At 43.5% G+C, this 44,729-nt stretch carries 44 protein-coding genes; 20 read left to right on the top strand and 24 right to left on the bottom strand.

The window, feature by feature from the left end; translation table 11 throughout:
- The first annotated feature begins 80 nt into the window (after positions 1 to 80).
- Both scpB and rluB read left to right on the top strand, forming a co-directional pair.
- On the top strand, positions 81 to 608 hold the full coding sequence (gene scpB / locus CEW93_RS09990) for an SMC-Scp complex subunit ScpB (RefSeq protein WP_089540868.1): 528 nt from the start codon (positions 81 to 83) through the stop codon (positions 606 to 608).
- Between the two features lie 85 nt (positions 609 to 693).
- Positions 694 to 1,629, top strand: coding sequence for a 23S rRNA pseudouridine(2605) synthase RluB (rluB, locus tag CEW93_RS09985; protein ID WP_255504092.1), 936 nt, complete (start codon positions 694 to 696; stop codon positions 1,627 to 1,629).
- A 25-nt stretch (positions 1,630 to 1,654) separates the two neighbouring features.
- On the opposite strand, the gene CEW93_RS09980 is transcribed toward rluB, so the two are convergent.
- Both CEW93_RS09980 and CEW93_RS09975 read right to left on the bottom strand, forming a co-directional pair.
- On the bottom strand, positions 1,655 to 2,482 hold the full coding sequence (locus tag CEW93_RS09980) for an ion transporter (protein ID WP_089540872.1): 828 nt from the start codon (positions 2,480 to 2,482) through the stop codon (positions 1,655 to 1,657).
- A gap of 130 nt (positions 2,483 to 2,612) precedes the next feature.
- A complete protein-coding gene (locus tag CEW93_RS09975) occupies positions 2,613 to 3,218 on the bottom strand; it encodes a cation diffusion facilitator family transporter (RefSeq protein WP_089540864.1) in 606 nt (201 codons plus the stop codon).
- A gap of 67 nt (positions 3,219 to 3,285) precedes the next feature.
- Here CEW93_RS09975 and CEW93_RS09970 point away from each other — a divergent pair, with 67 nt between their 5' ends.
- The 5 genes from CEW93_RS09970 to ilvA all read left to right on the top strand — a co-directional run bounded on the left by CEW93_RS09970 (position 3,286) and on the right by ilvA (position 7,009).
- Positions 3,286 to 3,684 carry a MerR family transcriptional regulator gene (locus CEW93_RS09970; protein ID WP_089540862.1) on the top strand — a complete coding sequence of 133 codons (399 nt, stop codon included), beginning with the start codon at positions 3,286 to 3,288 and terminating at the stop codon, positions 3,682 to 3,684.
- Between the two features lie 60 nt (positions 3,685 to 3,744).
- The gene (locus CEW93_RS09965; protein ID WP_143822797.1) at positions 3,745 to 3,957 is read left to right on the top strand and encodes a hypothetical protein; all 213 of its coding nucleotides are present in this window, start codon (positions 3,745 to 3,747) and stop codon (positions 3,955 to 3,957) included.
- Positions 3,958 to 4,092: 135 nt separating this feature from the next.
- Entirely contained in the window at positions 4,093 to 4,842 is a 750-nt protein-coding gene (locus CEW93_RS09960; RefSeq protein ID WP_089540858.1) for a YebC/PmpR family DNA-binding transcriptional regulator, read from the top strand.
- 59 nt (positions 4,843 to 4,901) lie between these two features.
- Positions 4,902 to 5,453: a hypothetical protein gene (locus tag CEW93_RS09955; protein ID WP_089540857.1), complete on the top strand. Its 552-nt coding sequence runs from the start codon at positions 4,902 to 4,904 to the stop codon at positions 5,451 to 5,453.
- A gap of 8 nt (positions 5,454 to 5,461) precedes the next feature.
- Positions 5,462 to 7,009: a threonine ammonia-lyase, biosynthetic gene (gene ilvA, locus CEW93_RS09950; RefSeq protein WP_089540855.1), complete on the top strand. Its 1,548-nt coding sequence runs from the start codon at positions 5,462 to 5,464 to the stop codon at positions 7,007 to 7,009.
- 95 nt (positions 7,010 to 7,104) lie between these two features.
- Here ilvA and CEW93_RS09945 read toward each other — a convergent pair whose 3' ends face one another.
- Both CEW93_RS09945 and phoB read right to left on the bottom strand, forming a co-directional pair.
- Complete coding sequence (locus CEW93_RS09945) at positions 7,105 to 8,169, bottom strand: ATP-binding protein (protein WP_089540853.1); 1,065 nt, start codon at positions 8,167 to 8,169, stop codon at positions 7,105 to 7,107.
- Between the two features lie 185 nt (positions 8,170 to 8,354).
- Positions 8,355 to 9,044, bottom strand: coding sequence for a phosphate regulon transcriptional regulator PhoB (gene phoB / locus CEW93_RS09940; RefSeq protein ID WP_146416662.1), 690 nt, complete (start codon positions 9,042 to 9,044; stop codon positions 8,355 to 8,357).
- Positions 9,045 to 9,316: 272 nt separating this feature from the next.
- Here phoB and argS point away from each other — a divergent pair, with 272 nt between their 5' ends.
- The 3 genes from argS to CEW93_RS09925 all read left to right on the top strand — a co-directional run bounded on the left by argS (position 9,317) and on the right by CEW93_RS09925 (position 12,560).
- Positions 9,317 to 11,056, top strand: a complete 1,740-nt coding sequence (argS, locus tag CEW93_RS09935; RefSeq protein ID WP_089539651.1) for an arginine--tRNA ligase — start codon at positions 9,317 to 9,319, stop codon at positions 11,054 to 11,056.
- A 261-nt stretch (positions 11,057 to 11,317) separates the two neighbouring features.
- Positions 11,318 to 11,626: a hypothetical protein gene (locus CEW93_RS09930; RefSeq protein WP_143822769.1), complete on the top strand. Its 309-nt coding sequence runs from the start codon at positions 11,318 to 11,320 to the stop codon at positions 11,624 to 11,626.
- A 70-nt stretch (positions 11,627 to 11,696) separates the two neighbouring features.
- Positions 11,697 to 12,560 (top strand): metal ABC transporter permease, encoded by an 864-nt coding sequence (locus CEW93_RS09925; protein WP_186727964.1) that lies wholly within the window; start codon positions 11,697 to 11,699, stop codon positions 12,558 to 12,560.
- Here CEW93_RS09925 and CEW93_RS09920 read toward each other — a convergent pair.
- The 14 genes from CEW93_RS09920 to CEW93_RS09855 form a co-directional block, all read right to left on the bottom strand.
- On the bottom strand, positions 12,547 to 14,985 hold the full coding sequence (locus tag CEW93_RS09920) for a fimbria/pilus outer membrane usher protein (RefSeq protein WP_089539648.1): 2,439 nt from the start codon (positions 14,983 to 14,985) through the stop codon (positions 12,547 to 12,549). The genes CEW93_RS09925 and CEW93_RS09920 overlap by 14 nt on opposite strands.
- Positions 14,982 to 15,668 (bottom strand): molecular chaperone, encoded by a 687-nt coding sequence (locus CEW93_RS09915; protein WP_089539647.1) that lies wholly within the window; start codon positions 15,666 to 15,668, stop codon positions 14,982 to 14,984. The genes CEW93_RS09920 and CEW93_RS09915 overlap by 4 nt, the downstream gene beginning before the upstream one ends.
- Positions 15,669 to 15,737: 69 nt before the next feature.
- Complete coding sequence (locus CEW93_RS09910; protein ID WP_089539646.1) at positions 15,738 to 16,340, bottom strand: fimbrial protein; 603 nt, start codon at positions 16,338 to 16,340, stop codon at positions 15,738 to 15,740.
- Between the two features lie 457 nt (positions 16,341 to 16,797).
- The gene (gene hemE / locus CEW93_RS09905; protein WP_089539645.1) at positions 16,798 to 17,865 is read right to left on the bottom strand and encodes a uroporphyrinogen decarboxylase; all 1,068 of its coding nucleotides are present in this window, start codon (positions 17,863 to 17,865) and stop codon (positions 16,798 to 16,800) included.
- Positions 17,866 to 17,889: 24 nt separating this feature from the next.
- A complete protein-coding gene (gene proB / locus CEW93_RS09900) occupies positions 17,890 to 19,008 on the bottom strand; it encodes a glutamate 5-kinase (protein WP_255504089.1) in 1,119 nt (372 codons plus the stop codon).
- A 10-nt stretch (positions 19,009 to 19,018) separates the two neighbouring features.
- Complete coding sequence (locus tag CEW93_RS09895; protein WP_089539643.1) at positions 19,019 to 19,426, bottom strand: hypothetical protein; 408 nt, start codon at positions 19,424 to 19,426, stop codon at positions 19,019 to 19,021.
- A gap of 11 nt (positions 19,427 to 19,437) precedes the next feature.
- Positions 19,438 to 20,646, bottom strand: coding sequence for a GTPase ObgE (gene obgE / locus CEW93_RS09890; protein ID WP_089539642.1), 1,209 nt, complete (start codon positions 20,644 to 20,646; stop codon positions 19,438 to 19,440).
- 153 nt (positions 20,647 to 20,799) lie between these two features.
- The gene (rpmA, locus tag CEW93_RS09885) at positions 20,800 to 21,057 is read right to left on the bottom strand and encodes a 50S ribosomal protein L27 (protein ID WP_089539641.1); all 258 of its coding nucleotides are present in this window, start codon (positions 21,055 to 21,057) and stop codon (positions 20,800 to 20,802) included.
- A gap of 48 nt (positions 21,058 to 21,105) precedes the next feature.
- Complete coding sequence (gene rplU / locus CEW93_RS09880) at positions 21,106 to 21,417, bottom strand: 50S ribosomal protein L21 (RefSeq protein WP_089539640.1); 312 nt, start codon at positions 21,415 to 21,417, stop codon at positions 21,106 to 21,108.
- Positions 21,418 to 21,924: 507 nt separating this feature from the next.
- Entirely contained in the window at positions 21,925 to 22,362 is a 438-nt protein-coding gene (locus CEW93_RS09875) for an HIT domain-containing protein (protein WP_089539639.1), read from the bottom strand.
- 86 nt (positions 22,363 to 22,448) lie between these two features.
- The gene (locus CEW93_RS09870; RefSeq protein WP_089539638.1) at positions 22,449 to 23,021 is read right to left on the bottom strand and encodes a manganese efflux pump MntP family protein; all 573 of its coding nucleotides are present in this window, start codon (positions 23,019 to 23,021) and stop codon (positions 22,449 to 22,451) included.
- On the bottom strand, positions 23,018 to 26,527 hold the full coding sequence (gene mfd, locus CEW93_RS09865) for a transcription-repair coupling factor (protein ID WP_089539637.1): 3,510 nt from the start codon (positions 26,525 to 26,527) through the stop codon (positions 23,018 to 23,020). Before mfd ends, CEW93_RS09870 begins: the two co-directional genes overlap by 4 nt.
- A gap of 71 nt (positions 26,528 to 26,598) precedes the next feature.
- A complete protein-coding gene (locus CEW93_RS09860; protein ID WP_089539636.1) occupies positions 26,599 to 28,440 on the bottom strand; it encodes a SurA N-terminal domain-containing protein in 1,842 nt (613 codons plus the stop codon).
- 126 nt (positions 28,441 to 28,566) lie between these two features.
- A complete protein-coding gene (locus tag CEW93_RS09855; protein ID WP_089539635.1) occupies positions 28,567 to 28,884 on the bottom strand; it encodes an HU family DNA-binding protein in 318 nt (105 codons plus the stop codon).
- A gap of 322 nt (positions 28,885 to 29,206) precedes the next feature.
- Here CEW93_RS09855 and CEW93_RS09850 point away from each other — a divergent pair, with 322 nt between their 5' ends.
- From CEW93_RS09850 to CEW93_RS09805, 10 genes are all read left to right on the top strand, one after another.
- Positions 29,207 to 29,875: a hypothetical protein gene (locus tag CEW93_RS09850; protein ID WP_143822768.1), complete on the top strand. Its 669-nt coding sequence runs from the start codon at positions 29,207 to 29,209 to the stop codon at positions 29,873 to 29,875.
- 175 nt (positions 29,876 to 30,050) lie between these two features.
- Positions 30,051 to 31,172 carry a prephenate dehydratase gene (pheA, locus tag CEW93_RS09845; protein WP_089539633.1) on the top strand — a complete coding sequence of 374 codons (1,122 nt, stop codon included), beginning with the start codon at positions 30,051 to 30,053 and terminating at the stop codon, positions 31,170 to 31,172.
- 120 nt (positions 31,173 to 31,292) lie between these two features.
- Positions 31,293 to 32,168, top strand: coding sequence for a YwqG family protein (locus tag CEW93_RS09840; protein WP_089539632.1), 876 nt, complete (start codon positions 31,293 to 31,295; stop codon positions 32,166 to 32,168).
- Positions 32,168 to 34,486: a bifunctional prephenate dehydrogenase/3-phosphoshikimate 1-carboxyvinyltransferase gene (locus tag CEW93_RS09835; RefSeq protein WP_089539631.1), complete on the top strand. Its 2,319-nt coding sequence runs from the start codon at positions 32,168 to 32,170 to the stop codon at positions 34,484 to 34,486. Before CEW93_RS09840 ends, CEW93_RS09835 begins: the two co-directional genes overlap by 1 nt.
- Positions 34,483 to 35,379, top strand: coding sequence for an EamA family transporter RarD (gene rarD / locus CEW93_RS09830; protein ID WP_089539630.1), 897 nt, complete (start codon positions 34,483 to 34,485; stop codon positions 35,377 to 35,379). Before CEW93_RS09835 ends, rarD begins: the two co-directional genes overlap by 4 nt.
- Before the next feature lie 21 nt (positions 35,380 to 35,400).
- Complete coding sequence (gene folB, locus CEW93_RS09825; protein ID WP_089539629.1) at positions 35,401 to 35,760, top strand: dihydroneopterin aldolase; 360 nt, start codon at positions 35,401 to 35,403, stop codon at positions 35,758 to 35,760.
- Complete coding sequence (locus tag CEW93_RS09820; protein WP_089539628.1) at positions 35,757 to 36,182, top strand: 2-amino-4-hydroxy-6-hydroxymethyldihydropteridine diphosphokinase; 426 nt, start codon at positions 35,757 to 35,759, stop codon at positions 36,180 to 36,182. The genes folB and CEW93_RS09820 overlap by 4 nt, the downstream gene beginning before the upstream one ends.
- Positions 36,183 to 36,231: 49 nt before the next feature.
- Positions 36,232 to 37,098 (top strand): DMT family transporter, encoded by an 867-nt coding sequence (locus tag CEW93_RS09815; protein WP_089539627.1) that lies wholly within the window; start codon positions 36,232 to 36,234, stop codon positions 37,096 to 37,098.
- Between the two features lie 60 nt (positions 37,099 to 37,158).
- Positions 37,159 to 37,869, top strand: coding sequence for a Smr/MutS family protein (locus CEW93_RS09810; protein WP_089539626.1), 711 nt, complete (start codon positions 37,159 to 37,161; stop codon positions 37,867 to 37,869).
- Between the two features lie 40 nt (positions 37,870 to 37,909).
- Positions 37,910 to 38,509, top strand: coding sequence for a FixH family protein (locus CEW93_RS09805; RefSeq protein ID WP_089539625.1), 600 nt, complete (start codon positions 37,910 to 37,912; stop codon positions 38,507 to 38,509).
- 45 nt (positions 38,510 to 38,554) lie between these two features.
- Here CEW93_RS09805 and CEW93_RS09800 read toward each other — a convergent pair whose 3' ends face one another.
- The 6 genes from CEW93_RS09800 to glmM form a co-directional block, all read right to left on the bottom strand.
- Positions 38,555 to 38,890, bottom strand: coding sequence for a hypothetical protein (locus tag CEW93_RS09800; protein ID WP_186727962.1), 336 nt, complete (start codon positions 38,888 to 38,890; stop codon positions 38,555 to 38,557).
- Positions 38,891 to 39,076: 186 nt separating this feature from the next.
- Positions 39,077 to 40,729 (bottom strand): VWA domain-containing protein, encoded by a 1,653-nt coding sequence (locus CEW93_RS09795; RefSeq protein WP_146416661.1) that lies wholly within the window; start codon positions 40,727 to 40,729, stop codon positions 39,077 to 39,079.
- A 111-nt stretch (positions 40,730 to 40,840) separates the two neighbouring features.
- A complete protein-coding gene (locus tag CEW93_RS09790) occupies positions 40,841 to 41,659 on the bottom strand; it encodes a metallophosphoesterase (protein ID WP_186727961.1) in 819 nt (272 codons plus the stop codon).
- Between the two features lie 30 nt (positions 41,660 to 41,689).
- Positions 41,690 to 42,343, bottom strand: a complete 654-nt coding sequence (gene pdxH / locus CEW93_RS09785) for a pyridoxamine 5'-phosphate oxidase (RefSeq protein WP_089540806.1) — start codon at positions 42,341 to 42,343, stop codon at positions 41,690 to 41,692.
- Positions 42,344 to 42,367: 24 nt separating this feature from the next.
- Positions 42,368 to 42,910: a hypothetical protein gene (locus tag CEW93_RS09780; RefSeq protein ID WP_089540804.1), complete on the bottom strand. Its 543-nt coding sequence runs from the start codon at positions 42,908 to 42,910 to the stop codon at positions 42,368 to 42,370.
- A gap of 31 nt (positions 42,911 to 42,941) precedes the next feature.
- Positions 42,942 to 44,309 (bottom strand): phosphoglucosamine mutase, encoded by a 1,368-nt coding sequence (gene glmM / locus CEW93_RS09775; protein WP_089540803.1) that lies wholly within the window; start codon positions 44,307 to 44,309, stop codon positions 42,942 to 42,944.
- Positions 44,310 to 44,729: the final 420 nt, after the last annotated feature.

The raw sequence follows: 44,729 nt of genomic DNA, 5'->3' as shown, positions 1-44,729 counted from the left end.
TAGCGTCTTTTGTGATATTTTGTCTTTCTTATGTGGGCATCTTAACAAAACCAAGAACCGATGGACTATTTGGATAATTTATGAACGATTTATCAAGCCATGAGCAACTGAGCCGTCATATAGAAGTATTGCTACACGCCAGTGTTACCCCCTTGGACGAACGCACCCTAAAAAACTCACTTAACATCAGCGATGATGAGCTGATGATTGCGTTATCTTGCTTGCATGAGCGACTTAGTCAGGGGGTGCTTGGTCTTGTAAAAACCGCCACAGGCTATCGTTTACAAATTCGTGAAGAGTATAGCCATTTGGTCGCACAAATATTTCCTGAACGCACAGAAACGCTATCACAAGCGGTGCTTGAAACACTTGCCATCATTGCTTACAAACAGCCTGTTACCCGCTCTGACATTGAGCAGATTCGTGGTGTGGCGGTATCTAGCAATATTCTAAGGCAACTGTTTGATAAGGGCTGGATTACTGAAAAAGGTCATAAAGACACCATCGGTCGCCCCGCTTTATTGCACACCACGCCTGCATTTTTGGATGCTTTTGGTCTGATGAGTTTGACTGAGTTGCCCGAACTACCAGAGCTGCCCAATTTGTGAGAAGAATTTTATCAAACATCATAAAATATGTGCTATAATTAGCAATTTACATTGTGAAATGTTACACTCCACCACAGGACACATCATGAATAGCACAAACACCCCCCAAGGCGACAAACTTCAAAAACTGCTGGCTAATGCAGGACTAGGTTCACGCCGTCAGTTAGAAGAGATTATCAAAGCAGGTCGCATCTCCATTAACGGCACACTTGCCAAGCTCGGCGACAGAGCCACCGCCCAAGATGAGATTCGTGTGGACGGTCGCCTTGTTCGCCTAAAAGCCGAGCGAGAAAAACGTCGTCGTGTCATTGCTTACTATAAGCCAGAAGGTGAAATCTGCTCCACATCAGACCCAGAAGGTCGCCCCACTGTTTTTGACCGCTTACCCAAACTGACAGGCGACAGATGGATTATGGTTGGTCGTCTTGACATCAACTCATCTGGGCTATTGCTATTTACCAATGATGGCAAACTGGCTCACCGTCTGATGCACCCATCAAGCGAAGTGGTGCGAGAGTATGCCGTGCGAGTGCTTGGTGAAGTCAGCCCCGAAATCACTCGTAATTTAACCACAGGTGTGCAGCTTGATGATGGCATGGCAAAATTTGACGACATCAAAGAAGGTGGTGGCACAGGTGTCAATCAATGGTATCATGTCAGCATCAAAGAAGGGCGTAAACGTGAAGTCCGCCGCATGTTTGAATCACAAGCCCTAAGAGTCTCACGTCTTATCCGCACCCGCTACGGCTCGGTCATACTGCCCAAAGAGCTAAAAACAGGACGATTTATTGAGCTAGATGCCAAAGAAATTGGCAGGCTTGGTGAGCTTGTTGGCATACGTCCAAAGCTTGGTACAGGTCTTACCACCCACACCAAAGAAAAACAAGCCCGTATCCACAAAAAACCCTTATCTGCTCGTGAAAGCCACCAAAAACGCCACAACAAAGATAAAGCTAAAAATTCTGACAAAAAAGACCCAAAACCATCTTTTGCCAAGGCAAAGTTTTATCAGGTACAATAAAACCGCTTTTAAAGCGGTTTTTGGTTTATAAGTGCAAATCATGTCCACATCTATCACAAAACTTGGCATTAGACGCATGACCAAATTTACCGCAATTTGGGCAAGAGATGGGGTGTAATTGTGGTCGCATGGTGCGAGTGAGCTCAGCAGTAAAAATCCCTGTTGGCACGGCAATGATGGCATAACCTGTTATCATGACCATGCTTGCGATGGCTTGCCCGATGGGCGTTTTGGGTGAGATGTCGCCATAGCCGACTGTGGTGAGCGTAACCACCGCCCAATAGATAGAGCGGGGAATGCTGGTATAGCCGTTTTCAGGACCTTCCACGACATACAAAATAGACCCAAAAATCGTAACCAACAATAACAATGACAAGAAAAATACAATGATTTTATGTTGGCTTGTCTTAAAAGCGGCCGCCAAAAATCCTGCTTGCTGCAAATAAGAGTTTAAGTGAAATATCCGAAAAATGCGTAAAATGCGTAAAACACGCACCACAAGCAAATATTGCGTACCAACAAATAACAGACTTAAATAGCTTGGTAGCAGTGCCACCAAATCCACAATCCCAAAAAAACTAAACGCATAACGCTTGCGATTTGGGGCAGAATACAGCCGAAGTGCATATTCTATGGTAAATAAAATGGTAAAAAACCATTCAGCATAGACAAACAGCTCTTTAAAACGCAATCGCCAATACAAAACACTGTCTAACATCACCACCACCACACTCAACACAATGGTGATGAGTAATACCACATCAAAAAACTTACCAGCAGGCGTGTCCGTGCCTTCAATGACAATATGAATGTGTTCGGCAAGGGTGGGATTTTTGGGGCGTGGTTTTCTCATAAGTGGCAAAATTTTTTGGTGGTATTTTATAACAAAGTTAGATATTGGCATAGTATTTTTACAAAATTTTGCCAAAACCTACCTGACTTATGCTTTTAAAAGTTAAACAAAACATCATGCCACATCCGCACTAATCACGCTTTATCAACGCCAAAAGTGCCACACAGCCACTACGTAGCACAAACACCCCCAACACAAGGCTTGCCACACCATCTATCCATAGCCACCCAAACAGATATATCACAAGCCCAGCAACCATCGCCACCACCGACCCCAACAAATCCACCAACACATGCAAATACGCCAAACGCACATTGATGTTTTGTTGGTTGGCATTGAGCATTTGATACGCCACAAATACATTAACAAACAGCCCTATTGCCGCCACCAACATCATCGGCACAGCATCAATAAATACAGGGTTTTGTAAGCGATAAATCGCTTTGATGATGACAAATACAGCAATCACCAGCAAAGACATTGTATTGATGACAGACAGCCACCATGATAGTTTTTTGGCGTGCTTAGCAAGCAGTAAAGACAACAGCGACAAAGCCAACGCAAACGCATCATTTGCCATATGCCCTGCGTCCGCCACCAACGCCAAACTGTCAAACCACTTGCCTGCCACAAATTCAATCGCCATAAAAGTTGTGATGACCAAAAAACACCAAAACAAAGTTTTGACATCGCTACTGTGATGACTATGATGGTCATGAGTGTGATGATGTGTCATAGTTGCTCCAAATTTTTGGTTATAATAGTCATCATAAACAATGTAGTTACTACAAGGTCAATACATCATGGCAAATATTTTAAAAAAATCTGAACTGTCTTGCCTGACGGGCATTGGTGGCGAAACCATTCGTTATTATGAAAAGATTGGACTGTTGGACGCACCAAGCCGAGACAGCAACGGCTATCGCATTTTTACTAAGCACCATCTAAAACAGCTTAACTTTATTAAAATGTGCCGTCATCTGGGTTTTAGCATAGACACCATCAAGCAACTACAACGTTTGCAAAATGGCGATACACCAAAGCACGCCGATGAATTTATCCAAAAGCAGCTGTGTGCCATTGAGCAAAAGTTATCTGAGCTAAACACCATCAAACAAACACTGATGGCAATAGAGCTTTGCCAAAATGATGATAAATCATGCAAAGTGGTGGATTTTTTGCAAGGCAACACACACCAATAATTCCCAAAAACGACAAATTTGGTTATAATATGCCATTTAATCCAAATGCGTAAAATCATCATGAAAAAACTTGCTCTTTTTGGCTTTTTTGCCATCAGCCTAAGTGCCTGCACGACCACCATACCATCACAGCCCACCCCAAAACACGAGGTTTACAACCCACATTGTGAACGTGAATACCCCAAACCAAAAGTAACGGCGGATAATTTTGGCTCACCTGAGATGGTGGAGTGGACAAATCGCATGTTGGAATGCCAAAAACGTTCTAACTAAGATTTTGCATTGAAAATCAGTCATAAAAGCGTATAATAATCGCTTTTTGATAAGTTTTTGTGTTAATTTTTGACAGTTATCTTATCAACTTATCTTGTTAAACCATCACATATAAAGCAAATTTAAAGGTGCATTATGGCAGGTCATAGTAAATGGGCAAATATCAAACATCGTAAAGCCAAACAAGATGCCGCAAAAGGCAAAATCTTTACCAAAATTATCCGTGAAATCGTCTCTGCCAGTAAAGGTGGCGACCCTGACCCTGCCAACAACCCCCGCTTGCGTGCCGTCCTTGAAAAAGCCAACGCCGCCAACATGACCAAAGACGTCATCAAACGCGCCATTGAGCGTGGACAAGGCGGCGGTGAAGGCGATAACGTCCAAGAAATCACCTACGAAGGCTATGGCGTTGGTGGTGTGGCGGTGATTGTGGAGACGATGACTGACAACGTCAATCGCACCGTAGGCGAGGTTCGCCATGCATTTAGTAAGCACGGTGGCAACCTTGGCACGTCTGGCTCGGTGGCGTATTTGTTTAGCAAACGTGGCGAGATTATTTTTAATGACGTATCGCTTGAAGATAAAGTGATGGAGATTGCCCTAGAAGCAGGTGCTAGCGACATTGAAAATGATGGCGAGAGCCTTTTGGTCATCACCGAACCCAACGACTTTGGGGCAGTGATGGATGCGTTGGCAGAAGCTGGTTTAAAAGCGGACAATGCCGAGGTTACCATGTCACCTTCTACCACGGCTGATATTGACAATATTGATGACGCCCAAAAAGTGCTAAAAATGATTGATATGCTAGAAGACTTGGACGACGTTCAAGAAGTCTATACCAATGTCAATTTTAGTGATGAGGTGATGAACGAGCTAAATGCCTAGTTGATAAAACTAATGGCAAATGAGAAGGTGGTCAATGAGAACTCATTAAGGAAAATGTTATGAACAAACTGGCTTTAACACTATCACTTTTACTTTTGCCATTATTAACCACTTTCGCCTACGCCAAAACGGTGGCAGGCTATGAGTTTGGCAAATACCCTGCCAAGGTTTATACAGGCAAAAAAGCTCCATTGAAACTTGGTGAATGGAAACTTTTCAAAACCCGCCTAAGTGATGCTCACAAAGATGGCACAATCAACTTTGCAGGCAGTTATATTGTGGAGATTTGGGGTTGTGGCACAGGGTGTATTTCTGGGGCGATGATTGACAAAAAGACAGGGCAGGTATATGGTTTACCTGATGATAACGATGGACTGGCTTATGATGGGTGTTATTCTAGCGACGATGAACATCAAGAGGATGAACGTTTACAATTTTATCCAAACAGCCGTCTGTTTATCAAACGCAGCTGCACGCAAGAAGAGTTAAGCGACACCACAGCCAGACAAAGCATCACCTATGAAGTTTATGCTTGGCATGAACAGCACAAAAAATTTCAACATCTCAAAACCGTCAAACAAAATAAAATCGTTAGTATTGATTGGAATTAAAAAGCCCCATGATCACCCTATCCGACTACGTCCGTGCCATCATCACCGCCACCGTTTATGATGTTGCCATACGCACCCCCCTAGACAAAGCAGACAAATTATCCGCCCGCTTTGACAATGACATACGCCTAAAACGCGAGGACTTACAACCAGTATTTAGCTTTAAACTGCGTGGGGCATACAACCGCATCAGCCAACTGTCAGACGAACAAAAAGCCAAAGGCATCATCTGTGCGTCCGCTGGCAACCACGCCCAAGGCGTTGCCTATTCAGCTCATCGTTTGGGGCTAAATAACTTAATTGTCATGCCAAAAACCACGCCTGACATCAAAGTCAAGGCGGTTAAAGCCTTTGGCGGTACAGTGTATTTGCATGGTGATAGCTTTGATGAAGCCAACCGCTTTGCCATACAAAAAGCCGAGCAAGATGGCATGACTTACATTGCCCCTTATGACGATACGCTGGTCATTGCAGGTCAAGGCACGGTCGCTTTGGAGCTGTCCCAAGACTGGCGAGAGCTAGAATATGTGTTTGTGCCTGTGGGCGGTGGCGGACTGGTGGCAGGCGTGGCGGCGTTTTTGGGGGAAGTTGCCCCCCACGTCAAAGTGATTGCCGTAGAGTCCGAAGGCTCAGCTTGCCTAAATGTCGCCCTAAAAGACGGCAAACGCACTCGTTTATCGCAAGTGAGCCTATTTGCTGATGGTGTGGCGGTCGCCCAAATCGGTCAGTTGCCTTTTGAAATTGCCAATTTAAACAAATCAAGCGGTCAAGGCAAAGTGATTGATGATGTCGTTACATGCAGTAATGATGAGATTTGCGCGTCTGTCAAAGATATTTTTGAAGAAAATCGCCACATTGTTGAGCCGTCTGGGGCGTTGGCGTTGGCAGGTCTAAAAAAATACGTCCAAATGCACAACTTACATGGTAAAAATATGGTTGCCATCATCTCAGGGGCAAACATGAACTTTGACCGCTTACGTTATATCGCTGAGCGTACCGAGATTGGCGAGCAAAAAGAAGCGATTTTTGCCGTACAAATCCCCGAAAAAACAGGGGCATTTTTGGAGTTTTGTCGCACTTTGCAGGGGCGTAACATCACCGAATTTAACTATCGAGTCAATACCCAAGACCCTGACAGTCCTGCTCGCATTTTTGTGGGCGTGGCACTCAAAGAAGGACAAAAAGAACGTCAAACCATCAGCAGCATTTTAGAGCAAAGTGGCTATCAAAGCGTTGATTTGACCGATGATGAGCTTGCCAAAACACACATTCGCTATTTGATTGGTGGGCACACCAATTTGACCGATGAACAAGTGTTTCGGGTGATGTTTCCTGAGCGACCGGGGGCACTGCTTAACTTTTTGGAAAAATTAGGGCAGGATTTTAATATCACGCTGTTTCATTATCGCAATCATGGAGCTGCCGAAGGGCGGATTTTGGTGGGGCTTCAAGCCAGCTCAGGTAGTGGTCGTCAGATTATGGATGCATTGGGCGAAATTGGCTATCAGTGCCACGCTTTGACAGACAATGTTGGTTATCAGTTGTTTTTAAAATAAACAGCATATTAAAGAACAACAAGGTTTGTGCTTGTAGCTCATGTCGCTACCCAACACCAAATCCATATCTGACAGCCATTTGTGCAATTTAACCGCTAGTTTGGTGGGTTGATGCATGACATCTTTACCCCGAAATTACTGCCCACACCCACTTCACTGGTAATTGTCAAGGTGGCATGATGGCGAGCTAAAATGTGCTTAGTAATGGCAAGCCCAAGACCACTACCGCCTGTTTTGCGACTTCTGCCTTTATCCACCCGATAAAACCGCTCTGTTAAATGCGACAAATGCTCACCGCTAATGCCTTCACCATTATCCTTGACAAAAAATACCGCCTGACCGCCATCCACAGACAAATCAATGTCAATCTGCGTGCCACCAGCTGTATGATGAATGGCATTAAAAATCAAATTACCAAAGGCACTATATAGCTCTTTATACACACCCATCACCCAAACATCATCTGTAATGTTGGTATCCATCTTATGTGTTTTAGAGAGTGCTTTGGCATCTTTAATGATACTCATCATCAGTTTAGATAGATTTACTGGCAATTTTATTGGGCTGTCATCATTTTCTAAGCGTGATAAGGTCAGCAGTCCTTCTATCAAATCTAGCATTCGCTCAGATTGTTGGTACATCAGCCCAATAAATTCCAACTGCAAGGCACGGTCTAGCTCATTTTCTGACAAAGTTTCCAAAAACCCCTGTATCACCGTCAAAGGCGTGCGTAACTCATGGCTGACATTGGCAATAAAAGCATTTTTTGAAACATTAAGCTGTTCGCTGGCAGTCATGTCATGAGCAATCAACATGGTGGCATTAGCTTCTATGGGAATGAGCGTGCAATGTAAGGTTTTTTGGTTGAATTTTAATGTTTGTTCTATACTGCTGTCATCTGATTGTTTGCTGTTTGTTTTATGTGGCAACAAACTTGATAAAAATGAGCAAAAACCATCATCATTGATTTTTTTATCCAGTGGCAATGGTTCATTTTGTAAGGATAAATATTCGTCCGCTTTGGCGTTTTTCCATTCTATGCCTTTTTTTTCATTGATGATGAGTACAGCACTGGGTATGGCGGTCATCATGCGGTTTAAGCGATGAATGGTCTTGTTTAAGCGTTCAGCTCGCTTTTGATGACCGTTTTCAATGCGCAATAATTCATCATATATCCCCTGCCAATCGCCAAAAAACGGTACAGAGCCATCAATAGAAATGTGCTGTTTTTTTTGGGCTTTTTAACCATGTGTTAAGATGAGCCACTTGACGCAACTGACACACCAACAGCCAAACAAAACCCATCAGTAGCACAAAAAGCACTGCAATCACGCACCACAAGACATCAACAAGATACGTTCCCAAAACCATAACCTACGCCACGCACCGTCTGTATATAATCTGCCACACCCACCGCTTCAAGTTCACGTCTCAATCGCCTGATATGGACATCTACCGTTCGCTCTTCAATAAACACATGGTCGCCCCACACAAGGTTTAAAAGCTCGCCCCGACCATAAATCCGCCCTGTATGTGTCATAAAAAAATGCAACAATTTAAAGGTCATTGGCGAAAAATACACCGCCACACCATCTACACAAACACGATGCTCGGCAGGATTTAGAGTGATTTTGCCCACAGTAATGACATCATCGCTCTTATGGGGCGTGCGTCTTCTAAGCAGTGCCTTGATGCGTGCCACAAGCTCTCTTGGGCTAAATGGCTTGGTAACATAATCATCCGCCCCCAGATTTAGCCCTGTTTCTTTGTCTTTTTCTTCGCCACGAGCGGTCAGCAAAACAATCGGCAAATCTTTGGTGCGTTTATTTTGCCTAAGTATTTGTAGCAGTTCCATCCCAGACATCTTAGGCAGCATCCAATCAAGCAAAACCACATCGGGCAAACACTCATTTATCAACATCTTGGCATCTTCGGCAGATTCTGCCATTTGCACCAAAAAGCCTGCCTGTTCCAGCCCAAACTCAATGAGCCGTGCAATGGCAACTTCATCTTCAACAATAAGCACCTTTGGCATTGGTATTCCCTTTTAAATTTCAATCACACACATCAATCCAAACACATCTATCAGTTTAAAATTTTATATCACACCAAAATCAGCCCTATTTATACCAAAAAATCCAATCAACGGTAAGTTTATCAAACAAAAATGACAACTCTATGACAAATGAAAAAATTTATAAAAACTTTACTCACCACCTAGACACACAGGCTTTTTGTGCAATCAATTTACCAAATTTAGCCAATTTTTAGTATAATAACACATTTGACAACAATAACAGGCACGTCATGAACATTCAAGCCCTACTGTCCAACCACATCAAAACCGCCATGATACACGCAGGAGCGGACACAAATACAGACCCCATCATCAAACAGTCAAGCAAGCCCCAATTTGGTGATTATCAAGCCAATGGGGTGATGGGGGTTGCCAAAAAACTCGGACAAAACCCAAGAGCATTTGCCCAAGCAGTCATAGATGAGCTTAACCACAGCCAAGTCTTAAACGGCATCGCTGAAAAACTAGAAATCGCAGGACCAGGTTTTATCAATATTTTTCTTGATAACACGTTTTTAAGTCAATCCGCCCAATTTGCTCGCACCACTGACAAACTTGGCATCCATAGCGACCACACCCAAACGGTGGTGGTGGATTATTCATCACCCAATGTTGCCAAAGAGATGCACGTGGGACATTTGCGTTCCACCATCATTGGTGATAGCACCGTCAGAGTGTTGGAATTTTTGGGCGACCATGTCATTCGTGCCAATCATGTTGGCGACTGGGGCACACAGTTTGGTATGCTCATTGCTTATCTTGAAAAAATGCAAAACGAAAATGCCTCAGATTTGGATTTATCTGATTTAGAAGAGTTTTATCGTGCCGCCAAAGAAACCTATGACAATGATGATGCTTTTGCCGAAAAATCTCGCCTGTATGTCGTACGTCTGCAAAGCGGTGATGAATATTGTTTATCCATGTGGCAAAAACTTGTTGCCATCACCATGACCCAAAACCAAGTCAGTTATGAACGCTTGGGCGTAACTTTGACCGATAAAGACATCATGGGAGAAAGTTTGTACAACCCCATGCTGGCAGATATTGTAGAAAGTCTTAAAAAACAAGGGCTTGCCGTAGAAGACGATGGGGCGTATGTGGTCTATCTGTCAGAATTTAAAAATAAAGATGGCAAACCCTTGGGGGTGATTGTCCAAAAAAAGGATGGTGGCTATCTGTACACCACCACCGACATCGCCGCCGCCAAATATCGACATGAGATTTTGCACGCAGACCGTGCCATCGTCTATTCAGACACTCGCCAAAGTCAGCACATGGCACAAGCATGGGCAATCGCACGGCTTGGCGGATTTGTGCCTGATGACTTTTTGCTTGAACACCATAATTTTGGCATGATGCTTGGCAAGGACGGCAAACCCTTTAAAACTCGCACAGGCGGCACGGTCAAACTTGCCGAACTGCTTGATGAAGCGGTTGCTCGTGCCAGCACACTCATTGAGCAAAAAAACCCCAATATCAGCAATGACGACAAACAAAAGCTCATTGAAGCGGTTGGTATTGGTGCGGTCAAATATGCTGATTTGTCCAAAAATCGCACAACTGATTATGTGTTTGATTGGGATAATATGCTCAATTTTGAAGGCAATACTGCCCCTTATATCCAGTACGCCTACACTCGTATCCGCTCCATCTTTGAAAAAGCAGGATTGGACAGCAATGATTTGACAGGCGACATCATCATCAGTGATGACAAGGAGCGAACTTTAACCATCAAACTGCTGCAATTTGAAGAAGTTCTAAGACAAGTCGCCAAAGATGGCATGCCCCATTTGTTATGTGGCTATCTGTATGAATTGGCAGGGATATTTTCATCATTTTATGAAGCCTGCCCGATACTGTCTGCTGACACGCCGATTAAAAATAGCCGTTTACAGCTTGCTGACTTAACTGCCAAAACTTTAAAACAAGGCTTGACATTATTGGGCATTCAAACCGTAGAAAAAATGTAATTATTTGGGCAAGTTTTGGCTTGTTCATAAATCCAATAGCCATCAAAAGTTTTACCCATGCCAAATCTTGCCAATCACAACGTCAAATACCAGCAATTATCCGCAAAATTCATCTGCTATGGCTTTTGTCTTTCGCCCATCGTCTTGGTCATCATGGTGTTTTTGAGCAGACTTTCTTGGTCGTATACTCTCATTTGTATGGTACTGGTAGTTATTGGTGGTTGTTTTTATTACAACTTGTTTTATGTCAACATAAAGCCCATGGTTCACGAAGTGTGGGGTAATGGCACACATTTACTCATCAAAAAAGACGATAAAGAGCTACGCTTAGACTTTGATGACATCAATTATGTAGAATATCATCTCAACCTTAGGCTAAACGCAAATTATGCCATACAAATCCATTTAAACAAAGACAGCATTTTTGGCAATCCCATTTGTTTTATCAGTTGGGCAGATACCATCAATTATGAGCGAGAATTTCATCTTCTCCCCACTAAAACGCCCGAAATGTTAGCGTGGATTGAAAAAATCAATAAAAAATCTGGTCATACAAATGACTCATCATGATTTTGGTTGATAAAAGCAAATAATCAGAATAAAATAATAATCCTTATCATTAAATCATCATAAAAACATCATGCAGCTACTACACTATCTTACCGAACCATTGTCCCACACCTTCATGCAACACGCCCTACTGTCTGCCGTTGTTGTCGGAGCAGTATGTGCCATTTTGTCCTGTTATGTGGTATTAAAGGGCTGGTCGCTGATGGGTGATGCCATTTCTCATGCGGTGTTTCCAGGAGTGGTGGTGGCGGTTTGGGTAGGTTTACCCATTTCTTTGGGGGCGTTTGTTGCAGGGATTGTTTGTGCCATTTTGGTCGGTCATCTTAAAAACAACACACGCATCAAAGAAGACACGCTCATGGGCATTGTTTTTGCAGGTATGTTTGCAGTTGGCTTGGTGATGTTTACCAAGATGGATACTGACCAGCATTTAAAGCACATTTTATTTGGTAATCTTTTGGGCATTGACAAACCAACACTTTATCAAACCATGGCAATTTGTGGGGTGATTTTGGTGGTGGTCATGTTAAAAGCCAAAGATTTGCTTTTGTACTGTTTTGACCCAAGCCATACCCGCGTGGCAGGTTTATCACCACAGTTTTTACATTATGGTCTATTGATATTGCTGTCAGCCACCATTGTGGTTGCCATGCAAGCGGTGGGGGTGATTTTGGTGGTCGCCATGCTGATTTCACCAGGGATTACCGCTTTTGTATTATGTCGGCGTTTTTCCACCATGCTTGCTGTGGCGGTGGCAAGTTCTTGTTTGACCAGTTTTTTTGGGGTAATTATCAGCTATCACTTAGACTCAGCAACAGGGGCAACCATTGTTTTATTACAAGCGGTGATGTTTATTCTGGCGGTTGGTTTTACCAAATTTCAAACACGTTTTAAAAATCCCCACAAGCTGACACCCAGACTTATTGACACTTAACTGCTTGTACAACCAAATCCTGAGTATCATTGACTTGATAATCAAACACACATGAATCGTTTGCCCATTTTAGTGTAATCGCACCTTTTTGTGTCGCAAGCCGTGCCAACAACCTGCCATCATGTGTCATATGTCCCACCACATTGCCCATCTCATCAACAGCTTCGGTCAAAGCAGGAGCTGTATTTGCTTTAAAATCAATATCAAACAATACCAACTGTCCTGATTTGGTGTCAAAAGTTACCAAATTAGCGGTATTTGCCCTAGGTACAAACCCACGCCCTGTCTCAGCAATTTCAACATTATCAGGCAGTTTTGCACCATCTAAGGCAATATAATTATTGCGATAGGGGTTTAGATGACTGACCACGCCGTTACCAAAACGGTCAAGCTTTGTGCCACTACCACCAACCACAGGTGTGCCTTTTGCACCTTTTGCATGAATAACAGCAAAGGTATCACCAAGCTCATGATTAAAAGTAATGCCGTGTTTGTGAGCAACCATCGCTCCTGATACCCCATAGGAATACTGCGTGTCTTTATCATGACGACTGGCAGACATATTCAATTGTGCCATAGATAATGATGCACCAGCATTGGCTGAAATGCTTGGTTTATTATCATCAGTTTTGGTTGCACTAAGCCCATAATGATATTGGTTTAAATCACCAAAATTACGATGATAAGAAGCGCTCAGATAATCACGATTCGCCGTGCGTTGATAATTTGATGAAATGCTTGACGTACCACGTTCATTTGCAGCATAAAATGGCAAGTTCAGATTGACATATATCATATTTTCATGGCGTGCATGATTGACAAGATAACTGCGAGCCACACCGACCTGATATTGCAAACGCCCCACGCTACTAGAGTAGCCAAGCCGATAATTATAATCCTGCTCACCTTGCCAATAATCATTATATATCCCCGAAACATACAATCCGCCCCGCTTTCCTAAATTTTGGTTAATGCTAAGACGATACTGGTTTTTTAAAGAATAGCGGGGGCTATGCGTGATGGGTGTATTTGAAGATGATAAAGTTTGAGACAAAGAAAAGTTTTGTTGGTCAAAATAATGATGCCAATCTGCATTCACATAAGTCTTGGGAGTACCAAAATACTTGGTATAACCCACATGAAAACGATTGTTATTTAATCGTTTATTCGCAATGGTGGCACTCACTCCTGTCCAGTCTGCCGATATCGCTCCGTATTTACTGCCCCACACACCACCTAGGGTATTTGACCAATAATTGTCATGCAAAATCACGCCTGCTTGCATGGTAACATGATTATTTAAACCATACTGCATAGAACCATGCAACAGTGGCTTATCCACCACATCATCTTGACGGCGATACTGACCTAGGGCAACCTGATAACGAAGCTGATTAGGACGAAGCATTTGACTTGTGCTACTAAATGGCACCACAGACACCGAAGAAGTACCATCTGCTTCCAACACTTCCACCACCAAATCTCCCGATGTTGATGATAACGCATACAAATCATCAATGACAAACAGCCCCGCAGGCACTGTCATCTCATGAATGATGGTGTCATTTTGACGTACTCGCACCCGAGCATTGGATTTGGCGACCCCTTGTATTCTTGGGGCATAGCCTGTTTGTGAGTTTGGAAGCATTCTAATATCAGAATTTATCGCCACACCACGTATGGCAAAATTATCTAATAATGTGCTTTGTGTATTAAAGTCCCCCACATATAGCCGACCATTCCATTTATCAATGTCTCTTTGCAAATAAGCATTTTGATGGTGATACTCTCCATGTTTGCCATCTCTCCAAGAAGTGGAGCCACTTTGGCGAAATGACCACGCACCCCCAAAGTTTAACCCTGTTTGTACTCCCAAATAACTTTGTTCAGATGAGCGATTATTTACATCATAGTGATAACTATTAAAATGGTATTTGACAAAACCCATCGGCTCACCTTGTTGCCATGCCGTGCGTGGTATATAGCCCTTAGGATAAGTCATCAATATCGCTTGGGGAGCAGAAATATCAAGGCGATGCGTGCCAATATCAAAGCGAAATTTAATATCATCATGAAAATCAGGAGCAGGCATACAGGCAGTCAAAGGTGATTTTGGCTTAAAATCTGCTTTAACATCAATCAGATTAATCAGCTCATCAGTCAAACATAAACCACGCATTGGCTCGCCATCTGCTTTGATGAATGTTATCAACTGCTGTCCACGCAACTCATCATTGACATAAATATCCGCCAAATATTCGCCTGCATTAATTGGGTTGCCGTAGCGAAAGGCTTCTGGGTCAATAGACACGCCACCATGCAAAAAAGCTGGATTAAATTCAAAACCATCATCTGCTTGCACCGACCCATACATGGCAGACACCACACATAGCACAAGCGTCTGTTTTAATAGCTGCTTCTTCATTGTTGAACCATTGATTTGCCAGAACCTATCCCCCCATAGTCGTTAATGATGTGCCAATCTATTTGACTTGGTATATCATCAATCGCTACATTTAGTGTTAATGTGCCAAACGGTGCTATCATATCAATATCTGATGTCTTATATAGCACACGCTCATCATCACGCAACATCACCCCCGCATAGGTGATATAATAGGGCGTTGGATTATTTAGTGTCAATGTCTTATTTGCCCAATGCCACGTTACCTTATCATAAGCGTCCGTTACAGGATAGGGCAGCTTAGACGGACGATAAAAGAATTTAAGCCGATTATTCAAAGTAATTTGTAGGTAGCTATCACCTGCATCTTTTGGTTTGGCGGGTATATCTAAGACATTGAGATAAAATAAACTTTCACGGTCTTTGGGCAAATCATCTCCCACTTGGCGAATGCGTAAACTTTGTCTGCTCTTTGACTCAACTCGCCCCACCATCGGTGTGATGATAAAGGGAACTTTTTTGGTGGCATTAGGATTTGGGTCATCTATCCATGCTTGTACCAAGCTGGGTGTGTCATCAGGGTTTTGCAGATCTACCGCCACCACTTTTTCATTTGATGGATAAATCACTCGTGTACCCATGATGATATTTGCTTGTGCCACGCTCATCAAACATAATGTCGTTGCCAAAAACCACTTTATCATATCTCTCTCCAAACATACCAACGAAAACAAAACCACCCAAAAGAGTGGCTTTGTTTGTTATTACGAAAATTATTTATATTGAACCGTAAAGGGTACATTAGTTTCAAACTTACCAGCATACACATTACCTGTTGATACATATCTTGCTACATAATTAAGTATATGGTTCTTGCCACCAATTGGTTGTACTGGGTCGTTATTAGTATTATCATTCAAATTAATAACCCCATTTCCACTATTAAGTAGTTGCAGCTCCACACCTTCTGCTGCCACACCTGTGGCAATATTTTTTAACCTGCCATCTGCGGTAATGTTGGATGAAGAGGTAAATTTAATACCTAATTTAGTCTTTTTCTCACCCGTTTCCCCATCAACATATGTGTTTGGGCAATCAGCTACTTTTAAAACAAATTCAACACTACCTGCAACGTCACCCACCGTTTTAAACTCATTACTTTGTACTGATTTTAGCTGAACAACCTTATTAACTGAATCAGTCGCAATTTTACAGGTAGATTGAATAATACGACCATCAGTAAATTTTACCATGCCACTGGTCGCAGTTGATGCTGTAATACCGAGTGTTGGATCTTCGGTTTCAATCAAAGTATCATCAGCAAAAGCAGATGTAGAAAGCATGGCAACCGCCAAAACAAGAAGAGATTTTTTCATGACTATGTCCTAAACTGACAAAATGTGTAAGTTTAAATGGTCTTTTTTTGAACAATTCTGTCATGCCTGACAAAATGAACAACAAAAAAACCACCAGAATTGTACTATTCATGTACAATCTGGCGTTATTATAATCAATAAAAAAATAGTATATCAACTCATTTTACATTATGTAAAACAAGTCAATCATAACTTAACAATTTTTAACTTTTAAGAAATAAATTTAATATTATTAATCTAAATTACTTGGCATAACAGCTCCAATATTTCATTTACTAAATAAATTGCAAATTTTATGCCAAAAATATGTTATGCGGAATATTTTTCAAACCACTCATCAGACCTAAATGTGAACTTATTAGTCAAAAATGTAAATCACCAGAAACAATTGTATCATGCACAAAAATTAATCAAAAAAATAAGGCGAATTAACGCCTTATTATTTTATCAATTACAATTAAATCTGATACTCATGCACCGCATCCACAAAGGCTTTGGCACGGTCAGGATTTGCCCATTGGGTGATGCCATGCCCAAAGTTTGCCACATAGCCTGTATGAATACCACTTGCATAGACATCATTTAGCATGGCATGAACAGCCTTTTTGATACTCTCTGGTGAGCCATAAAGAGTTGCTGGGTCAAGATTTCCCTGAATGGCTTTGCTAGTACCCAAGATGGCTCTAGCTTTATCTAGGGGCATTGTCCAATCCAGCCCCAAGGCATCGGCAGCACTGTCCGCCTGAACATCCAGCCACAATCCACCACCTTTGGTAAACATCACCACAGGCACAGTTGGGTGCTTGGCTTTGAGATTGGCGATGATTTGGCGGTTATAAGCATGGCTAAAATCAGCAAACTGGCGATGACCCAACGCCCCACCCCAACTATCAAAAATCTGCACAAGGTCAGCCCCTGCAACAATTTGAGCATCCAGATACTCGGTAACCGCATCAGTAATTTTGGCAAGCAAGGCGTGCAGTAGCTCAGGGCAAGCATACATCATCTGTTTGGCGTGGCGATACTCACGACTGCCACCCCCTTCAATCATATAAGTTGCCAGCGTCCAAGGACTGCCCGAAAAGCCAAACAGTGGCACTTGTCCACCCAAAGCATGACGAATGCTTGTAACGGCGTCTGTTACATAAGACAAATCCGCCATATTTAGCTTTGGCAGACTGGCAATGTCAGCTTCAGTGCGAATGGTTTTTTGAAATCTTGGTCCTTCGCCCGTCTCAAAATACAGCCCTAAACCCAATGCATCTGGAATGGTCAAAATATCACTAAACAAAATCGCCGCGTCAAGCTCAAAACGACGCAAAGGCTGCAAGGTAACTTCGGTAGCAAGCTCGGTGTTTTTGCACAAACTCAAAAAATCCCCCGCTTGACTGCGGGTAGCCTTGTACTCTGGCAAATACCGCCCAGCTTGTCGCATCATCCACACAGGTGTGGTATCCACAGGCTCAAAACGCAACGCTCGCAGAAGGCGGTCATTTTTTAAGGTGGGGAAATTTTGAGTACTCATTGCTTATCCTTTATCAAAACACACTCACAGTATCGCCATGTCATCACGATGTACCATGATGGTCTTGTCATTGCTGTTTAGTTTTAAAATCTCTAACACTTCATCGGTGTGTTTTTGGGTGATTTGTTTGGCGTGCTGGCTATCAAAACCCACTTGCCCCACCGCCACACGCACTTTAGCGGTACTGACAATCTCTACCACATCACCCATATCAAACTCGCCTTGTACGTCCAAAACGCCCACAGGCAGCAGGGATTTTTGTTGGTTTAAGATGGCATTGACCGCCCCATCATCAATAATGAGTGTGCCTGCCACTTTGACATGGGTGGCAAGCCATTGTTTTTTGGCGATAAGACGGTCGGCATGGTCGGTGGTCAGACGAGTGCCAATCGCTTCGCCGTCTATCAAACGGGTGATGATGTTTTCTACTTTGCCACTTGCGATGACGGTTGGGCAATTTGCCATCGCAGCAAGGCGAGCCGCTCGCACTTTGGTAAGCATACCACCACTGCCCCATTTGCCACCATCGCCTGCCACATCAAACAAATAATCCGCCATGGCTCGCTCAGTGCAAATGAGCTTGGCATCAGGATTGGTGCGCGGATTATCCGTAAAAATGCCTTCTTGGTCGGTCAAAATGATGTACAAATCCGCACCCACCATGGTGGCACTCATCGCCCCAAGCGTGTCATTATCCCCAAACTTAATCTCACCATAAGAGACCGTGTCATTTTCGTTAATCACAGGCACAACACGCCAGTCCAAGAGCTGATTGACCGTTTGGCTGATGTTAAGATAGCGAGAGCGATGGGATAAATCGTCATGGGTCAACAAAATCTGCGATGACTGCACGCCTTTTTGAATCAAGGCTTGCCACCATGTTTCAATCAGCCCCATCTGTCCAATGGATGCACACGCCTGCAATGCGGCCAGTTTTTTGGGGCGTTCTGACAAATTCATACGCACCACACCTTCGGCAACTGCTCCGCTTGACACCAAGACAACTTCAATGCCTTGGGCGTGCAAAGTAGCGATTTGCCTTGCCCATTCATAAATGGCAGTGCGGTCAAGCCCACGTCCATTATTGGTCAGAAGCGATGAGCCGATTTTGATGACGATGCGTTTTAAATTTTCACTACTCAAAAGTATAATCTCAACTCAAATCTACGGTATGAAAAGCGGTTAAAAATTCACTTTTCTTTAATAAAAAACCTTTGTGTTCTGGGGCATTTAGCACCTTCTTCTTTTCATTAAAGGCAGGGGCAATATAACCCCATTCGCCATTTCTAGCAAAATAAATGACAAAGTCTATTTTACAGTCTTGCCATCTATTTTCCACTTCTTGCTTTTTACCTTTTGCCCCATCAACCGTCTTTACTTGCAAGCGAAAATATTGTTCACCATCAGAGATTAAAACATCGGTTCTATGCCCATGGTCTAAAATTGGTGTAAATACCTGCCAACCATCCTGCATAAGCCAAGTAACCACTAAATTCTCAAATGAACAATTTAGTAAATTTTGTTTCATACCTTCACTAATAGCAAATTTTCTTCTTGGCATAATCCCACCTTTTAATACGGTGCATACTCCACCGCCACATCATAATCGTCTTCATTCCATTCATCGTTATCGTCTGATACGCCTTCACGCTCAGCCTTGCGTTTGGCACGATAGGCTTCTTTTTGGATTTCGGTGTTGTGGCGAACTTCTTGTTCTAGGCGGGCAAAACGTTCAGCTTGGGCTTTGGCAAACTCTTCATCATCACGCTCACGCTCACGTTCTAGCTCAATCTCATTCATCAGGTGATATTTAATCTCATCAACACCTTGACCACTAATGGTGGACGTATAAAAGACTTCACCCTGCCAATCTAATGCCTTGACAATGTGCTGACACACTTCATGGACATCATCGCCAAGCTGGTCAATTTTATTGAGCACCAAAATTTGTGGCAGTTTGGATAATTCTGTGGAAAACTTAGCCAACTCATTTAAAATAATCAAGGCATTGTCCACAGGGTCAGAGCCATCAATGGGCTTAACATCAACAATGTGCAAAAGACGGCGAGTACGAGCCACATGCTTTAAAAAGCGAATGCCCAGCCCTGCCCCATCGCTCGCCCCTTGTATCAGCCCTGGAATGTCCGCCATCACAAAAGACTGATGGGTGCCAACATCCACTACGCCCAAATTAGGTACTAAGGTGGTAAATGGATAATCCGCCACTTTTGGACGAGCTGCCGACACTTGACGGATAAAGGTGGACTTTCCTGCATTTGGCAGCCCAATCAGCCCCACATCAGCCACAACTTTGAGCTCTAATTTTAGGTTTTTGGCTTCACCAGCAAAACCGGGGATTGCCTTTCTGGGGGCTTGGTTGGTACTGGTCTTAAAGCGTGTGTTGCCAAACCCACCGTCGCCACCTTTGGCAACAAGCACCGTTTGCCCCACTTCGGTCAAATCGCCAATCACCACATCAAGGTCAGTATCAATGATGGTTGTTCCCACAGGCACGGACAAATACACATCGTCCGCCCCTTTGCCAGAGCAGTTTTTGGATTTGCCGTTTTCGCCACGTTTGGCTTCAAATTTGCGAGTGTAGCGATAGTCCACCAGTGTGTTGGTGTTGTCATCAGCGATGATATAGACATCACCACCTTTGCCGCCATCACCACCATCAGGGCCACCCTTTGGCACAAATTTTTCACGGCGAAAACTCACGATACCATTACCGCCATCGCCTGCCTTTACGCTGATTACAGCTTCATCAATAAAGCGCATGATTTTTCAAATATTTTGGTAAATTAGCGACTATTGTAACACAGTTTTTGTATTTTCACGAGACACCACTTACAACTGGCGATAATTTATGATGACTTCAAACCTAAAAATAAAACCCACCAAAGGGTGGGCTTATTGATCTGATAAATCAAATTATTTTGCAACAACAGACACATAACGGCGATTAAACTGACCTTTGGTCTCAAATTTTACCACGCCTTCTGTCAAAGCAAATAAGGTATGGTCGCGACCCATGCCTACGCCTTCACCTGCATGAAATTCGGTGCCACGCTGACGCACGATGATGTTACCTGCGATGACATCTTGACCACCAAAGATTTTTACACCAAGCATTTTTGGGTTGGAATCACGACCGTTACGAGTAGAACCTGCGGCTTTTTTGTGTGCCATGAGAATATCTCCTGTAAATACTTCTTTATCATCTAGGAAGTATATAAATTAACCATTGATTGCAGTGATTTTAAGCTCGGTAAACCATTGACGATGACCTTGCTCTTTGTGATAGTGCTTACGACGACGATGCTTAACGATACGCACTTTTTTGCCACGACCATGACTGACCACTTCTGCAACCACATTTGCACCTGCAACCACAGGTTCGCCGATTTTAACATCAGAGCCATTAACTACCATAAGTACATCTTCAATTGTTAAAGACGCACCTACTTCCGCTTTTAAAAGCTCAACTTTTAAAGTCTCGCCAACACTCACACGGTGCTGTTTACCGCCACTTTTGATAACTGCGTACATCGCATTCTCCAATCAACCTGTGTGCCGTGGCTATCCCTTGATAACACTTATTAACGAACACGACTAGGACAAAAAATGAGACAAAATTATAGTAGGTTTTTTAATAAATGGCAAGAAAAATTTTCATATCACATATAAAAATACGACTGTTCACATTATAAATACAAAACAACACCTAATTAGCATTAGCAAAATTTAATCTTTACACAGATTTGATAAAAAACACCAAATCATACTTTGCAACACCAATAAATGTAGCAAGAGCAAAACCACTTACCAAAAGACTGTCAAAGCCTTTATAAGCCAAGTACACCTGCCATTATACTTTAACATCAAACAGACTGTATTTCAAACCCATTAATAAGCAATGCAAATCGTTAGAAAATATTAGAAATTAAACTCGGATTAGCTAACCTAAATGAATAAAACCCCATGTTTTGTATGGGGTTATTTTGCAGTATCAGTGATTTAATAATATAATAATGATATAAATCAATAAATTAAAATTTAAACATTCATCTTCCAATCAAACGGCATCTCATGATGTCCACGCAATGCCATCATCAAAGTTTGTGTCATGTGTTGCAGCACTTCGGCAGTATAAGGTACGGCAGGAATGCCCCAAACAGGATTTGGCCAACGCACGTCATTTTGGTAGCGAGCAATGTGGTGAAAATGCAATTGAGAGACTTGATTGCCTAAAGCAGCAACATTCATCTTATCTGCCCCAAAAATTTTTGCCATCTGGCTAGATACCCAGCTTGATTCTCTTAAAAATTGCACTTGGTCGGCAGCTGATAACTCATAAATCTCCTTAATGCCTGATACTCGTGGCACCAAAATCAACCAAGGAAACTGACAATCATTCATTAAACGCACCGTAGATAAAGGCAAATCGCCCACCAAAAACGTATCCTTAGATAAGGTTGGGTGTAATTGAAACATGGTCTTCTCTTGTAAGTTATTGTGTAAACGCGTTATTGTAGCATAAATTTTAAATTCAGGGATGGTTTTTGATTTTACACAGTATCTTATGCCAAAAAACCATGATGACTGACATGGCCATACCAAATCCACGCCCCAGTCCCCATCAATACCAGTCCACCCACGCCCATTGCATAACGCCCAAAAACCACCCCCAAACGACTGCCCAAATACAATCCACTTGTCGCGATGATGGTGGTGGCAAGCCCAATCAGAACGCACGCCAAATAAATATTTACCTTTAAAAACGCCAAAGACACGCCTACTACCATAGAATCCACGCTGGTAGCAAGTGCGGTTATCAACATCATCATGCCTTTGTGGTCATCTTGGGACTTGTTATCATCTTGCCAAATCGCCCCCATCAAAAACCGCACGCCTAAAAAACCAAGTAACATAAAAGCAATCCAATGGTCAAATCGCTGTATCAAACTTTGTGCCAAACTGCCTAGCCAAAAACCAATTAAGGGAGCGATTCCTTCTATCACACCAAAAAATAAACCGCCCTTAAATGCTTGATAAAATTTAGGCTCACGCTCGCCTGCCCCTTTGGCAAGTGCCACAGCAAAAGCGTCCATTGACATACCAAAGGATAACGCCGTCAATGTCAATACATTCATGCGTTCACCACTGTATGTTTGGCAAGATAATCAAGTAGCTCCATCACCATCTCTATTCTTTCTATGACACTTTTTTCCTTAAAAGTGCGTTTTAGCCCTGTCGCCCCATTCATGCGATAGCCGTCGTTTGATTGCACCAGTTTGATGACCGCCATGCCATCCACAGGCGTATCAGGTTTAAACTCCATGCTCATCTGACAGGCAGACACATCAATTTTTGTAACGCCAATGTCTTTGCTTTTAATTCGCATTTTATGCACTAAAAATAAATGAACCGCTGGCACAGGCAAACTGCCAAAACGGTCTATCATCTCTGTACGCAAAGACTGCAATTCGTCCAAATCATCAGCACCAGCAATGCGTTTATAAAACAACAGTCGCTCATGAACATCGCTAAGATAGTCATCAGGGATTAAGGCAGAAGCATGAATGTTGATGTCGCTGACCAAATCTAGTGCTGTGGCAAGACTTGGGGTTTTGCCTGCCTTGATGGCGTGTGTGGCACGTTCTAGCATGTCCATATACAGCCCAAGCCCGATGGTTTGCATATTGCCCGACTGTTCTTTGCCCAAAATCTCGCCTGCTCCACGTATCTCCAAATCTTCACTGGCAAGCACAAACCCAGCTCCTAACGCATTGGCTCTACTGATGGCATCAAGTCGTCTTTTGGCATCAGATGTCAGCCCCTTAATGGACGGCACGAGCAAATAACAATACGCCTGATGGTGCGACCGCCCCACTCGTCCACGCAACTGATGAAGTTGTGCCAAGCCAAATTTATCAGCACGGTTGATGATGATGGTGTTGGCATTTGGCACATCAAGCCCTGTCTCAATGATGGTGCTTGCCACCAAAACGGTGTATTTTTTATGATAAAAATCCGTCATCACTGCCGACAGCTCATCTTCTGCCATCTGACCATGAGCCACGCCCACCCGAGCTTCTGGTACCAGCTCTTCAAGTCGCTCGGCAGTTGCTTGAATGCTTGCCACATCATTATGTAAAAAATACACCTGACCACCCCGCAAAATCTCTCTTAAAATCGCTTCTTTGATGGTCTCATTTCGCTTTTGTAATACAAAAGTTTTAACAGGCAAACGGCGAGCTGGTGGTGTGGCAATGATACTGATGTCTTGCATGCCTGACAACGCCATATTAAGCGTGCGTGGTATGGGTGTTGCCGTCATGGATAAGCTGTCCACATCTGACTGCATGGCTTTGATTTTTTCTTTATGACGCACCCCAAAACGATGCTCTTCATCAACAATCATCAAGCCCAAACGGTTAAATTTGACATCGCCTTGTAATAGCCGATGTGTGCCAATGACAATATCCACCTTACCGTCTGCCAAATCAGCCAAAACTTTATCATGATGTTTTTTTGTGCCAAAACGTGATAAGCTCTCCACTTTGACCGCCCAATTGGCAAAGCGGTTTTTAAAGCTGTCTTCGTGCTGACGAGCCAGTAGCGTGGTTGGCACAAGCACCGCCACCTGATAACCTGCCTGCACCGCAATAAATGCCGCTCGCATGGCAACTTCGGTTTTACCAAAACCCACATCACCACAAATGAGCCTATCCATTGGCTTAGACTGTTTCATGTCGTGCATGATGCTTTGAATCGCCATCATTTGGTCAAAAGTTTCATCATAAGTAAATTCACTGGCAAACAGCTCATAACTTGCCATATCTATTTTAAAACTGATACCCACCTTAGCTTGTCTGCGTGCTTGTACATTTAGCAGTTCAGCAGCGACATCGTGGATTTGCTCCAAGGTTTTTTGTTTGGCTTTGTCCCATTTGCCACTGCCAAGTTTAGACAGTGCCACCGTCTCACTGTCTGCTCCGCCATAGCGACTAATCAGGGCAAGATTGGTGATGGGTACATAGACTTTGGCGTTGTCAGCATATTCAAGCAAAATAAACTCCTGCTCACCTTCGCCCACATCCAACAATACCAAACCACGATACCGAGCAATGCCATGCTCCAAATGCACCACAAGCGACCCTTCGGTCATCTCACTGATGGATTTAACCAAAAACTCATCAGCCACACCAGACGCACGGCGTTTTCTGGTTTGCAGTATCTTTCGCCCAAAAATCTGTGTCTCACTTAATACACAAAAGCCCTGCTCACCTTTTAGCCATACCCCTTGCTCTATTGGGGCAACACTCATGGATAAAGCGGGTGTTTTTTGAATAAATTCATCAAAACTTGCCACTTTTGTCAAGGTTAATTTATCACCAAATAAATCAAAGAGCATTTCTCGGCGACCTTGTGTTTCAGCAACCAGCAGTATTGGCTCATCACAGTTTGCCACAAAATCAAGCAATGCCGACAATGGCTCTGGGTCTTTGTGATGAACACCAAGCGTTGGCACAGGAACATCGGTCAGCCCCACAAAAGGCGAAACAGCACGCTCATGCTCCCCAAAAACCACTTTGGCAAAGCGGTTGATTTGCTCAAAAAACGTCTCTTGTGGCAAAAACAGATAATGTGGGGGCAAAATCGGTAACGACTTATCATGCTGCCTGTCTTGGTAACGTGTCTGCACCTGTTGCCAATACTCCTGATGGCATTCGGACAGCCCTTCATCGCTGACAATCAGCGTGTTTTTTGGCAAATAATGAAACAAAGAGCCTTGCGATAGCCATGTCTGCAACTCAAAAAACAAAGGAGCATAATATTCAATCCCCGCAGGAGCAATGCCATTCATCACATCTTGATAAAAATCCACTTTGCGAGCTGACACATCGCCAAAGAGCGTGGCAAAATTTTGGCGAAACGTCTCTTTGTCATCAAGCGAAAACTCGCCTGCTGGCAATATGCGAATGTCATCTACTTGCACACCATTTGGCAGTTTTGATGAGTGGCTTGATTTTAGAGCGGTCAATTTATCATCAGTAAGCGTTCTTTGCGTGTCAGGGTCAAAAAAGCGAATGCGTTCTATCTCATCATCAAACAGTTCAAGACGAAACGGCAACGCTTGCCCCACCACAAACACGTCCATGATGCCCCCACGCAAAGCAAACTCGCCTGCCCGATACACCGTATCCACCTGCACATAGCCCGCCTGCACCAAACGCAATCTTTGGGCTTCTCGGTCAAACTTTTCACCTACCGCCACATCAAAATGCTGTCCAAGTAGCCATTTTGGTGGCACAATTCGCCCCATGAGCGTAGGGATACTCACCAGTAGCACGCCTTTTTGTGGCATTTGGGTCAAAAGTGCCACCCTTTCGGCAATCACGTCTTGATGAATGGCAAGCTGGTCATACACCAACGTTTCATAATCGGCAAACACAGACGCATTCACCCCAAAAAACGCCAGCTCAGTTTCTAGCTGATTTAGCTCGTGCTGATTTTTGGTGATGACCATCAAAAAAGGGGCGTTTGGCGTATCTAAATAGCGTTTTATCCAATAGGCTTTATCCGCACCAAAGGTTGGTAAAAAATGCGTGGTATAGGCAGGTTTTAATGTGGGCGTATTGATACAGGTTGTCATAAAAATTTGTCATTAAAATGTAATTACAATAAAAAGACAAAACCCACACAAAAGTGCAGGTTGTCTATTTTTTAGCGACTGATGGCAGAGCGATTGATTTTTACCTGATGTGTGTCGTTAAGATAAGCCAAATAGTCAGCCAACTGGTCTTGACCTGCATTCGCCCGAATCATCAAAGACGCTTGCAGACGCTGTGCTGTGCCCAGCTGACTTTCATTGACGGTGCTGATGGGTGAACCAACAAGCACGCTTGCCCCATCATCGCTTTGTACCGCCCAAACGCTCAGTGTATCAGCATTGTGATTGAACAAACCTGATTTTTCAGCAGGGTTTAATGAACTGCTTTGCATATTGACCACGCCAAGCTTTGTGGCGGTGCTGATTAAACTTTGTGGATTTGCTTTGGCATCATTTGCTTTGGCGTTGGCAGTCTCAAAAGCAAGCTGACTGGCTTTTTGTTTGGTTAGTGTTGCCACAATCAAAGGACGAGCTTCATCTTGGCTAAGCGGCTGGCTTGGTACATGATGGCTTGGCTGTATCCAAATCACCCTATCGCCAACTTTTAAATGCGGGCTGACGGACTGTTCAGCGATTAAAGTCTCATCAAAAGCTCTTGACACCACCAACGGCATGGAAAGCTCGGTGGTGTTGTTTTGTGCTGGATAGTCTTTGATGGTGCTGACAGATAAATTGACTTCTTTGGCAATGTCTGTTATCCCCATGCTATCTACCGCCATGCCATCAATCTTGGCAATCAACTCATCAATGGTATTTTGACGTTTGCGAGCTTGGGCTTGTTTGATGATGTCATCTTTTAAACTGTCAAAACTTGGGGCTTGACCTTTATTTAATACCTTAAAAATATGATAGCCAAACACCGTCTGCACAGGCTCACTGATCGCCCCTACGTCCATTTTTTCAATCACCGCTTGCACGGTGGTGGCATCTGCTCCAAATACAACAGGATTAAATGTACCAATCGCACCACCGCTTTGACCGCTTGGGTCATCTGAATGGCTTTTTGCCAAACTCTCAAAACTCTCGCCTGCATTAAGTTTGTCTTTGATTTGCGTGGCACGATTTTCGGCATCATCGCCTGTGATTAAAATTTGGGCAAGTTCGCTTTTTGTTGCCAAACCCTGCTCTTGAATATAAGTCTGATACTCTGCTTGTAGTTCATCATCGGTAGGGGCAGGCACGGTGATGTTATCAGGATTTAGAGTAAGATAAGACAACTCCACCGTTTCAGGTTTGATAAGTTTGGCTTGGTTGGCAGTATAATAACTGGCAATTTCATCATCACTGACGGATACTTTATCTGCAAAATCCTGCCAAGGATAACGCACCACCCACACTTCACGACTTTTGGTTTGTAAATCAATGAGTTTGGCGATGTCATTATCACCATAAATGGCGGTTTGTAGGATACTGGCTGTAAGCTGACGCAAGCCTAACTGTGTACGAAAATTGGCAAACAAAACATCTTTGGTCAAGCGGTTTTGTTGTAAATAACTGGCAAATTTATCGTTGGAGAATTGACCGTTTTCATCATGAAAAGTCGGCTCGGCTTGCAGCAATCTGGTGATGGCTTCATCAGAGACTGTCAAGCCCAAAAAATCCGCTTGGTTTTGTAGTAAAGCACGGTCAATCATGCCTTGTAGCACATTATCGGCAAGCACTTTGTCATTAATCAAACTGGCATCTACACTTTGGAGCAGCTCTTGTTTTTGAGCATTTAGTTCATTATTATAGCTGTCCAAACTGATGGACGTGTCTCCCACTTTAACCACTTCATTAGCAGCAATACCGCCACCATTAAAGGTTTGCACCCCCAAAAATGCCATCGGAGCTAATACCAACAACAAAACCAACTTACCCAGCCAGCTTTGCATAAATTCTCGTATTTTTTCCATAGAAAACCGTTTTTTAAAATCTTTTGACAAAATCCCTATGATACGCCATTTTTAACAAATTGACAAAATTTTTTTATAAAAAAGCACACCCCCAATCACGAAGGTGTGCTTTTGGTCAATCAAGACTTATTTTTTGGCTTTTTTAGCCTTGGTTTCTTTGGCTTTTGGTGCAGGGTTTACCGCATCTTTTAGACCTTTGCCTGCTTTGAAGCTAGGAACTTTGCTGGCAGCGATTTGTAGCGTTTCGCCTGTTTGTGGGTTGCGACCTGTGCGAGCAGCACGCTCTTTTACGCTAAACGTACCAAAACCAACAAGCACCACGTCATCGTTACGCTCCAACGCACCTTGTACGCTGGCAGTAAAGGCATTTAGGGCTTTGGTGGCTTGCTCTTTGGTAAGACCTGCTTCACTGGCGATGGCATCAACCAATTCTGATTTGTTCATGATGATTCCTCATGGTATAGCACCCCATCTGGGGGCAAATTTTAGAAAATCTATCCCACCAACAATCTGGTAAAATAGGCAGTTAAAAATAGGGGGCGATACGCTAAAAAACCAATAGCAATCCCAACCTTTGTGCATTGTAAGAGTAAGAGTTACGTTTGGCAAGGGGTTTGGGTGATTTTTTTGAGTTTTTTTACAAAATTCTTATTAAAAAGCGAAATATTTATGATAATTCCCTTGATTTGCCAAAAATTTTTGGGTGAATGGTTTACTTTTGGGGCAGATGACTTTATTATTAAGTGAATTTGCTTTTGGATTAATTATGACAGAATTACCAACCAACGCCACCCCACAAAAACAGGCCAGCACTTTTTCTCATGGTTTTTTAAATGTCTTATTGGTGTTTTTAGAATCCGCCATCACTTTGGTGTTACGTTTTGACCCCAAACTGCGTGAGCTTGCTTATCCGCTTGCCAGTAAAGAGATTGTGGTGTGTATTCGCACTTATTTGCCCCACATGCAAATTTATGTAACCTTTGGCTTTCGGGGGATTTTGCTTGATGACCGACTGCCACCAAATAAATCTCACGCCGACATCATGGTCAATGCTTATAGTTTTCAGCTACTTAGTGTTTTAAAAAGCCACAGCCAAAGCTCTGTTGATGCCTTACAAATCAGGGGAGAACAGGCAGATGTGGCAGAATTTAAAGCGTTTTTGGTTCAGCTTGGCATAGGTGGTGCCATACAAAATCTACTACAAAAATTCAAAGGCGACCCTGCCCCCACCCCCCAAGAACGTGAACAAAAACAAGAAAAGTACAAAGCCAAAATTGCTCAGCTTGAAAGTCAGCTTAGCACCCTAACAACCGAAAACGCACGCTTAAACACTGCCTTAGCAGAGATGACTGGCAAACAAAAATCCACCAAAATCGCACTCATCATCATGTCTATTGTGGCAGTTGTGGCGATAATTTGTGTTTTTGCATTTTAAAAGAACAACCAAGGGCGTAAGATACGTCCTTTTTTGGCTGATTTACCCATGATATTCGCCACTAAAAATCACCAAAAATCCCATCACTTATCGCTCATTTAGCAAAAAATATTTGCCTAGCACCCCAAATTTCATGTATCATTAGCCTATTTTTAGACCCAAAAAGCAGGCAGCCATGACCAATCAAACACCCAAACAATCAAACACCCACCTAGACACCAACCAAATCCAAGATTTACGCCACAAAATTGATGGCATTGATGAACAAATTCAAACACTTATCAATGAGCGTGCCTGTATCGCCCAACAAGTCGCCATCGCCAAAAAAGACAACGAAAACCACCCCATTTTTTATCGCCCTGAACGTGAAGCCCAAGTGCTAAAAGCCGTCATGGCTCGTAATACTGGACCACTTAGCGGTGAAAAAATGGCACGATTGTTCCGTGAGATTATGTCTGTTTGTTTGGAATTAGAAGCCCCACAAAAAGTCGCTTTTTTAGGACCTGTTGGCACATTTACCCACGCTGCTGCTCTAAAACACTTTGGTAAAGCCGCCACTGCCACGCCACTGGCAACCATCACAGACGTGTTTCGTGAAGTGGAAGCAGGCTCGGCAATGTATGGTGTTGTGCCAGTAGAAAACTCATCAGAAGGCGTGGTCAATCACACACTAGATGCCTTTTTAAGCTCAAATTTAAACATCATCGGCGAAGTGGAATTGCCCATTCATCACAATTTTTTGGTGGCAGAGCATACCAAAGTAGATAGCCTGAGCCGAATTTATAGCCATCAGCAGTCTTTGGCGCAATGTCGCCATTGGCTTGATGTCAATTTTCCCAATGTAGAACGCGTAGCGGTTGCCAGTAACGGTGAAGCTGCCAAACGCTTGCAAAATGAATGGCACTCTGCCGCCATTGCAGGGGACGTGGCGGTTGCCGAATATGGGCTGCACAAACTGTACGAAAACATAGAAGACAACCCAAACAACACCACCCGCTTTTTAATCATCGGGCACGAATCTGTTGCCCCCAGCGGACACGATAAAACGTCGATTGTGGTATCTAGCCCAGACCGTGCAGGAGCGTTGATTGAGATTTTAGAACCGCTCAAACGCCACAACGTCTCCATGACCAGCATTGAGACTCGTCCAGAGCGACCTAATAAATGGGCGTATGTGTTTTTTATTGACATGACAGGACACATCAATGATGACAATGTCAAAACCGCCATTGATGAAATCGCTACCATCGCCAAAGACGTGCGAGTGCTAGGTTCTTATCCTAAGGCGGTTTTATAAATTGTAGTGGTATTGTCAGTTATTATTTTACAACCGTTTACGGTAAAAATATTGATTGGCAATACCGTATTTATTCTTTTAAAGATGTGTTAAGTGTGCCAAATTGATAGGGAAAGTTTTATGAATAAATCTGATTTGCCAATGCCTTTGCAAACTTTGCTAGATATTTCTAAGGTAAACTGCGTCAAAATCAAATTGTCCAAACAAGACAATGATTTTGTACCAAGTTTAACCAGTAAAATCAGTGGCATGGGCTATTTGCCCGCAGGCGAGCGGTATCCTGTCAAAACAGATGGCACGCCACTTGTGCTACTGGCTCAGCTAAATTTTAGACAAATCGCCAATCAGGTGGATATAAGCCAACTGCCACACCCCTTGCCAAAACAAGGTATTTTGCAGATTTATATTGATGGCAAAGACGATGATTATTTGTATGGCTGTAATTTTGATGATTACTTGCCCCATGATGGTTATCAGATGCGGTTTTGGCAAGACGACAGTTTGCCATTAAATATTGATGAATTAAATAAAGTTGGCGAGCAGTTAAAACATCTTGATACTGACTGCCTACCCTTTGATTTTAATTGTCAATATGATATGAATTTTGTGTTACATGAGCAATCATGTGGCACAAACTGCTTTGAATACAGTGCCATTGCTGACACCATTGAGCCATTAAAAGGCAATGACATTTGGAATTATTTGGAAGAAACGCTAGATGTGGACGACCCTGATGAGCATTTAGAGTGTTATGATGAGCTGTCAGGCAACAGTTATGGACAACATTTGATACTCGGCTATCCTTATTTTACCCAAACCGACCCCCGAGAATATAACGAGCAGTTGCAAAAACATGTTTTGCTGTTTCAAATAGACACCGATGATGATAATGACATCATGTGGGGTGATGCTGGCGTGGCGAACTTTTTTATCCACCCTGATGACCTAAAAAATCAAGATTTTAGTAAGCTGATTTATAATTGGGACTGCTGTTGATGGGCGATACGGTGCTTTTTAAAAAAACAGCCATCATTGGTTTGGGACTGATTGGGTCAAGCATTTTATCTGCCATGCGTGATAGGGGTTTGACTCAGACGATTGTTGCCACCGATACCGACCCATCAAGCCTAAACTTTGCCAAAAAGGTAGGGCTGATAGATGAGATTGCCCCTGATATAGACAGCCTTTGCCAAACAGATGTGGATTTGTTTATCATCGCCACGCCCACTCGTGCCACATCCGCCATCATTTACCAGCTTGCTTGCGCCAAAGCAGATGGCAACATCGCCAATACCGCCATCATCACAGACGTTGCCAGTACCAAAATGAGCATTTATCAGGCGGTGCTAGGGGCTTGTGAGCAGAACAATCAGCCATCAGATTGGCTAAATTTTGTGCTATCGCACCCCATTGCCGGAGCAGAAAATTCTGGCGTACACGCACGCAATCCACGGCTGTTTGTGGGGCGACAGTTTATCGTTTGTACAGACAACCCACCCACCGCCAAAGCACATTTTATCCAAAAAATCAAAATCTTATGGGAGCGTATTGGTGCTAATGTCATCATCATGAACAGCCAAAGACATGATGAAATTTTGGCTTATACCAGTCATCTGCCACATTTGTTGTCCTTTAATTTGACCTATCAGCTGGCCAGCCATGATGATAATTTGGACATTTTTCGCTATGCAGCAGGTGGTTTTGCTGATTTTAGCCGCATTTCGGCAAGCAGTCCTGTGATGTGGCATGATATTTTTATGGACAACAAACACGCTTTGTTAAAATCGCTGGATGAATACGAAGCCAATTTGGCCACTTTTCGCCAGTTGATTGAGCAAGAAGACTCTGTCAAACTGATAGAATATCTGACCACGGCACGCCATGCACGCCGTCATTTTGGGCATATGCTCGCCCAAGCACAACTGCACAAAGCCACTCACAACCCCCATTTACCAAGAGAAAATGCCATGACCGACCAAACACAACGCTACCACATCACGCCAAGTCAAGCCATCCATGGCACGATTACTGTGCCAGGGGACAAATCCATTTCGCACCGCTCTATCATGCTGGGGTCTCTGGCGGATGGCATTACTCATGTGTCAGGCTTTTTAGAAGGCGAAGACGCCCTAGCGACTTTGCAAGCCTTTAAAGACATGGGCGTACGCATTGAACGTGATGGCGACAAAGTTACCATTTATGGAGTAGGGGTGGACGGCTTACAAGCCCCAAAAGACGCTTTGTACATGGGGAACTCTGGCACAAGTATGCGACTTTTGGCAGGGATTTTGTCCGCCCAAGCCTTTGATAGCGTGATGACAGGCGATGTCAGCTTATCCAAACGTCCCATGGAGCGAGTGGCAAAACCGCTTAGACAAATGGGAGCGGTCATTCAGACCACTGGCGAAAAAGGCACCGCCCCCATTTCCATCACAGGGGGTCAAAAACTAAGCGGCATTGAGTACGCTTTGCCAGTTGCGTCCGCCCAAATCAAATCTTGTCTGATACTAGCAAGCCTATGGGCAAATGGCACAACCACCATCATTGAACCTGAAATCAGCCGAGACCATACCGAGCGTATGCTGACCGCCTTTGGTTATCCTGTCAATACCGATGGCAACAAAATCTCCATCACAGGGGGTGGGCGACTGACTGCCACAGACATTACCGTGCCAGCGGACATTTCTAGTGCGGCATTTTTTATGGTACTGGGTGCAATCGGTGGCGGTGAAGGCTTGACCATTTGTCAGGTTGGCATGAATCCCACTCGCACTGGCGTGATTGATATTTTAAAATTGATGGGAGCAAACATCAGTGTGTCTAATGAAACGGTGGTAGGCGGCGAGCCAATCGCGGATATTACTGTAAAACCGTCTGATTTGGTGGGTATTGACATTCCAGAACATCTTGTACCACTTGCCATTGATGAGTTTCCGGTGCTGTTTGTGGCGGCAAGCTGTGCCACAGGCACCACCAAACTGACCGGAGCAAAAGAGCTGCGGGTTAAAGAATCTGATCGCATACAGGTCATGGCAGACGGACTTGGCACACTTGGCATTGATTGTACAGTCTTAGAAGATGGCATCATCATTGACGGCAAAGGTGTGGCAGGTGAGCGTAACGCAGTGTTTGGTGGCGGACACATTGACAGTCATCATGACCACCGTATCGCCATGAGTTTTGCGGTTGCCAGTAGCCGAGCTACTGACGAGATTGTGATTCATGGCACACAAACGGTGGCAACCAGTTTTCCTAATTTTGCACAGCTGGCTGGTGAGGTGGGGCTAAATATTAGCATTGAGCAGGGCGAATGAGCCAGCAGGGTATCGCCACCACACCAAAAGGACTCATCATCGCCCTAACAGCCTTTTTGATATGGGGGAACTTTCCTTTATATTTTAAACTGTTATCAGGCTATAATGCGGTAGAAATCATCGCCCATCGGGTGATTTGGACTTTTTTGCTACTATTGGGCTTGATGGTGGTAGCAAGGCGATGGGTGTGGGTGGCAAAGGTTAAACAAAACCCCAAATGGCTTGTGCTGACTTTTGTGGCTGCCTTACTCATTGGCACAAACTGGCTGGTCTATGTGTGGGCGGTAACACATAATCAGGTGTTAGAGGCCAGCTTGGGATACTTTATCCATCCTTTGGTGGGTGTGGCATTGTCTATGCTTGTCTTTAAAGAGAAACTGCGTATTTTACAAAAAATCGCTGTCAGCTTGGCTTTGTTGGCTGTCGCCATGCAGATTATATGGTTAGGAGGGCTGCCATGGGTGAGCTTGGCATTGCCTTTATCGTTCGCCTTTTATGGAGTGATACAGCGATATACGCCCTTTGATGCGGTTGATGGCTTGTTTATAGAGATAGCACTGCTTATGCCTTTGTGTGTATTATGGCTGTGCTTTGCAGGTGTGGCAAGTTCGTCTTTGAGTTTGTGGGTGTCGTCTGAAATTTGGCTACTTGCATTGGCAGGACCGATTACGCTTGTCCCACTACTGCTTTATAACATCTCAACCAAACTGGTGCAATTTAATACCTTATCTTTTTTAAATTATTTAACGCCCAGTATCGTGTTTTTGCTGGCGGTGTTTTATTATCATGAGCCGATAGATGGACAGCGTTTGATGATTTTTGGACTGATTTGGGCAGGACTTGCCATATTTAGCATGGACATGGTCAAACACCGCAAACGAGCAGCCCAATAAACTGATACACAAAGCATGAATATGAATGACATTGTTTTTATTAAAGACTTACAAATCAATACCTTAATAGGTGTTTATAGTTGGGAGCGAGCCATCAAACAGCAACTGCTCATCAGCTGTGAGATGGTTTGTGATATGAAAAAAGCCGCCCAAAGTGATGATGTTGCCTTTGCCATCAACTACAAAACCGTTTGCGAAGACATAGAAAGACTGTGCCATGACATGAAAGCCAAATTATTAGAAAAATTGGCCGAAGACATCTGTGCTTATATTTTGGCAAATTATCCTTGTCAGGCCATCACGCTCACCATCAATAAACCCAATGCCATCAAACAAGCTGGTGGTGTGGGTGTAAAAATGACTCGTGCCAAATCATCATGAGTTTTGCTGATACAAACATCACAAAAGCCATCATCGCCTTAGGTAGCAATCTTAGTGATGACACAGCACGACAACACGCCTTTGACACCACCTTAGACGCCCTAAGTAATTTAGGTGAAATCAAGGTCTCATCGGTGGTTGTGGGCAAAGATTTTACAGCTAAGACAGAGCATATTTATCATAATTGGGTGGTATCTGTGGCATTAGCCCAAAAGACAGATGACAAAACACTCAAACAGACATTAAAAGACATTGAGCGTATTTGTGGTCGTGGTGATAAACATCAAGCCGTACCGATGGATTTGGATTTGTTGGCGTATTATGATGAAAGATGGATAATTGTCAAAAAAAGACTGCCTTTTAAAGAACATGAAAAAAAAGGACTGCTGATGATTGCACCATTTTTGTTGTCCCACCCATAATTTCACCATCACAGACCGCTTACCTGACACTTTTTAGCATGACACATTTATGACCACGCCCACTAATCCCAACCAAGGCTCATTTTTTGGGTCATTTTATATGGTCTTGGCAAGCCTTGCTTTTGCTCTGATGCTCGTATTTATCAAGCTATCTGGGCAAAAGTTTGGCATGAGTACTTACGAAATTACCTTTTGGCGAGTGGCATTTTCTTTGGTGGTGCTGGGTGGATTTTCATGGATAAAGGGGCGAGATTTTCGCACTCGTTATCCAAAAGAGCACTTTTGGCGGTCGCTGGCAGGCTCTGTCGCCCTACTGATGAATTTTTATGTGGTGCTACATCTGCCGCTTGCCACTGCCAGCACTCTGCAAAACACTTCGGCGATATTTTTGGGCTTATTATCCATCACCATCCTAAAACAAAAACCCAATAAAATCACATGGTTTTCGCTGATTTTAGGCTTTGTTGGCGTGGTGATTTTGTTAAAACCCACCACAGGGGGCGACACTTTTGCCATGCTCATGGGGCTGATGAGTGGGGCAATTAGCGGTTATGCCTATTTGCAAGTGCGAGAATTAAGCCTACTTGGTGAGCCTGCTTGGCGGATTGTGTTTTATTTTTCCTTACTTTCCACCATCATCTCAGGAGTATTGGCATGGTGGTTTGGGTTTCGCGCCCTAAGTTTTGACAGCTTGCCATACATCATCGGTGTGGGCGTTACCGCACTTTTGGGGCAGCTTTTGATGACTTATGCTTATCAAGTGGGGCGTAAATTTATGGTGGCGACATTGTCTTATATGACGGTGGTGTTTGCATTGGTGTTTGGCATTGTGCTGTTTGATGAAGTACTCAGCTGGCAGGTGTTACTAGGCATTGGTATCATTGTGCTAAGCGGGATTTTAAGTGGCAAAAAATGAGAAAGCGTGGGATTTTAAAACACACAAAATTTTGCTATAATTTTTATTTTAAATAAAATTATGACCACTTTTAAAGACCTACTCTCCAAAGACTTACGCACCAAGCTCAAAGACATGACCGGCAAACAGTCCACCACAGCCGACACAGATGGTGGCGATAAGCCCACCACAGTTGCCATCATGGGCAAAAAAGAAGTCGCCAAACACGTCAAACGCTTAAACAGTCAGCTCATTGATGATGATAAAGTGCTCTTTATGCAAGCGATGAGTGGTGTTACCCCCTTAAAGCATGAAAAATCAGTCATCGCTCGCCCCACCAAAGACAGCAATGCCCTTTATCGCCGTGCCAATGCCACAGGAGCAGATACTGCTGATGACACAAATTTATCAGACATGCAAGCTCTGCTCAACCCTGTCTCAGGCGAAGCGTTTTTGAGTTACAAACAGCCCACACTTCAAAACAAAATTTTTGAACAACTCAAACAAGGCAAACTGCGTTGGTATGATGCGGTGGATTTGCACGGTTCTAGCATTGATGAAGCACGAGAAGCCGTTTTGGCACTCATTCACCACGCCAAGAAAAACAACGAAACGGTGGTAAAAATCGTCCACGGCAAAGGCACAGATGCTCTTATTAAAACATGTGTCAATGGTTGGTTACGCCAAATGCCTGACGTACTGGCATTTGTCTCCGCCCCAGTGTCTGATGGCGGTAATGGTGCGGTGCTTGTTTTAATCAAGCGCCAAAAGCTGGATTCATCTGTTTTATAAAATTTGTGCTATAATAGCAAAAAACTCAGCAACTTTCGCCATGACCAAGACAGCCACCCCAAAAACCACGCCCACCCCCCAAAAATGGTACAAAAACTACATGATAACCGTTTTTGTGATTGGATTGCCTGCGTTTGTGGTGGTGGCGTGTGTCTTTTTTGTGATTTTTGCCGTCAAACATAAAGACGCCACCGTTCGTGATGACTGGTACATGGACAGCAAAGCACTCTATCAAGACGCATCAAAAGACCAGATGGCTCATGATTTGGGCATTAGTGGCATATTACGTTTTAGTGGTGATGATGTGGTGTTTGAACTCAACCACAAAGATGGTACAGCACCCACCTATCCTACCACTTTATCAGTAAGCATCTCACACGCCACCGACAAAAGCAAAGACAGAGATTTGACCTTAGCTCACAGCAAAGACAACATCTATACAGGCAAAGTTACGCTTGACCCCCTGCCTTCTAAATACTATCTGCACATCAATAGTGATGATGGCTGGCGATTGACCCAGACCCAAAAACTTCCTGCTCAAAATGTGCCATTTAGCCCCTTATCAGCATTTGATGAAGCCAATCTCACCCTACCTGACCAACGCCACAAACGCCATCTTGAAAACACCAACACCCAATAAAAAAAAATGCTCTAAATAGAGCATTTATGGCTAACATCAAAACAATCAAGTGATAATCTCTACCGCTCCGTGGTCATCGCAATGGTCGCCATGTTGGTAATGTAAACGCCCATCTACGATATAGCACACATGGTCGCCGTGCGGTACTGCTTCATGACCACAGCCTTCGCCATGTACATGGTCTTGACAATGGTGAGCGTGGTTGCATTCAGCAGGATTTTGTTCGCTTATTTCTAGGACGTGCTCATCAACATGGTCGCCATGCACATGGTGTAAATGTCCATCATGCAAATAATCCACATGGTCGCCATGACGAATGGCGGTGTGTCCACAGTCTTTGCCGTGGACATGGTCATGATTTTGGTGAATGGTGCAACTCATCACAAACTCGCTTATTTCAAAAAGTAAATGCTGATAATCATTTATAATAAAACTTTTTGGCGTGCTTGTAAAGAATTATTTTATGTAACTCTTTGTTTTTTATGATAATTTTAATAGTATAACATTGCAAAAATACCCAATAAAGGGCATTTTTGCTGTTGTATGACTGACAAATATGATTAAAAATCAATCATTTTTAGCGGAATTTGGGGCTGCACTTAAACTTTTGGCAATCCCCATCATCTCCACAAGTTCATCTCGTATGCCATCTGTGTCTGCTCCCTTGGCAGATTTTGCCAAAACCGCCAAATCATCGTAACTGACACCGCCAGCGTATTTACCACCACGAAGTAGCTCGGCAAAACCTGCCGCCGCCACGGCAAAACGTGTGTCATCATCAGCTTGTTTAAACGGAACGTAAGATTTAGATAGCACCGCTTGATTTAGCTCTTGACTACTTGATTGATTTGGTAGCTTATAGCGAATGGCAACATTGGCATACTCTTTGCGATTACCCCCTTTGACTTGTGGAGCAGTGCTATAACGTTTCTCAGCAAGATAGCCGTCTACACCCACAGGAACAATCTCATATAACGCCGTAACGCTATGACCTGCTCCGATATCGCCTGCGTCCACATTGTCATTTTTGAAGTCTTCTTCATTTAATTGGCGATTTTCATAACCTATCAGGCGGTATTCGCTGACATTGGTTGGGTTAAATTCCACTTGCACCTTAACATCTTGGGCAATGGTCGCCAGCGTGCTGGTTAGTTGGCGGTTTAGCACTTTTTTGGCTTCTTTGTCGCTGTCAATATAGCTATAATTACCATCGCCTGCGTCCGCCAACTGCTCCATCAAATGCTCATCATAATTGCCCGTACCAAAGCCAAAGGTAGAAAGCGACACGCCTGATTTGCGTTTTTGGGCGACCATGTCTTTTAGGGTATTAAAATCGGTAATCCCCACATTAAAATCGCCATCAGTCATGAGTAAAATGCGGTTGATGCCATTTGCCTTAAAATGCTTGGTCGCTTCGGTATAAGCCATCTGTATCGCTCGCTCACCTGATGTCGCCCCGCCAGCATTGAGACCATTGATGACTTGTAGGATTTTTTCTTTACCTTGGGTGGTGGCATAAGTGGCAGGCAAAGCCAAAGTCTCCCCACTGGCATAAGTAATGATACTGATACTGTCTGTATCTCGTAATTGCTTTGTCAGCATTCTTAGCGTGTCTTTTACCAAAGGCAATTTATCAGGGCTATCCATACTGCCTGACACGTCCACCAAAAACACCAAATTGGCAGGTGGCAAAGCTTGTTTAGTGGTTTCTTTGCCTTTGATGGCGATTTTGATGAGCTTGGCATTCGCCTTAAAAGGTGAATCAGTCAGCACCGTATGCACAGCAAAGGGCTTACCATCAGTGGGCTGTGGGTAATGATAGCTAAAATAATTTATCATCTCTTCATGACGCACCGCTCCTGATGGTGGTAAACGCCCATCACGCTTTAAAAACCGCCGAACATTGGCATAACTGCCTGTATCTACGTCCACGCTAAATGTGGAAATGGGATTGGTGGCGACAGATTGTACAGGATTAGGGTCTAAATGTTGGTATTTTTCTGTATTTTGTATGGGTTTTTGTGTGTGTTCACTTTGTGCATAACGCATAATCATTGAAGGTGGGGGCATGGCTTGTTCTGCCATTGCCACTTCCATGTTTTTGTCTGCCACATAATCGCCAGTGGCCATAGGCGTGGCACTTTCTTGAATATTTTGTGGTTTGGAGCACGCTGCAAGTAACAATGTCAGCATACTAACTGCCAATAATGATTTTTTCATTACATTCTCCTTTGGTGAAACCCAATACCAACTTTATCATATAAAAAACAGATGTTAACATCAATGACTGATAACAACTTGTAACAAAACTTAGGTTGAATTGTTTAACTCTTAGTCAGTAAGTTCAATAAAGACCAACTCTGGACGATTAAACATCCTTGGTATTTTGGTGCTTTCTCGTGCCAAACCCCGACTGACGATAAATTTTTGGCGGTCAAATTCATACAATCCGCCTGCATATTTGGGAAACAATCCTTGATTGGGAGCATACACCCCATTCACCAAAAACGGCACTCGCCACTGTCCGCCATGAGCATGACCTGCCAGTATCACATCAAAAGGATGTTGTTGATATTTATCAATATACTCTGGGCGGTGGGTCAGCAGGATATTGACATTACTTGGATTTAATTGCTGGACAACCGCTCCCAAATCCTTGTCAAAACTCCCACCATCTGGGTCAGACACACCATAAACACGCACATTACTGTTTGGGATTTGTACAGATTGACCATGTAAAATGGTAACGCCATGCTCAGTGATACGCCTTAACACTTCGTCATAGTCTGATTTAGGTAGCCAGTTTTCGTGATTGCCATCCACATAATAGGTCGGAGCGATGGCAGGAAGCTGAGTAAGCAATTTATCAGCATTATCAAAGGGCAATTGGTCATCATAAATGTCCCCGCCAAGCAGTATCACATCAGGCTGTCTTTTGTGCAAAATATCAATGAGCCAGTGCTGATTATCACCATAATAACACGAATGCAAATCGGTGATTAACGCCATGCTCAACTTACCATCGCCCTGATAGCCCACATCATCAAAACGATAATCCACCACCTTTAATAGGTTGCTATAAATGATGATAAAAACAAGCACAAACAACACAATCAGCCGTTTAATAATGGCTTTTTGATGTTTTTTCATCAATGCTGTTATCATTGCCAAATGACCCAATCAGGGCAACAGTCGCTGTCTTGACCAAGTATCACCCTGTTTTGTATAAACAAGGCGGTCGTGCATGCGATTGGCTCGCCCTTGCCAAAATTCAATCTTATCCACCATCAAGCAATAACCGCCCCAAAACTTAGGCTTAGGTATGCTCTCGCCAAATTGTGCTGTATAGTCCAAAAAGCCTTGCTCCATCACCGCACGGCTGTCCACCACGCCACTTTGGGGACGACTCACCCAGGCAGCAAGCTGACTGTCTTTGGGGCGTGATTGATAATAACTTTCTGATTTTTCATCGGATAACTTAACCACACGTCCAGATGCTCGCACTTGTCGCTCTAAGCTCGCCCAAAAAAACAAGGCTTCGGCAAAAGGATTATCTACCAAATCCTGCCCCTTTTGGCTGTCATAATTGCTATAAAAAATCATCTGTATGTCATCGCCAACTGGCACAATCTCACGCATGAGTAGCGTGCGTACAGACGGACGCATATCTGCCCCACAGGTCGCTAGACTAAACGCATAAGCTTCGCCAATCTGCTCTGCAACGGCATCATGTATCCAAGTTTGGAGCAGTGGATAGGGCGTATTTGGGGCATTGGTTTCTATCAATTCGTCTTTTTCATAAGACAATCGTTTGGCACTAAAATCAATAGACATAGATCTACCTTTTAAAAAATCAATTTATAAAACCTTTTGATAGACTTTATGATAAAATTGCAAAAAATCCTGATGAGCAAATATCACCGTTAATTTATCATCAGCCAATACCGCCTTAAAATACGGCTCATGGTCATCACTATAAAACAGCCATTCATCACCCACCTGACACCAATCACCACTAAAACCTACCACACCATACATCGGCAACTCATCGCCTGTCCATTGCCAATGAAAACTTTGATAATCGCCATGACGATATAGGGTTAATTTCTCTTGGTCGCTGACAAATAGGGCATAACGACAAAAGCGTGATGTCCGCCAAACATCTATGATAAGAGCAGGCAGGCCTATCATCAGCATCAGCGTGCCAACGTCCAAAAATACCAACAGCCACAGCCACATGGGTGGATTTGACCAATCTAGCATGGCTGACACAAAAAACACCAAGCCTAAAAAAGGTGCAACAGAAATGTGGCGTTCTTGGCTGGATTTTAGTACGCTGATGGCATTATAAATGGCAATCAGGGCAAATAAGCCAAAACCAATTATGCTAATAATTGGCATAGTTAAAGTCCATTATGATTGAGCGTGTTAATTAACCAAGCACCGATTTGACTTTATCCGCCAACCACTCTGCCATATTTTTGGCAACACTGCCGTCTTGGGCTTCCACCATCACTCTAATGACAGGTTCTGTGCCTGATTTGCGAATGAGCAGTCGCCCTGTATCGCCAAGCTCTTGTTGTGCCAGTTCAAAGGCAGATTTTAGCTCATCATTATCATAAGGGTCGCTCATTTGGGCTAGGCGAACATTGATGAGTGTTTGGGGATATGGAGCGTACCCTTGTGTCAGCTCAGAGAGCCTGCCGCCCTTTTTAACTAAAATTTCAAGCACTTGCAGCCCTGCCACGATGGCATCGCCTGTGCGAGACTTATCCAAACACAAAATATGCCCCGATGACTCCCCGCCAATGGTATAGCCATGCTTTTCTAGCTCTTGCATGACATAGCGGTCGCCCACTTTGGCACGCACAAAGGCGATGTTTTGTGATTTTAGTAGGTTTTCAAGTGCCATATTACTCATCAATGTACCCACCACACCAGCAGGCTTGACGTCTGCTCCTTGCGATAAAATGTATAAAATGGCATCACCGTCCAGTACCTTGCCTTGTTCATCCACCATGACAATACGGTCGCCATCCCCATCTAAGGCAATGCCCACGTCTGCACCATGTTCTACCACCAGTTTTTGTAGGCTCTGGGAGTGAGTTGAGCCACAATTTTCGTTGATATTTCTGCCATTTGGTTCATTGGCATGGGCAATCACAGTCGCCCCAAGCTCTTTTAGCACCCGTGGAGCAACGCTATATCCTGCCCCATTGGCACAATCCACCACCACCGTCAGCCCACGCAAATCATACTGATAAGCAAAAGTACCCTTGCAGTACTCAATGTATCGCCCCTTAGCATCATCAATGCGATAACTTTTGCCAAGTTCCGTAGGAAAATCACTCAAACGAGCCAAATCATCTTGTCCCACCAATTCATCCAACTTGGCATTGATGGCGTTTTGCAGTTCATCAGAGATTTTTTTGCCTTCGCCTGAAAAAAACTTCACGCCATTATCACCATAAGGGTTGTGGCTTGCCGAAATCACCACGCCCATATCAGCATGAAAAGAGCGAGCCAAATGAGCAATCGCTGGTGTTGGCAATGGCCCAAGCAAATGCACGTCCACACCAGCAGCATTAAAGCCTGCTTGTAGTGCTGACTCAATCACATAGCCTGACAGACGTGTGTCTTTACCAATCACCACACTGGGGCGTTTTTGTGGGTTGTCGCTGTTTTTGTTTTGCCAAACCAGCACCTGTCCTGCCCCAAAACCCAATCTCAGCAAAAAATCAGGGGTAATGGGAAAAGTACCAAACGCCCCACGAATGCCATCTGTACCAAAGTAGCTCATTTCACACCTTTTTCGTTGTTAAAATATTAGTAAAACATGAAAAAGCATACCACCAAATCCCTATCTAAAACAAGTCTTTTGTTTGTTTATTACAAAACCACTAATAACACCAATACACAAATCAAATTTCAACTCATTAAAATCGTAAAATTTGTTAATATGACAACATAAAAAGGCAACCATTGTGTAAATATCGTCTCAGGCAGCTAGTGATGGTAAGCTTATCTTTGGCGGCAAATACCTACCAAATGCTTTTATTGCAACATTGTAAACATCTGTTGATATTTTATGTGAACAACCGTATAATCCGCTCACACCTATCATCTACATGAACCCATGCCCCACCACACCGAACAACTCCCCGATTGGCTATTTTCTGACCGCTTATATGAGAACAGTTTGTTCTTTTATACATTGATT

It is taken from the genome of Moraxella sp. VT-16-12 (assembly GCF_002224245.2).
GTDB lineage: Bacteria > Pseudomonadota > Gammaproteobacteria > Pseudomonadales > Moraxellaceae > Moraxella.
The sequence above is the reverse complement of the archived record's forward strand: the minus strand, read 5'-3'. Positions and strand labels throughout refer to the sequence as shown.

Excerpts from the sequence above, each read along its gene's own strand:
- CEW93_RS09840 (WP_089539632.1), top strand. The coding sequence starts at position 31,293 with ATGAATAAATCTGATTTGCCAATGCCTTTGCAAACTTTGCTAGATATT.
- CEW93_RS09810 (WP_089539626.1), top strand. The coding sequence starts at position 37,159 with ATGACCACTTTTAAAGACCTACTCTCCAAAGACTTACGCACCAAGCTC.
- rpmA (WP_089539641.1), bottom strand. The coding sequence starts at position 21,057 with ATGGCACACAAAAAAGCCGCAGGTTCTACTCGTAACGGTCGTGATTCC.
- CEW93_RS09815 (WP_089539627.1), top strand. The coding sequence starts at position 36,232 with ATGACCACGCCCACTAATCCCAACCAAGGCTCATTTTTTGGGTCATTT.
- CEW93_RS09875 (WP_089539639.1), bottom strand. The coding sequence starts at position 22,362 with ATGTTTCAATTACACCCAACCTTATCTAAGGATACGTTTTTGGTGGGC.
- rluB (WP_255504092.1), top strand. The coding sequence starts at position 694 with ATGAATAGCACAAACACCCCCCAAGGCGACAAACTTCAAAAACTGCTG.
- CEW93_RS09835 (WP_089539631.1), top strand. The coding sequence starts at position 32,168 with ATGGGCGATACGGTGCTTTTTAAAAAAACAGCCATCATTGGTTTGGGA.
- CEW93_RS09795 (WP_146416661.1), bottom strand. The coding sequence starts at position 40,729 with ATGAAAAAATCATTATTGGCAGTTAGTATGCTGACATTGTTACTTGCA.
- CEW93_RS09820 (WP_089539628.1), top strand. The coding sequence starts at position 35,757 with ATGAGTTTTGCTGATACAAACATCACAAAAGCCATCATCGCCTTAGGT.
- CEW93_RS09850 (WP_143822768.1), top strand. The coding sequence starts at position 29,207 with ATGACAGAATTACCAACCAACGCCACCCCACAAAAACAGGCCAGCACT.
- CEW93_RS09800 (WP_186727962.1), bottom strand. The coding sequence starts at position 38,890 with ATGAGTTGCACCATTCACCAAAATCATGACCATGTCCACGGCAAAGAC.
- CEW93_RS09805 (WP_089539625.1), top strand. The coding sequence starts at position 37,910 with ATGACCAAGACAGCCACCCCAAAAACCACGCCCACCCCCCAAAAATGG.
- mfd (WP_089539637.1), bottom strand. The coding sequence starts at position 26,527 with ATGACAACCTGTATCAATACGCCCACATTAAAACCTGCCTATACCACG.
- CEW93_RS09975 (WP_089540864.1), bottom strand. The coding sequence starts at position 3,218 with ATGACACATCATCACACTCATGACCATCATAGTCATCACAGTAGCGAT.
- CEW93_RS09965 (WP_143822797.1), top strand. The coding sequence starts at position 3,745 with ATGAAAAAACTTGCTCTTTTTGGCTTTTTTGCCATCAGCCTAAGTGCC.
- CEW93_RS09780 (WP_089540804.1), bottom strand. The coding sequence starts at position 42,910 with ATGCCAATTATTAGCATAATTGGTTTTGGCTTATTTGCCCTGATTGCC.
- CEW93_RS09915 (WP_089539647.1), bottom strand. The coding sequence starts at position 15,668 with ATGATAAAGTGGTTTTTGGCAACGACATTATGTTTGATGAGCGTGGCA.
- argS (WP_089539651.1), top strand. The coding sequence starts at position 9,317 with ATGAACATTCAAGCCCTACTGTCCAACCACATCAAAACCGCCATGATA.
- CEW93_RS09895 (WP_089539643.1), bottom strand. The coding sequence starts at position 19,426 with ATGCCAAGAAGAAAATTTGCTATTAGTGAAGGTATGAAACAAAATTTA.
- pheA (WP_089539633.1), top strand. The coding sequence starts at position 30,051 with ATGACCAATCAAACACCCAAACAATCAAACACCCACCTAGACACCAAC.
- CEW93_RS09920 (WP_089539648.1), bottom strand. The coding sequence starts at position 14,985 with ATGAAGAAGCAGCTATTAAAACAGACGCTTGTGCTATGTGTGGTGTCT.
- ilvA (WP_089540855.1), top strand. The coding sequence starts at position 5,462 with ATGATCACCCTATCCGACTACGTCCGTGCCATCATCACCGCCACCGTT.
- glmM (WP_089540803.1), bottom strand. The coding sequence starts at position 44,309 with ATGAGCTACTTTGGTACAGATGGCATTCGTGGGGCGTTTGGTACTTTT.
- CEW93_RS09910 (WP_089539646.1), bottom strand. The coding sequence starts at position 16,340 with ATGAAAAAATCTCTTCTTGTTTTGGCGGTTGCCATGCTTTCTACATCT.
- CEW93_RS09960 (WP_089540858.1), top strand. The coding sequence starts at position 4,093 with ATGGCAGGTCATAGTAAATGGGCAAATATCAAACATCGTAAAGCCAAA.
- folB (WP_089539629.1), top strand. The coding sequence starts at position 35,401 with ATGAATGACATTGTTTTTATTAAAGACTTACAAATCAATACCTTAATA.
- CEW93_RS09860 (WP_089539636.1), bottom strand. The coding sequence starts at position 28,440 with ATGGAAAAAATACGAGAATTTATGCAAAGCTGGCTGGGTAAGTTGGTT.
- CEW93_RS09870 (WP_089539638.1), bottom strand. The coding sequence starts at position 23,021 with ATGAATGTATTGACATTGACGGCGTTATCCTTTGGTATGTCAATGGAC.
- hemE (WP_089539645.1), bottom strand. The coding sequence starts at position 17,865 with ATGAGTACTCAAAATTTCCCCACCTTAAAAAATGACCGCCTTCTGCGA.
- phoB (WP_146416662.1), bottom strand. The coding sequence starts at position 9,044 with ATGCCAAAGGTGCTTATTGTTGAAGATGAAGTTGCCATTGCACGGCTC.
- CEW93_RS09790 (WP_186727961.1), bottom strand. The coding sequence starts at position 41,659 with ATGAAAAAACATCAAAAAGCCATTATTAAACGGCTGATTGTGTTGTTT.
- CEW93_RS09980 (WP_089540872.1), bottom strand. The coding sequence starts at position 2,482 with ATGAGAAAACCACGCCCCAAAAATCCCACCCTTGCCGAACACATTCAT.
- CEW93_RS09930 (WP_143822769.1), top strand. The coding sequence starts at position 11,318 with ATGGTTCACGAAGTGTGGGGTAATGGCACACATTTACTCATCAAAAAA.
- rarD (WP_089539630.1), top strand. The coding sequence starts at position 34,483 with ATGAGCCAGCAGGGTATCGCCACCACACCAAAAGGACTCATCATCGCC.
- CEW93_RS09925 (WP_186727964.1), top strand. The coding sequence starts at position 11,697 with ATGCAGCTACTACACTATCTTACCGAACCATTGTCCCACACCTTCATG.
- CEW93_RS09955 (WP_089540857.1), top strand. The coding sequence starts at position 4,902 with ATGAACAAACTGGCTTTAACACTATCACTTTTACTTTTGCCATTATTA.
- obgE (WP_089539642.1), bottom strand. The coding sequence starts at position 20,646 with ATGCGCTTTATTGATGAAGCTGTAATCAGCGTAAAGGCAGGCGATGGC.
- CEW93_RS09855 (WP_089539635.1), bottom strand. The coding sequence starts at position 28,884 with ATGAACAAATCAGAATTGGTTGATGCCATCGCCAGTGAAGCAGGTCTT.
- rplU (WP_089539640.1), bottom strand. The coding sequence starts at position 21,417 with ATGTACGCAGTTATCAAAAGTGGCGGTAAACAGCACCGTGTGAGTGTT.
- CEW93_RS09970 (WP_089540862.1), top strand. The coding sequence starts at position 3,286 with ATGGCAAATATTTTAAAAAAATCTGAACTGTCTTGCCTGACGGGCATT.
- pdxH (WP_089540806.1), bottom strand. The coding sequence starts at position 42,343 with ATGTCTATTGATTTTAGTGCCAAACGATTGTCTTATGAAAAAGACGAA.
- scpB (WP_089540868.1), top strand. The coding sequence starts at position 81 with ATGAACGATTTATCAAGCCATGAGCAACTGAGCCGTCATATAGAAGTA.